This is a genomic window from Paracoccus gahaiensis, assembly GCF_005048225.1.
In the GTDB taxonomy this organism is placed as follows: domain Bacteria; phylum Pseudomonadota; class Alphaproteobacteria; order Rhodobacterales; family Rhodobacteraceae; genus Paracoccus; species Paracoccus gahaiensis.
In genome coordinates, this window is record NZ_SUNI01000025.1 from 1 (window position 1) to 40,506 (window position 40,506).

Below are 40,506 nucleotides of genomic sequence, written 5' to 3' on the forward strand. Positions count from 1 at the left end.
CCTCTTGGCCGTGCCGGCCAATTCACCCCCCGAGGATATTTCGGCCAAGATGAAAGGGCCGGAAGGGGTGCACCGGGGCGGCACAGGGCGTGCACCGGCGTCGTGCCGGGGTGTCACTGCAAGTCGGCGAAGGCCGATTGGAGGCGGGCGACGGCCTCGGTGATGCGGGCGCGGGGGGTGGCGATGTTGAAGCGCAGGAAGTCCGCGCCGCCGGTGCCGAAGGTGGGGCCGTGATTGGCGGCGATGCGGGCCGGGCCCTCGACCCGGGCGGTGACTTCGGCAGGCGTCATCCCGGTGCCCGAGAAATCGACCCAGGAGAGATAAGTGGCCTGCAGCGGCATCGAGCGCAGCCCCGGGATCGCGTTCACGCCCGCGTCGAAGATCCGGCGGTTGCCGTCCAGATAGGTCATCAGCGCATCGACCCATGCCGCCCCCTCGGGCGAATAGGCGGCGGCGACCATGTCCATGCCCAGCATCCCCGCCGAGACGCCGCGCGCGGTCAGCGCATGGCGGAAGCGCGCGCGCAGGTCGGGATCGGCGATGATCGCGTTGCCCAGATGGGCGCCCGCGATGTTGAACGTCTTGGTGGCCGAGGTCAGCGTCACCAGCCGGTCGGCGATCTCGGGGACCACGGTCGCCACCATCCGGTGGCGGGGCGCGCCGGGCATGACCAGATCGCAATGGATGTCGTCCGAGACGAGGATCAGGTCGTGGCGGCGGCAGAAATCCACGACCTGGGCCAGTTCCTCGGGCGACCAGACGCGGCCGCCCGGATTGTGGGGGGAGCAGAGGATCAGCAGGCGCTCGTGCCCCTTGAGCATCCCCTCCCATGCGGACCAGTCCATGCGGTACTGGCCGTCCTGCAGCGCCAAGGGCAGTTCGACCAGATCGCGGTCGGCCGCGCGGATCACCCGGGCGAAGGCGTGATAGACCGGGCTCATCACGATGACCCCGTCGCCGGGCCGGGTATAGGCGTCCAGCGTCATCGCCACGCCGTTCACCAGCCCCGCGCAGGTGGTGATCCAGTCGGTGTCGATCTGCCAGCCGTGGCGGGTGGCCATCCACCAGCGGATCGCCTGCAGATAGGGCGCGTTCGCGCCGGGATAGCCGTAGACGCCATGATCCGCCGCCGCCTGCACCGCCGCCTGCACTGCTGCGGGGGGCGCGAAATCCATGTCGGCCACCCACATGGCTAGTCCGTCCTCGGGCGAGACGCCATAGGCCGCCTGCATGTCGTCCCACTTGCTGCAGCGCGTGCCGCGTCGGTCGATGATCCTGTCGAAATCGGGGGCGGTCATGGAAGGCTCCTGCAGGTTGATCAAGCCCTTGTCTAGCTGGGTTGTTGCGTCTGGTGAAGGCTTGGCCTAAATCCGGGAACATGAGCCTTCGACCGATCCTGATCCATCCCGATCCGCGCCTGAAGAAGGCGGCCCAGCTCGTGGCCCGCATCACGCCCGAGATCGAGACGCTGGCCGCCGACATGCTGGCCACCATGTACGAGGCGCCCGGCATCGGTCTGGCCGCGCCGCAGATCGGCGTGGGCCTGCGGGTCTTCGTGATGGACGCCACCCGCGAGCCCGAGGCCCCGCCCGCGCCGCTGGTCCTGATCAATCCCGAGGTGACCTGGACCTCGGAGGCGTCCAACACCTACGAGGAAGGCTGCCTGTCGATCCCCGAGCAATTCGGCGAGGTGACCCGCCCCGCGCAGGTGCGAATGCGCTGGCTGGGGCTGGACGGCAAGTCGCATGATCGCGAGTTCGACGAGCTGTGGGCCACCTGCGCGCAGCATGAGCTGGATCATCTGAACGGCATCCTGTTCATCGATCACCTGTCGGCCATCAAGCGGCAGATGATCACCCGCCGCATGGTCAAGCTGAAGCGGGAAAATGCGCGTGCCTGATCGCGCCGATGCCCCGGGCTGGGTCCGCCCCGTCCTGACGGGCGATCTGGCCTCTGGCACGGTGCATGATCTGGTCCTGTGGCCCGACCCGCGCCTGCGGATGCGCTGCGAGCCTGCGGGCTATCTGAGCAGCCCCGAATTGCGCCAGCTGGCCGCCGACCTGCTGGCCACGATGTATGCCGCCGGGGGCCGGGGGCTGGCCGCGCCGCAGATCGGCGTCAGCCGGCGGATCTTCGTCATGGATGCCGGCTGGAAGGAGGGCGCGCCCGATCCGCTGGTGATGACCGATCCCGAGATCCTGGTCCGCAGCCCCGTGACCGAGGCCGCGATCGAAGGCTGCCTCTCCATCCCCGACCGGCCGGTCGAGGTCGTGCGGCCCGTCTCGATCGGCATCGCCTGGTACGATCTGGACGGGCTGTATCAGCTGGAGCAGCTGGATGGCGCGGCGGCGCGCATCGCGCAGCACGAGGCCGACCATCTGGACGGCCGCCTGATCGTGAACGACTGAGATGGCCGCGCGTGCCTTCCTGCCCTATGCCGATCCGCGCCTGCACCGCGCGGCCGAACCCGTCGAGGCGGTGACGGAAACCGTGCGGATGATCTGGGATGACATGATCGACACGATGGAGGCGATGCCCGGCGTGGGCCTGGCCGCGCCGCAGATCGGGATCATGCTGCAGCTGGCGGTGGTCGACGCCTCGGACAAGCGCGGGCAGGCCGTGCGGATGGCCAATCCGGTCGTGCTGCATGAAAGCGTCAAGCTGCGCAGCCATGACGAGGCCAGCCCGAACCTGCCCGGCGTCTCGGCCCCGGTCGAGCGGCCGCGCGCGGTGACGGTGCGGTTCCTGAACGAGCTGGGCGAGAGCGAGGAGCGCGATTTCGTGGGCCTGTGGGCCACCTCGGTGCAGCATCAGATCGACCATCTGGCGGGGCGGCTGTATGTGGACCGGCTGACGCCCCTGCGCCGCAAGATGCTGGTCGCGAAATCGGCCAAGCTGGCGCGGCGCTGATCCCTCGCCCCCCTTGCCGGGGGGCCGTTGCTCTTTCATTAAGGGGGCCTTCTTGGGTGGCAGACGGGGCAAGGCGATGCGCGTGATCTTCATGGGAACTCCGGATTTCTCGGTGCCGGCGCTGCGGGCGATCGCCGCGCGCCATCAGGTCGTGGCGGTCTATTCCCAGCCTCCGCGCGCCGCCGGGCGGGGGCAGAAGCCGCGCCCCTCGCCCGTCCATCGCGCCGCCGACGAGCTGGGGATCGCGGTGCGCACGCCTGCGCGGCTGCGCGATCCAGAGGCGCAGGCCGAGTTCGCGGCGCTGCAGGCGGATGTGGCGGTGGTGGTGGCCTATGGGCTGATCCTGCCGCAGCCGGTGCTGGATGCGCCACGTCTGGGGTGCCTCAACATCCACGCCTCGATCCTGCCGCGCTGGCGGGGGGCGGCGCCGATCCACCGGGCGATCCTGGCGGGGGATGCCGAGACCGGCGTGGCGATCATGCAGATGGAGGCGGGGCTGGACACCGGGCCGGTGCTGGATCTGGCGCGCACCGCGATCGGGCCCGAGGAGACGACCGGCGGGCTGCACGACCGCCTGTCGGAGATGGGCGCGGGGCTGATCGTCGAGGTGCTGGCGCGCTTGCCGCTGCCCGCGACGGCCCAGCCCGAGGCGGGCGTGACCTATGCCGCCAAGATCGACAAGGCCGAGGCGCGGATCGACTGGACCCGCCCCGCCGTCGAGGTGGACCGGCAGATCCGGGGGCTGTCGCCCTTTCCCGGCGCCTGGTGCGAGATCGGCGGCGAGCGGGTCAAGCTGCTGGGCAGCCGCGTGACGGAGGGATCGGGGGCGCCCGGCACGGTGCTGCCGGGGCTGGCCATCGCCTGCGGGTCGGGGGCTGTCCAGGTGACGCTGGCGCAGCGGGCGGGCAAGCGCGCGCTGCCGGTCGAGGAGCTGCTGCGGGGCTGGGACCTGCCCGCGCGGGTGGCGTGAGAGAAGACGGGCTGCGGCTGGCGGGGTTCGGATCGCTGTGCAGTATGGCGCGCGGTCTGTTCGTGAGACGCGGGCTGTCGAACGTCTGCCCGGGGCAAAGACCCCTCAGGTGCGTGGAAGCCGGGCGTGCCAGCCTTGGCTGAACGCAGACCTGACGTTCGGGGCGGTTGGCGTTCGGCGCGGGGGTGAAGGCCCGGTGCAGGGCCTCGGCGACGCGAAGGACCCATCTGGACCCAACCCCGATGCGGGTCATGCAGTCAGGTCGGCTGACCCTCGGGCAGAAGATGGGGATAGAAGGTCCGGTAGATCAGATCCTCCCTCTGCAGAAGGCGGGCCATCAGCGGTGCGGGCAGGTCGGTCGACAGCTCTGCCCCCCGATCCGAGCGGTTGATTCTGGCCTTGGGGGCCAGAAAGGCCTCTGCCGCCTCCAGGTCGAACAGGTCGGGATGGCGGGCCACGAGGGCCTGCAGATCGGCCACCAGATCTTCCTGCCGCAGCGCCTCGGACCAGAGCCGCAGGCGCGGATAGGCTGCGACCAGCCCGTCGCGGGGCAGGCGCTTCAGCGTCGCCAGCGGCCATTTCACCGCCAGCAGCAGATGCCGGAAGCTCATCATGCCCATGTCGAACTTGCGGGCCACCGGCTCGAAGCTGTCATGCAGAAGCGGCGCGGTCTCGGGCTGCAGCAGGATCTCGACAAAGGTCTCGAAGGCCTCCTGCGTGGGCTGATAGACCTCGGTCAGGCCCGCATCCTTGAGGCGGTGATACAACCCGCCCTTGCCGTCCAGCCCATAGCGGAACAGCGACCGGTATTGCGCCAGCGGCTCGCGGACCGAGATGACGCGGACCGTGCCGGCGGGCAGTTTGCTGCGCAGACGGTCGTGCTGGTGGTAGTGGATCTGCGGGCGGCGGCAGCAGGCCTGCAGGAAGGCGGTGACGAAGGTCGAGCCGGTCTTCTGCACATCGAGATAGAGAAGGCCGTCAAAGAGCAGCATGAGAGAAATCCGTCCTGCGCCCAGGCCGGGCGGCGGTCTTGGGTCAGCGTGTCGGGCCATCAACGCGCAAGGCATCGGCGGGGTCCGGGGAAAGGCAAACATCCTGCGGGGCCGGTGGGCCGCGCAGGATGTCGACCCTCTCGGCCGGATGCCGGGGCGCCGGACCTTCGGGGTCAGATGGCGCCGTGGCAATGCTTGAACTTCTTGCCCGATCCGCAGGGACAGGGATCGTTCCGCGACGGCGTGCCCCAGGTCGTGGGATCGCTTTCGACGAAGGCCGGATTGCGGGACGCCGGGGCCGCCGCTGCCGGAGGCGCGGCGGGCGGGTGCGCCGTGGGGGCAGAGGCCGCCGGTTCGGGCGGCTGTCCGCCCTCGGGCGAGGGCGACGGATCGGCCTGCGCGGCCTTTTGCTGGTCGGTCATCTGGCGCAGCATGTCGGCGCGCTCGGCCTCGGTCAGCGGGCGGATCTGGCAGAGGCGCTGCGTCACGTCGAAGCGTAGCCCGTCCAGAAGCGCCTCGAACAGCTGGAACGCCTCGGTCTTGTATTCCGACAGCGGATCGCGCTGCGCATAGCCTCGAAAGCCCACGACCGAGCGCAGGTGGTCCAGCGTCATCAGGTGATCGCGCCATTTCTGGTCGATCTGCTGCAGCAGCACCTGCTTTTCGATCTGCACCATCGTCTCGGGCCCGAAGGCCGCGGCCTTGTCGGCCATGTAGCGGTCGCTGGCCTCGGTCACGCGCTCGCGCATGATGTCCTGGTCGACGCCCTCCTCGGCGGCCCAGTCCGGGATGGGCAGGTTCAGGTTCACGCGTTCGCGGATCGCGGTGCGCAGCCCCTCGGCGTCCCACTGGTCGGCATAGCTGCGGGGCGGCATGTGGTCGTCGATCAGGTCGTCGATGACCTGATGGCGCATGTCGGCGGTGATCTCGCCGACCTCGTCGCTGTCCATGATCTCGCGGCGCTGGCCGAAGATAGCCTTGCGCTGGTCGTTCATCACGTCGTCGAATTTCAGCAATTGCTTGCGGATGTCGAAGTTGCGGCCCTCGACCTTGGCCTGGGCGCGTTCCAGCGACTTGTTCACCCACGGATGGATGATCGCCTCGCCCTCCTTCATGCCAAGCGTGGACAGCACCTTGTCCAGACGCTCGGACCCGAAGATCCGCATCAGGTCGTCGTCCAGCGACAGGAAGAACAGCGACCGGCCCGGATCGCCCTGACGGCCCGAGCGGCCGCGCAGCTGGTTGTCGATCCGGCGGCTTTCGTGGCGTTCGGTACCCAAGACGAACAGGCCCCCGGCGGCCAGCACGGTCTGCCGGTCGGCGGCATGGCTGGCCTCGATCTGGGCGCGCAGGGCGTCGGGATCGGCGTCGGGATCGGATTTGAGCGCCTCCATCACCTTCATCTCGACATTGCCGCCCAGCTGGATGTCGGTGCCCCGACCGGCCATGTTGGTGGCGATGGTCACCGCGCCGGGCTTGCCGGCATCGGCGACGATCTGCGCCTCGGCCTCGTGCTGGCGGGCGTTGAGGACGTTATGGGGCACGCCGTCCTTCTTCAGCATCTCGGACAGCATCTCGGATTTCTCGATGCTGGTGGTGCCGACCAGGATGGGCTGGCCCTTGGCATTGGCGTCCTTGATGGCCTCGATGACGGCGGCGAATTTCTCGGCGGCGGTGCGATAGACGCGATCGTGATCGTCGATCCGCGCGATGCCGCGGTTCGTCGGCACCTCGACCACGCCCAGCTTGTAGATCTCGGCGAATTCCTCGGCCTCGGTGGAGGCCGTGCCGGTCATGCCCGACAGGCGGTCATAGAGGCGGAAGTAGTTCTGGAAGGTCACGCTCGCCAGCGTCACGTTCTCGGGCTGGATCTCGACGCCTTCCTTGGCCTCGATCGCCTGATGCAGACCGTCCGACAGGCGGCGGCCCTTCATCATGCGGCCCGTGAATTCGTCGATCAGCGCGACCTCGCCCTCACGGATCATGTAGTGCTGATCGCGCAGGAACAGCTTGTGCGCGCGCAGGGCCTGGTTGGCATGGTGCACGATGGTGGTCGATTCCGGATCGTAGAGCGTCTGGCCCTCGGGCAGGACGCCATCGGCAGTCAGGCGCTGTTCCAGGAACTCGTTGCCCTCTTCGGTGAAGGTCGCGTTGCGGGACTTTTCGTCCAGCTTGTAATGCTCGGGCGTCAGCAGCGGCACATAGGTGTCCAGCACCTTGTACAGCTCGCTGCGGTCTTGGGACGGGCCGGAAATGATCAGCGGCGTACGCGCCTCGTCGATCAGGATGCTGTCGACCTCGTCCACGATGGCGAAATTGTGACCGCGCTGGACCATCTCGGCCACCGAGCCCTTCATGTTGTCGCGCAGATAGTCGAAGCCCAGCTCGTTGTTCGTGGCATAGGTCACGTCGCAGGAATAGGCCTGGCGCTTTTCCGCCTCGGGCTGGAAGGGGACGACGACGCCGCAGGTCATGCCCAGCTGGGCGAAGACCTTGGACATCCATTCGGCGTCGCGCTTGGCCAGATAGTCGTTGACGGTGACGACATGCACGCCCTTGCCCGACAGCGCATTCAGATAGGCCGGGAAGGTGGCGACCAGGGTCTTGCCCTCGCCGGTCTTCATCTCGGCAATGTTGCCGTCATGCAGGAAGATCCCGCCCATCAGCTGCACGTCGAAAGCCCGCAGGCCAAGCGCGCGGCGCGCACCCTCGCGGCAGTTGGCGAAGGCCTCGGGCAGGATCGCGTCCAGCGCCTCGCCCTTGGCCACGCGGGCCTTGAACTCGTCCGTCTTGTCGATCAGGCCCTGATCGGTGAGCGCGGCGAATTGTTCCTCCAGCGCATTGATGCGCGCGACCAGCGGCCGCGTGCCCTTGACCTTGCGGTCATTGGGCGTGCCAAAGACCATCTTCGCCAGATTACCGATCATGTTACCTTCGCCATCACGTTGTTGGGACAGGCGCGTGACCGGGCGCCCACTTGCCCGCACCGGCTGCCTTGCCGTATCAGGGACCAGAACGAACGCGGCGGCGGCGCCTTCCACGGAGTTGGCTTGGATGTAGGCGCCGCCCGCCTGACTGTCAATGTTGGCACGGGTCCTCGGACGGGGGCGCGGGTCACGATCTGCAAAGGATTTCCCCATGACACGCCCAACCCTTCCAGCGACCCTGCTGGCCGCCGCCCTGATCGCGGTGCCGATGCTGAGCATGCCCGCCTTCGCCCAGGACGCGGCTCAGGATGGGGCCCAGGATGCGGCCCAGACCGCGGACGGCGCCGATCAGGTCGTCGCCACCGTCGACGGGCAGGACATCACCCTGGGCCAGATGATCGTCATGAAGCAGTCGATCCAGGACCCGGCCATGGCCGAGCTGCCCGACCAGGCGCTGTGGGACATGATGCTGGACCAGCTGATCCGCCAGACCGCCGTGGCCGCCTCGGCCGAGGAGACCGCCGGCGTGCGCGCCCAGATGGAGCTGCAGCGCCGCAACATCATGGCCGCCGCCGCCGTGTCGCAGATCGCCGGGGGCGAGCCCGACGAGGCCGAGCTGCAGGCGCGTTATGACCAACTCTTCGCCGAGGCCGGCACGGCCACCGAATACAATGCCGCCCATATCCTGGTCGAGACCGAGGAAGAGGCCACCGCGCTGAAGGCCGAACTGGACGGCGGCGCCGCCTTCGGCGATCTGGCCGAGGCGAACTCGACCGGACCCTCGGGCCCGAACCGGGGCGATCTGGGCTGGTTCACCGCCGACCAGATGGTGCCGCCCTTCGCCGAAGCCGTCGCCGCGCTGGAGCCGGGTGCCATCTCGGATCCGGTGCAGACCGATTTCGGCTGGCACATCATCCAGCTGAACGAGACCCGCCCCCGCGAGGCCCCGCCGCTGGCCGAGGTCCGCGACGAGATCACCCAGATGGTGCTGCGCGAGAAGGTCGAGGCCGAGATCGCGCGTCTGGTCGAGGCCGCCGAGATCCAGAAGACCGAGGGCGTCGATCCCACAGCCCTGAGCGACATCGACCTCTTGGAGGCCAACTGATGGGCAAGGCGGGACTTCCCGTCTCGCCCCTGGCGCCGGCGCGGTTTCCCGACCTGCCGGTGATTGCCGGGATCGACTTCGCCAGCGCTGCCGCCGGGGTGAAATACCAGGGCCGGACCGATGTGACGCTGATCCGCATCGCGCCGGGTGCATCGGTGGCGGGGGCCTTCACGCGGTCCTCGACTCGGGCGGCCTGCGTGCTGGACAATCAGGCCAAGCTGGCCGCCGGGGGCGACGCGCCGCAGGGCGCGGCGATCGTCATCAATTCCGGCAATGCCAATGCCTTCACCGGCGCGCGGGGCCAGGAATCGGTCGATGCCGTGACCGGGGCCGTGGCCTCGGCGCTGGATCTGCCGCGGGGGCGGGTCTTCTCCTCCTCGACCGGCGTGATCGGAGAGCCGCTGCCCCATGACCGCATCGTGGCGGTCATCGGCGATCTGGTCGCGGGACTGGACGCGGGCGGCGTCGCAGGCGCCGCGCAGGCGATCATGACGACGGACACCTTCCCGAAAGGTGCCTCGGCGGTCGTCGAGGCCGAAGGCGGGCAGGTGCGGATCGCGGGCATCGCCAAGGGATCGGGGATGATCGCGCCCGACATGGCGACGATGCTGGTCTATCTGTTCACCGATGCGCGGGTGCCTGCCGACCTGCTGCAGCAGGCGCTGTCATCGGGGCTGGACGCGACCTTCAACGCGATCACGGTGGACAGCGACACCTCGACCTCGGACGCGCTGATCCTGGCGGCGACGGGGCAGGCAAAGGCCGCGCCGATCAACGATCTTCAGACCGAGACGGGCCGCGCCTTCGTGCAGGCGCTGCACGGCGTCATGCGCGATCTGGCCCATCAGGTCGTGCGCGACGGCGAGGGGGCCACGAAATTCGTCGAGGTCGCGGTGACCGGCGCCGCATCCGAGGCCGATGCCCACAGGGTCGCGATGGCCATCGCCAATTCGCCGCTGGTCAAGACCGCCATCGCCGGACAGGACGCCAACTGGGGCCGCATCGTCGCGGCGGTCGGCAAGTCGGGCGCCGAGGCCGACCGCGACCGGCTGCGCATCAGCTTCGGCGACATGGTGCTGGCCGAGAACGGCTGGCGGGCGCCCGGCTATGACGAGGCCGCCGCCAGCGCCTACATGCGCAACCAGGACCTGCGGATCGGCGTCGATCTGGGGCTGGGTTCGGGGGCGCGGACCGTGTGGACCTGCGATCTGACGCATGGCTATATCGACATCAACGCGGATTACCGGTCTTGACCACCGTCCTTGTCGCGGCGGTCGCGCTGATCGACCCGGACGGGCGCGTGCTTCTGGCACAGCGCCCGCCGGGCAAGTCGATGGCGGGGCTGTGGGAGTTTCCGGGCGGCAAGGTCGAGCCCGGGGAGACCCCCGAGGCGGCGCTGATCCGCGAGCTGGACGAGGAGCTGGGCATCCAGACCTGGGACAGCTGTCTGGCGCCCCTGACCTTCGCCAGCCATGCCTACGAATCGTTTCACCTGCTGATGCCGGTCTTTGCCTGCCGCAAGTGGCGCGGGATTGTGCAACCGCGCGAGGGGCAGCACCTGGCCTGGGTCCGGGCCAATGATTTGCGCAATTACCCTATGCCCCCGGCTGACATACCACTGATACCTGCGCTGCAAATGTGGCTTTAAAAGCACAAAACTTACCGTTCTGGTTGTCAACCTGCCTAAAAAAGTCTTAGATGAGGAAAGAGTGCATTCTTTGTTAACTCTTTCATGACTAACTTGTCTTAGAGCACTGAGGAGGGCTTGACATGATTCGCACAATTTCGATCGGAAGCTACATCTCGATCCAGGGTCTTTTCGAAGGATCCTCGACCAACGGCAACATCTTCGTCCGCGTCGGCGACCGCACCTTCGAGGGCAAGCCGGTCAGCGCCTGACAGGACCCGGCGCGGGGGGAGAGCTGCGCCGGTTCTCAGGGACGGAAAGAGGGGGGCGGTCCAGGAGGGCCGCCCCCTTTCGCATGGGCGCATCTGCGATCCGGCTCCGCTGTCACAGGCCGGTCGCCCCGGCGCCGCAGCCCCGGAGCAGGCGCCGCTTGACAAATAAGGCGTGCAGGCCGCCCAACGGCAGCCGGTGTTGGAGGGTTCCCGAGGGGCCTGGCAGCGGCTCGGTCCTCTCCCATGCAAAAGGGCGGCCCGAGGGCCGCCCTTTCGTCATCACGGGCTGTCGCCTTATAGCGAGCGTTCGACCTCTTCGCGCTCGAAGATCTCGATGACGTCGCCGGGGCGGATGTCGTCGTAGTTCTCGAAGGCCATGCCGCATTCCTGGCCGGACTGCACGTCCTTGACCTCATCCTTGAAGCGCTTGAGCGTCTTCAGCGTGCCCTCGTGGATCACCACGTTGTCGCGCAGCAGGCGCACGCCGGCCGAGCGGCGGGCGACGCCTTCGGTGACCAGACAGCCGGCGACATTGCCGACGCCCGTGACGCGGAAGACTTCCTTGATCGTCGCGTAACCGATGAAGTTCTCGCGGATCTCGTTGGACAGCATGCCCGAGGCGGCCGCCTTGATGTCGTCCAGCAGGTTGTAGATGATCGAGTAGTAGCGGATCTCGACCCCCTTCTGGTTGGCGGCATTGCGGGCGGGGGCGTTGGCCCGGACGTTGAAGCCGATGACCGGCGCGCCGGAGGCCTCGGCCAGACCCACATCGGATTCGGTGATCGCACCGACGCCGTAATGCAGGACGCGGACGCGCACCTCGTCGTTGCCGACCTTCTCCAGCGCCTGCACGATGGCCTCGGCCGAACCCTGCACGTCGGCCTTGAGGACGACGGCCAGTTCCGACACGCTGACATCGGCCTTCGCCTTGGCCATCATCTGTTCCAGGGTCGTCGCGGCACCGGCGGCGGCGCGCTTGTCCTTGGTCTGCTGGGCGCGGAACTCGGCGATCTCGCGGGCTTGCGCCTCTGTCTCGACCACGTTCAGCACGTCGCCGGCCTCGGGGGTGCCGTTCAGGCCCAGAACCTCGACCGGGACGGACGGGCCGGCCTCTTCGACGCGGTTGCCCTGGTCGTTGATCAGGGCGCGGACCTTGCCCCATTGCTCGCCCACGACGAAGATGTCGCCGCGGCGCAGGGTGCCGTGCTGCACGAGGACGGTCGCGACGGGGCCGCGGCCCACATCCAGCTGCGCCTCGATCACCGCGCCCTGAGCGGCGCGGTTCGGGTTGGCTTTCAGTTCCAGATACTCGGCCTGAAGCGCGATGGCCTCCAGCAGTTCGTCCAGACCCTGGCCCGTCTTGGCCGAGACCTCGACGTCCTGCACGTCGCCTGACATGGCCTCGACGACCACCTCGTGCTGCAAGAGCGAGGTCCGGACCTTCTGCGCATCGGCGGCGGGGCGGTCGATCTTGTTGATCGCCACGATCATCGGGACATTGGCGGCCTTGGCGTGGTTGATCGCCTCGATCGTCTGCGGCATGACCGCGTCATCGGCGGCCACGACCAGCACGACGATGTCGGTCACGTTCGCGCCGCGGGCCCGCATCGAGGTGAAGGCCGCGTGGCCCGGCGTGTCCAGGAAGGACAGCACCGCGCCCGAATCGGTCGTCACCTGATAGGCGCCGATATGCTGGGTGATCCCGCCGGCCTCGCCCGAGACGACATTGGCCTTGCGGATCGCATCCAGAAGCGAGGTCTTGCCGTGGTCGACATGGCCCATGATCGTGATGATCGGCGGGCGGGTGACCAGATCCTCGTCCTTGTCACCGACCGAATCGATGACCTGTTCCACGTCGCGGTCGCTGACGCGGATGAACTTGTGGCCGAACTCCTCGATCACCAGCTCGGCCGTGTCGGCGTCGATGGGCTGGTTGGCGGTGACCATCATGCCCATCTTCATCAGCGACTTGACCACGTCGGCGGCGCGTTCCGCCATCCGGTTGGCCAGTTCCTGCACCACGATGGTTTCCGGCAGGCGGACCTCGCGGAACTGCTTCTCGGGACGCGGGGATTGCCCCATCGCCTTCTGGCGGGTCCGTTCCTGCTTGCGCTTCATTGCGGCCATGCTGCGCGGACGCCCGGCTTCGCCGTTCAGCGCCTGGTTCAGCGACAGCTTGCCGCCGCGACGGGCATCGTCGGTCTTGACCTTGGCGGCCTTGTCGCGATCGGGACGGTCGCCCGCCCGGTCGGTCTTGCGGGCCACGCCGGTGGTGACGCCCTTGGTCTCGGCGCGCGAGGCGGCAGCCTCGATGCTGGCCTGATCGGGGGCGTCGGGCTTGGTGGCGCCGGCGGAAGGCTTGGGACGTTCCTGGCGCGGCTCGGCCTTGCGGCGGGCCTCGTCGGCGGCATCCTGGACGGCCAGGGCTTCGGCCAGCGCCTTGGCCTTCTGGGCCTCTTCGCGCTCGCGCTCTTCCTTGGCCTTGGCCTCGATATCGGCCCGGCGGCGCTCGCGCTCTTCCTCGCGGGCCTTCTCGTCGGCCAGGCGCTGCGCGGCATCATCCGCCTCGCGCGCCTTGGCGGCGGCGAGGGCCTTGAGGCGGCGCTCCATCTCGGCATCCGAGATGCCGGCGGGGCGCTTGGAGCTGTCGCCGGCCATGCGGGCGGTAAGCGGGTTTTTCTCTTTCTCGGCAGTCGTCATCGGCGTGGCTGCCTTGGGCACCACGACGCGCTTGCGCTTGGTCTCCACGACGACGCTTTTGGTGCGGCCATGGCTGAAGCTTTGCTTGACCTGGCCCGAACGGCCAGCGCCGCCGAGACCCAGGGGGGATTTTCCGTCTTTGTCGCTCATCTGCGTCTTCATTCCTTCCCGACGGCCGTATTGCCATCGTCATGCCCGCGCAGACCCGTCAGTCTGCCGGCTTCCAAGATTACCTTGTCCGTCAGGCCACCCTTCGCAAGCGCGCCGTGTATGACATGATCACGCCCAAAGGACAAACCCAATTCTGAGGCGGTCAGGCAGCCGAACCAGCGTCCGCCGGTGGGCGTCCACAGCTTGCCCTTGCCCCGTTCCGACCCGTCGCTGGCCTGAAGCAGCACCTTCGCGCGCCCCTCGGCCAGCCAGCCCTTGACCTTTTCGAACCCGGCTACCGCGCGGCCCGCCTTGCGGGTCAGCGAGACCAGGTCGATCAGCCGGCGGGCCACGCCCGCCTCGACCAGATCGGGCAGGTTCGGATCCGCCTGCACGGGCATCTTGGCCGCGCGCGAGAACAGGTTCTTGCCCACCGCCTTCTGCAGGGCCGCCTTGTCAGCGGCGACCCAGATGCCGCGGCCGGGCAGCTTTTCGGCCAGATCGGGCACGACCTGCCCGTCCGGGCCGATCACGAAGCGGATCAGCCCGCGCTTGGGTTGCACCTCGCCGGTGGCGATGCACCGGCGTTCCGGGTCATCGTCCCGGTCCTTGTCACGTCCGCCTCGGCTCAAGCTGTGCTCCGTTCCGGGGCCCGATCAGGCCCCGGCCTCTGGGTTGGGGGTGTCGTCATCGTCTTCGGTCTCGTCCGAGTCGGCCTCGGCTTCGCCCTCAAGTTCGGTCGGATCGACCCAGCCCAGAAGCACGCGCGCGGTCATGACCATGGTCTGCGCCTCCTCGAGGCTGACCTCGAAGCTTTCCAGAAGGCCCTCGTCCTTGACGCGGGCGCCGTTCACCGTGGTCCAGCCGCCGGCCAGTTCCCAATCCGCGCAGGTCGCGAAATCTTCCAGCGTCTTAATGCCGTCCTTGGCCAGCGCCTCCAGCATCTGGGGAGTGAGGCCCTCGAATTCAACCAGGCTGTCCTCGACGCCAAGCGCGCGGGCGGCGTCCAGGGCGGCCTTGTTCTTGGCCTCCAGCACGTCGCGGGCCCGGGCCTGCAGCTCGGCGGCGGTGTCGCCGTCGACGCCGTCGATGGTCAGGAGTTCGTCCTGATCGACATAGGCCACCTCTTCGAGATTGGTGAAGCCCTCGGCCACCAGCAGCTGGGCGAAGAACTCGTCCAGATCCAGCGCCTCCATGAAGAGCGCGGTGCGGCTGTTGAACTCGGCCTGACGACGCTTGGATTCCTCCTCATCCGTCAGGATGTCGATGTCCAGACCGGTCAGCTGGCTGGCCAGACGCACGTTCTGGCCGCGACGGCCGATGGCCAGGCTCAGCTGTTCGTCGGGAACCACGACCTCGATCTTGTTGGCTTCCTCGTCGAAGACGACCTTGCTGACCTCGGCGGGCTGCAGGGCGTTCACGAGGAACGTCGCCTGATCCTCGTTCCATGGGATGATGTCGATCTTCTCGCCCTGCAATTCGCCGACGACGGCCTGCACGCGGCTGCCGCGCATGCCGACGCAGGCACCGACCGGGTCGATCGAGCTGTCATAGCTGATGACCGCGATCTTGGCGCGCGAGCCGGGGTCGCGGGCGACCGCCTTGATCTCGATCACGCCGTCATAGATCTCGGGGACTTCCATCTTGAACAGCTCGGCCATGAACTGCGGATCGGTGCGCGACAGGAATATCTGCGGACCGCGGGCCTCGCGGCGCACATCCTTGATGAAGGCGCGGATGCGGTCGTTCGGGCGATAGCTTTCGCGGCCGATCTTCTCGTTGCGGCGCAGGATCGCCTCGCCCCGGCCCACATCGACGATGATGTTGCCGTATTCCTCGCGCTTGACGACGCCGTTGATGATGGTGCCGGCGCGGTCCTTGAATTCCTCGTACTGGCGATCGCGCTCGGCCTCGCGGACGCGCTGCAGGATCACCTGCTTGGCGGATTGCGCGGCGATGCGGCCCAGTTCGACAGGAGGCACGATGTCGATGATCTCATCGCCGATCTTGGGATCGTCCAGATAGGGACGCGCCTGCTCGACCGTGACCTGCGCCTGATAGTTCTCGACCTCGTCATCGGCCATCACGGTGCGGACGCGGGTGAAGCTGGCATTGCCGGTCTTGCGGTCGATCTTGACGCGGATGTCCATCTCGGCCCCGTAGCGCGACTTGGCGGCACGGGCGAGGCTGTCCTCCATCGCCTCGATGACCAGCTCGGGCTCGATCATCTTCTCGCGGGCGACGGCTTCGGCCGTCTGCAACAGTTCAAGCTGGTTGGCAGAGGTGATCGCCATCACTCACTCCTTCGGTTGGACGGCGTCGGGGCCATCGGTGTCGTCGGTTTCGATCTCGTCGAAGGCGGTTTCGTCCAGGTTGTCGATCTGGACCCCGGCTTCCTTCTTCTGACGCAGCATTTCCTTGATCAGCTCGTCGGTCAGGACCAACTTCGCATCCGACAAGAGGTCGAAATGCAGCCCGATCGTGTGGGTCTGGCCCTGGTCCTCGATATTGATCAGCACCTCGTCACCCTCGACGCCGGCCAGGAGGCCCTTGAAGCGCTTGCGGCCGTCGATGGGCTGGTTGATGTCCAGCCGCGCCTCGTAGCCCTCGAAGGATTCGAAATCCTTCAGCCGGGTCAGGGGGCGGTCGATGCCGGGGCTGGAGACCTCGAGGTAATAGTTGTCGGTGATCGGATCCTCGACATCCAGCGTGGCGCTGACGGCGGTCGAGATCTGCGCGCAATCGTCCACGTTGATGCCGCCCTCGGGGCGGTCGGCCATGATCTGCAGCGTGGCGGTCTTGCCGCCCTGCAGGCGCACGCGCACCAGCTCATAGCCCAGATCCTCGATCACCGGGGTGATGATCTCGGCCAGGCGCCGGTCGATGGCGGTCTTGGCGATCAGGTCGTTCGTCGCGGACAGGCCGGGCGCGGGCGAGCCGTCGGGCTGGGGCAGATCGTCGGACATGAAGATCCTTTCGGACATGAAAAAGGGGCCGTCAGCGGGCCCCGTGCGGAAGTTCCGGTGGGCAGGGTTTGGACCCCTGCACCGCTGTTGAGCGTCATATAGCCCCGCCCCCGGCGGATTGCAAGCGCGCTTCTCAGGCGCCGGCGCCGGGGTTGTCGCGCCAGACGCGCCAGTTCAGCCCCGTCGCCACCACCAGCCAGGCCAGATAGGGCAGAAGCAGCATCCCCGACCGCCAGTCCAGCTGCCAGACGGCGACCGTCAGGCTGGCCACCGTCACCAGAAGCGTGGAAATGATCACCATGCCAAGGGCCATCATCCGCGCGCCGAAGAAGACCGGCGTCCACAGCGTGTTCAGCGCGATCTGCGCCGCCCACAACGCCAGCGCCGGCCCGGCCCCCGGCAGCAGCGCCACGCGCGCGGCGGCGACGGCCGAGAGCAAGTAGATCACCGTCCAAGCCACGGGAAAGGCCCATTTCGGCGGGGTGAAGCCGGGCTTCTTCAGCCCGTCATACCAGCTGCCGGGCTTGAAGATCACGCCGGTCGAGGCCGCCGCCACGCTGGCCAGCAGGAAGATCAGGAACAGGTTCAGGCTCATCGCGGGGTCTTTCGGCTGCGGTCCTGGTCGCGGACCCCGTCCATGACGGCGGCCAGTTCGGCGGTGATGCGGGGTTCGGACAGCGCGTGCCCCGAGGCCGGGATCAGCCGCAGGTCGCAGCCCGGCCAGCCCTCGGCCAGCGCATGCGCACCGATGGGCGGGCAGACCATGTCATAGCGACCCTGCACGATGATGGCGGGCAGATGCGCGATCCGGGCGCGGTCGCGCAGAAGCTGCCCCTCGTCCAGAAAGCAGCGGTGGCTGAAATAATGATTCTCGAGCCGAGCGAAGGCGCGGGCGTAATCCGAGGGCGCGTGGCTGGTGGCCTGCGACTGCAGCCCGGCCAACGCGTTCTCCCACATGAGCCAGGGCTGGGCGAAGCGCGCCTGCCGCCCCGGATCGCTGTCGAACAGCCGCAGGTGATAGGCGCCGATCATGTCGTGGCGCTCGGCCTCGGGGATCGGCTCCTGGAACCGCGCCCAGAGGTCGGGGAAGAAGCGCGCCGCGCCGCCGCCATAGAACCAGTCCAGTTCGGATTGCGTGCCCAGGAAGACCCCACGCAGGATCAGCCCGCTGACATGGCCGGGATGGGTCTCGGCATAGGCCAGGGCCAGCGTCGCCCCCCAGCTGCCGCCGAACAGCAGCCAGCGGTCGATGCCAAGCCGGTCCCGGATCAGCGCGATGTCGGCGATCAGGTGCTGCGTGGTGTTGGCCTCGACGCTGGCGGTGGGGCGCGAGCGGCCGCAGCCGCGCTGGTCGAACAGCACCACGCGGAAATGGGCGGGGTCGAAGAAGCGCCGCATGAAGGGGCTGCAGCCGCCGCCCGGGCCGCCATGCAGCACCAGTACGGGGCGTCCCTCGGGGTTGCCGCATTCCTCGACATAGATCGTGTGCCCGTCGCCGACCTCGATCATGTGTCGGGCAAAGGGCTCGACCGCCGGGTGAAGGCGGCCATGTGACGCGGAGATTTGTCCTGCCAATCGGTCCATCCTGACACTATAAGACCTCTCGTCGCCGCCCGCCAGAAGGACCTCAGCCATGACCACCAGCATCGACCCTGCCGAGATCGCCAAGTTCGAGGCGATGGCTGCCGAATGGTGGGATCCGCGCGGCAAGTTCCGGCCCCTGCACCTGATGAACCCGCTGCGGCTGGACTATGTCGCCGACCAGATCGCCGCCGAGTTCGGGCGCGACCGCACGGGCCTGCGCCCCTTCGGCGGGCTGCGGGTGCTGGACATCGGCTGCGGCGGCGGGCTGGCCACCGAGCCGATGGCCCGGCTTGGCGCCGATGTCATGGGCGCGGATGCGACGCAGGTGAACATCTCGGTCGCCCAGGCCCATGCCGACGGCCAGGGCCTGGCCATCGACTATCGTGCCACCACCGCCGAGGCGCTGGCAGAAGCGGGCGAGCGTTTCGACGTGGTGCTGGCGCTGGAGATCGTGGAGCATGTGGCCGATCCGGCGGCTTTCATCGCCACCTGCCGCGAGCTGCTGCGCCCGGGCGGGCTGCTGATCGTGTCGACGCTGAACCGCACCGCGCGCAGCTTCGGGGCGGCGATCGTCGGGGCGGAATGGATCCTGCGCTGGCTGCCGCGCGGCACGCATGACTGGGCGCGCTTCCTGACCCCGGACGAGCTGGCGGCCAAGGCCGAGGCCGCCGGGCTGTCGGTCGCGGACCGGCGGGGCATGGTCTTCAACCCGATCGGGTTCTCGTGGACTTTGTCGGACAGCGACCTGTCGGTGAACTACATCCTGACCGCGCGCCGGATCTGAGGCGGCCTCAATCGGCGGGCCTGGGGGGATCGGCCTCCAGCCGCAGGCGCAATTCGCGCAGGACGGGCAGGGCACCGCGCACGCGCTCGGCGCCGATGTCGCGCACGACGCCCGCGATCAGCGGCATGAAGGCCGCGATGGCCGCATCGCGCGCCGCCCGCCCCGCCGTGCTGATCGACACGAACTTGCGCCGCGCATCGTCCCAATCGGGGCGGATATGCACATGGCCCGCCCATTCCAGCCGCGACAGGGTGTTGGTCATCGCGCCCCGGGTGATGTGGAACGCCTCGGCCAGCTGGGCCGGGGTGCGTTCCTCGTTCACATGGGCCAGCAGGTTCAGCACCGAGAAATGCGAGATCTGCATCCCCTTGGGCAGCGCCTTGCTGATCAGGTTGCGCGACAGCTGGTCGGCGATCAGCACCTCGGCGAACAGGCTGGCGGCCAGCCGGTCGTTGGACCGGGGATCGATCACCCGGGCCTCGGTCGCCTTGTCTGGGTCGGTCGCGCGTGTCGTCATGGCCTTCCAAGGCCTCAGGGGGCCGGTGTTTATCGGGGCAGGGGATGGACGAGCGTGCCCGTCCACCACCGGTAGGTCAAGCGAAACCATGCGGTTCGCCTTGGACGGGCATCGCCTGAGGGTCAGGCGGCACCCTTCAGCAGCGGATCCAGCCGGCCGGCCCGCTCCAGCGCGTAGAGTTCGTCGCAGCCGCCGACATGGGTCTGGCCCACGAAGATCTGCGGGACCGAGCGCTTGCCGGCGCGCTTGGTCATCTTGTCGCGCAGCGCGGGATCGGCGCCCACGTCGATCTCGGAGTAGTCGGCGCCCTTCTGGTCCAGAAGCTGCTTGGCACGGATGCAGAAGGGGCAGGTGCGGGTGGTGTAGATCTCGATGGTCATGGCGGTCCTTTCTGAGGGCTGGCCCCTATCTAGGGATCCTTGACCGCGCGTGCCAGCACCGCGACCGAAACGGGGCCCGCCCCCGCCGCCAGCAGCGCCAGCGCCGCCGCATGGATCGTCGCCCCCGAGGCCATCACGTCGTCGACCAGCAGGACCGGCCGCCCGGCCAGACCCTCGGCGCGGCGCGGGTGCACGGCCAGCGCCCCCTGCTGATTGGCGAAGCGGTCGGCGACGCTGCGATGATCCTGCGCGCGGGTGGGACGCAGGCGGATCAGCAGGTCGGCCCGATGCTCCAGCCCCAGCTGCCGCGCGACCCGGCCCGAGATCTGCGCGGCCTGATTGTACTTGCGCCGCGCCAGCCGGTGCAGATGCAGCGGCACCGGCGCCACGATCATGCCGGGCTGCACCAGAGGCGCCGCCGCGCGCGCCAGCCAGCCCGCCAGCGGCGGCGCCAGATCCAGCCGGTCGCCATGCTTCAGCGCCAGGATCAGCCGCCGCGCCGTGCCCGCATAGACCAGCGCCGCCCGCCCGCGCGACCAGGGCCGCACGGCAGACAGGCAGTCGTCGCAGACCAGCACCTGTCCCGCGCCGGTCCCGTCATCGGGCAGGGGCACCCCGCAGCAATCGCAGCAGGCGCCGGTGATGAAGGCGGCCTCGGACCAGCAGGCGGCGCACAGATGGACGGCCCCCGCGCCCCCGTCCGCGACCCCCGCCCCGCAGGCCAGGCATTGGGGCGGATAGAGCAGCATCAGCGCCGCTTTCATCGCCCCCGAAAGCATCCTATGTTGCATGCCCATGACCGACCCCGCATCCCCCAGACCCGCCCTGACCGACCGCGCCGCCCTGCTGCGCCAGCGCGACCGCGCGCGGCGCCTTGGGCCGGTCGATCTGTTCCACCGCATCGCCGCCGACGAGATCCAGGATAGGCTGCGCGAGGTTAACAGGACGTTTACCGATCCCGCGCTGGTGACGGGATTTCCCGAATTCTGGGGCGACCGCTTCCCGGGCGCCCAGGTGGTGGCCGACGATCCGGTGCTGGACCTGGCACCGGGGGCGCATGATCTGGTCATCCACGCCCTGTCGCTGCACTGGGCCGACGACCCGGTGGGCCAGATCGTGCAATGCCGCCGGGCGCTGCGCGAGGACGGGCTGTTCATCGGCGTGGCCTTCGGCAACCAGACCCTGACGGAACTGCGCGCCGCCCTGGCGCAAGCCGAGTCCCTGCTGACCGGCGGCCTGTCGCCCCGCGTCCTGCCGATGGGCGAGATCCGCGATCTGGGCGGGCTGCTGCACCGGTCCGGGCTGGCCCTGCCGGTGGCAGATGTCCTGCCTCAGCGCGCCAGCTATCGCGACCTGTTCCACCTGGCCCGCGACCTGCGCGCCATGGGCGAGGGCAATGCGATGGCCGCCCGGCGCCGCACGCCCACGCGCCGCGCGGTGCTGGACCTAGCCGCCACGCAGATGGCCCGCCACAGCCCCGACCGCGACGATCCGTCCCGTGTCGCCGTCACATTCGATCTGGTCTTTCTGACGGGCTGGGCGCCCTCGGACAGCCAGCCCAAGCCCCTGCGCCCGGGCTCGGCCCAGACCTCTCTGGCCGATGCCTTGGCCAAACTCAGGAAACCATGATGCGACCCACCCATGCGCCCGCCGACCACCCCTCGGTCAAGCCTGCCAAGACCGGCATCCTGATCGCCAATCTGGGCACGCCCGACGGTTATGACTATTGGTCGATGCGCCGCTATCTGAACGAGTTCCTGTCCGACAAGCGCGTGGTCGATCTGTCGAAATGGATCTGGCAGCCGCTGTTGCAGGGGGTGATCCTGACGCGGCGGCCGTTCAGCTCGGGCAAGAACTACAAGCTGATCTGGAACCACGAGGAAAACGAAAGCCCGCTGCTGACCATCACCAAGTCCCAGACCCGCGCGCTGGCCGCACTGGCCGAGGAGGAATGGGGCGATCAGGTCATGGTCGATTTCTGCATGCGCTATGGCAACCCCTCGACCAAGGACGTGCTGGAGCGCATGGTCGAGGCGGGCTGCCGGCGCATCGTGTTCCTGCCGCTCTATCCGCAATATGCGGGGCCGACCTCGGCCACGGCCAACGACCAGCTGTTCCGTGGGCTGATGGAGCAGACCTGGCAGCCTGCCGTGCGCACCGTCGAGCCCTATGTCAGCCGCCCCGATTACATCAAGGCGCTGGCCGACAGCGTGCGCCGCGCGCTGGACGGCAAGGTGCCCAAGAAGCTGGTCGCCAGCTATCACGGCATGCCGAAGCGCTATCTGATGCAGGGCGATCCCTATCATTGCCAGTGCCAGAAGACCTCGCGCCTGCTGCGCGAGGAACTGGGCTGGCCCGAGGGGATCATCGACACGACCTTCCAGTCGGTCTTCGGGCGCGAGGAATGGCTGAAGCCCTACACGGTCGAGCATGTGGCCGAGCTGGCCAAGCAGGGGCATACGGACATCGCGGTGATTTCTCCCGCCTTCTCGTCGGATTGCATCGAGACGCTGGAAGAGATCAACGGCGAGATCGCGGAGGCCTTCGAGGAGGCCGGGGGGCACCACTTCCAGTACATCCCCTGCCTGAACGACGACCCGGCACATATCCGGGTCATGCTGGAGGTGATCCGCGACAATATCGGCGGATGGGTCGAGCCGCGCAGCTAAGCGAAAGGGGCCCCGCGGGGCCCCGTCCTACATCACCAGAACCTGCGTGCCGACCTTGGTCATCGCGAACAGTTCGGCGATATGCTCGTTATAGAGGCCGATGCAGCCGTTCGACGACTTGCGGCCGATCTTGCGCGTGTCATGCGTGCCGTGGATGCGGTAATACTGCCAGGTCAGCCACAGCGCATGGGTGCCCATCGGATTGTCCGGCCCCGGCGGCACGAATTCCGGCCATTCGGGATTGCGCTCGCGCATCGCCGGCGTCGGCGCCCAGGAGGGGCCGTCGACCTTCTTGATGATCTCGGTCCGGCCGGTGCGGACCAGATCGTCGCTGACCGGGATCGAGCTGGGATAGACCCGGTAGGTCGCCTCGTCCTCGGACCAGTAATGGACCGCGCGCGAGGTCAGGTCGCACAGGATCGCGCCATTGGTCAGGTTCTGGAAATGCGGGCGCCAGTCCTGGCCGCGAAAGCTGGAGATGTTGTGCTGCGGCGCCGGTCCGGTGGCGACCGGTGCGCCCGTGGCGGGATCGATCTGCTGCGCCCATGCGGGCAGCGCCAGACCTGCAGCCCCGAGGGCTGCGGCAGAGCCCAGAAAGGCCCTTCGATTGACGGAAAACGACGTGCTCATCCACTCATGTCCTTCGTTCGGATCACCGCTCTTGAGGGCGGGCTTGGGGGTTCTGGCGGTCGGGACGATTCCGGTCCCGCGATGCCCCCGAATATAGCGTTCGGGCCGATCCGCAGCAAATCAATCCGGCGTTTTGTCCAAGGCCGGCCACGACCTGCCCCGATCACGCCAAGTTGCGTTTGAACCTGTGCGGCTCCTTGGGTAGGACAGGGGCAGCCGCGCGAGGGGATCCGACGGAACATGAAGAAAATCAAGGCACTTGTCATTCTGTCCATGCTGGCTCTGACGGCCTGCGGACCGCGCAACCTGTCGCAGCCTCCGCTGGTCGCACCGGTCGATCCCGCCATTGCCGCCGCGCCTGCGGTCAACGACGATGCGGCGATTGCCGGGCGCGTGTTGCAGCAGATCAACACCCTGCGCGCAAATATCGCGCTGGCTCCGCTGCAGCCCAGCCCGCAGCTGGACGCGGCGGCGCTGGCCCATTCGCGCGACATGTCGGCGCAGAACCGGGCCTGGCACTGGGGCTCGGACGGATCCTCGCCCTTGGACCGCGCGCAGCGGCAGGGCCATACGGGGCGGTTGATCGGCGAGAACATTTCCGAGACCTACGAGGACGAGATCGAGACCCTGTCCGCCTGGATGAGCACCCGCGACACCCGCGACGTCATCATGGACCCGACCGCGACCCAGCTGGGCTTCGCCTGGTTCCGCGAGCCCTCGGGCAAGGTCTGGTGGACGCTGCTGACCGCCGCCTGAGGCGAGGGTGCCACACGACCTGTGGGGCGTCTGGCATGAAGAAAGGCCCCGGACGGTTCCGGGGCCTTTCTTCATGCCAGACGCGGTGGAGAGGCGCCGTCAGGGATAGATGACGATGGGGGTGCCGGGCATCAGCATGGCGTAGATCTCTTCGATCTCTTCGTCCGTGACGGCGATGCAGCCGGCGGTCCAGTCGCGCTGCTGCGGGAAAAGGGTGTTGCCCTGCGGCCCGCGCCCGTGGATGAAGATGTCGCCGCCCGGATCGCGGCCATAGGCTTCGGCGAAGGCGCGGTCATTGGGATTTGGATAGGAGATGCCGACCGACAGGTGGAACGCGCTGCGCGGGTTGAACCGGTCGATGAAATAGACCCCTTCGGGCGTCTTGCCGTCGCCCGAGAACTGCTTGTGCCCGGCGGGCTGGTTGCCCAGGCTGACATCGTAGGATTTCAGCACCGTGCTGCCATTCAGCAGATGCATCCGCCGCTGTCCCTTGTTGATCGAGACCTGCGTGACCGGCGGCCCCGCATAGCGGTTAAAGGCAGGGGTCTGTTTGGGGGGCGGGCTGCCACAGGCGGCCAGCAAGGCCAGCGTCGAAATGGCGAAAGTCCTGCGGCTCAGTCTGCTCATCACTGCCTCTGACGTGTTTTTGGTTTTTTGTGATCCTTCGATATCATGACTAGCACGCCACTGCCTAGCGGACGGTTAAGGCCGCGACGATTTCGACATGCGGCGAAAAGCGGAACTGATCGACAACCCACAACCTGTGGATGTGGTATCCCGCATCGGCCAATATCCGCGCATCTTTGGCAAAATTCACGGGATCGCAGGCAACCTGGGCGATGACCGGCACGCGCGCGGCGGCGATCTGGGCCATCTGGGCCGCCGCTCCGGCGCGCGGCGGGTCAATCACGATCGCGTCAAATCGATCCAGTTCATCGGCCATCAGGGGGCGGCGTGCCAGGTCGCGGACCTCGGTCGTGACCCGGTTCAGCCCCGCCGCGGCCCGCCAGCCCGAATCAAGCGCGGCCAGCGGCGCGGCCAGCCCCTCGACCGCATGGACCTGCGCGTGGCGCGCCAAGGGCAGGGTGAAGGTGCCGCAGCCCGCGAACAGATCCGCGATGCGCGTGGCCCCCGCGACGCTGTCGCGGATGGCGGCCAGCAGCGCGGCCTCGCCCTCGGCGGTGGCCTGCAGGAAGGCGCCGGGGGGCGGGACGACCTGCGCGGGGCCCATGGGCAGGGCGGGGGCGCGGCGGGTGATCGCCTGGCCGTCCCAGTCCAGCCGCGCCAGATCGCCCTCGTCGGCCAGCGCCGCCAGCGCCTGGAACAGCGCCGGATCCATCGGCTTGCCGCCGCGCAGGGCGATGTCCAGCCCGGCGGGGCCGTGGATGACCGTCATCGTCACCTCGGCCGCGCGCGAGGCGCCCGCCGTCACGATCCGGCGCAGCAGCGGCAGGGCGGCGGTGATCTGGGGGCGCATGACATGGCATTCGGCCAGATCGACGATCACCTCCGAGGCGCGGGCATGGAAGCCCACCGTCGCGCCCTTTTTCGTGCGCCGCCCCGACAGCACCGCCCGCCGCCGCGACATCAGCGGCGAGACGTGGATCTGCGCCGGGGGCGCGGCGATCCCCTGCGCGTCCAGCGCGGTCTGAACCACCTGCCGTTTCCAGTCGGACGTGAACGCGTCCGAGGCATGCATCAGCGAACAGCCCCCGCAGGCGCGGTAATGGCCGCAGATCGGGCGCACCCGGTCGGGCGAGTGGGTCATGATGCGGGGCGCGGCGATGCGGCCGTCGACTGCCTCGCCCTCGATCCGCTCGCCGGGCAGGGTCAGGGCGGCCAGCGCGCGGGCGCCCTCCGCGCCCACCGCCACGCCATCGCCCTTGCGACCGAGGCGCTCGACCGTCCACAGGCTCATTCGGCGGCCTCTTCGGTGCCCAGGAACCCGCCCGATTGCCGCGTCCAGTAGCGGGCATAGCGTCCGCCGCGCGCCAGCAGGGCGTCATGGCTACCCTGTTCGACGATCTCGCCATCCTCGATGACCAGGATACGGTCCAGTTCGGCGATGGTGGACAGGCGGTGGGCGATGGCCAGCACGGTCTTGCCGCGCATGGCGCGGGTCAGGGCGTCCTGCACCTGCGCCTCGACCTCGCTGTCCAAGGCACTGGTCGCTTCGTCCAGCACCAGGATCGGCGCGTCCTTGAGGAAGGCGCGGGCCAGCGCGATCCGCTGGCGCTGCCCGCCCGACAGCTTGACCCCGCGTTCGCCTAAATGCGCGTCATAGCCGGTGCGGCCCGCGTAATCCTCCAGCCCCAGGATGAAGTCATGCGCCTCGGCGGCGGTCGCGGCGGCGGTGATCTCGGCCTCGGTCGCGTCGGGGCGGCCATAGAGGATGTTGTCGCGGGCCGAGCGGTTGAACATCGCGGTCTCCTGCGTGACCATGGCGATCTGGCGGCGCAGGCTTTCCTGCGTGACCGCGCGCAGGTCGCGCCCGTCGATGCGGATCGCGCCGCCCTCGACATCGTAAAGCCGCAGGAGCAGCCCCACCAGGGTCGATTTCCCCGCCCCCGAGGCGCCGACGATGCCGATCTTCTCGCCCGCCGCGATGGTGACGGACATGTCGCGGATGCCGCCCTCGTCGCGGCCATAGGCGAAGGCCACATGGTCGAACTCGATCCGGCCCTGCACCCGGGTCAGCGCCTCGGCATCCGGGGCGTCGGTCAGGTCATGCGGCGGGGACAGGGTCTTCATCCCGTCCTCGACCTCGCCGATGCTGCCCCACATGCCCATCAGGGCCATGCTGACCCATCCGGTCATCTGGGACAGCCGCATGGCGATGGCGCCCGAGGCCGCCACATCGCCCACCGTCGCCGCGCCGTCGCGCCACAGCATGATCGAGCCGCCGACCAGGATCACCGGCAGGATGCCCGCCACGAACATCAGCGACAGCCGGAACCAGGTGGACACGACGCCGAAATCCAGCGCGCGTTCGCGAAAGCCCGCCATGGCGCCAAGGGCGGCCTGATCCTCGTGATCGGCATGGGCGAACAGCTTGACCGTCTTGATGTTGGTGATCGTGTCGACGACCTGCCCCGTGACATTGGCGCGGGCCGAGGCGCGCGCCCCCGATTTGGCCCGGATGCGCGGCAGGAAGAAGCGGATCAGAAAGCCATAGCTGGCCAGCCAGGCGACCAGCGCCAGCGCCCCCCAGGCATCCACGCCCAAGAGGAACACCGCCGAGCCGATGACCGAGGCCAGCGCGAAGGCCACCACGTTCACCATCTCGGATGCCACATCGGTGACGGCGCGGGCGGTCTGCATCTGCTTCTGCGCCAGCCGCCCGGCAAAGTCGTTGTCGAAAAAGGTCACCGCATGGCCCATCGTCCAGCGATGAAGGCGCGACAGCACCAGGGGCAGGATGTTCGGCCCGATGATGACGTTGGAGCTGGCGGTCGAGAGGCCGAAGACGGCGGGACGGATCACCAGGAAGAAGCCCGCGAACAGCGCGACCAGCCCCCAGTTGTCCGCCCAGAAGGTGCCGGGCGGGCTGCCCGCCACCGCATCGACGACCAGCCCCAGCAGCAGGGCCGAGACGACATCCGCCATGCCGCCAAGCGCCGAGGCGAAGGCCGCGAATCCCAAACCCGGCCAGGCTCCCGACAGGCACCAGCGGAAGAAGGCCAGCAGGGTGGCGGGCGGCGCGCCCTCGGCGGGGCGAAAGGCGTCGACCATGCGGCCGAAGCGGGCGTGAAGGCTCATGTCGGATCCTCTTCGGCCAGCAGCGCCGCGTCGATCAGCGCGGGGGCGGGCAGGGTGAAGCCCGAGGCGATCCAGGCGGCCTCGGCGGCCTTCAGCGCGCGGCCAAGCGCCGGACCCTCCAGCGGGGCCAGGTCGGCGGCGGCGATGGGCATCGGGATCTCGGTGGCGGCGGCGATGCGCGCGGACAGGTCGGGGGGCAGGGGGTGGCCTTGCGCCGCCCTCAGCACCGCATGGTCGGCGGCGGCCTCGGGGGACAGGCGGAAGGCGGCCTCGTCCAGCGACCAGTCCCTGGCGCGGGCCTGATGCAGCGCGGACAGGGCGCGCGCCTCGGCCCGCGACAGGCGCAGGTCGGGGGCGGGACCTGTGGGGCACAGCGCCGCCAGACGACGCAGCCAGCCGCCCGGCGCGGGCTCGGCGGCCAGCAGGGCATCCAGCGCCGCGGGATCGGCGCCGGGCAGCACCAGATCCAGCACCCCGGTCTGGGCCATCAACGCGACCGCCGGGCCGGGATCGGGGGCGGCCAGCAGCTTCTTCGTCTCGGCCCCGATGCGCTCGCGGGCGATACGGGACAGGCCGTCCCGATGGGCGGCGCAGGCAGCGACGGCAGCGGGGTCGGCCTGCCGGCCATAGCGCGCGAAGAAGCGGAAGAAGCGCAGGATGCGCAGGTAATCCTCGGCAATCCGGGCCTCGGGGTCGCCCACGAAGCGCAGATGCCGCGCCGCCAGATCGGGCAGGCCGCCCACCGGGTCGATCACCTGCCCCGAAGCGTCGGCATAGAGCGCGTTCATCGTGAAATCGCGCCGCGCTGCATCCTCGGCCAGGTCGGTCGAGAAGGCGACGGTGGCGTGGCGGCCGTCGGTCTCGATATCGCGGCGGAAGGTGGTGACCTCGAAGCCTTGGCCATCCGCCACCAGCGTCACGGTGCCGTGGTCGATCCCCGTGGGCACGGCGCGCAGCCCCGCCGCGCGGGCCAGGGCCTGCACGCGGTCGGGCGTCGCGTCGGTGGCGATGTCGATATCATCCACCGGCTCGCCCAGCAGGGCATTGCGCACCACGCCGCCCACCAGCCAGGCCCCGTCGCCTTGCGCCTGAAGGGCGTCCAACACGCGCCGCAGGGCTGGGTCCTGCAGGATCTGCGGGGGTAGCTGCGTCATAACGACAGCCTGCGGGCCAGCCCCAGAAGGATGCGCGCGGTCGCCCCCCAGAGGTAATAGGGCCCAAAGGGCGCCGCGTGATAGCTGCGCCAGCCGCCCCGCCAGCGCCGCCGCTCGATCCGGTAGCGCGCGGGGTCGGCGATATGGTCGAAGGGCAGGGTGAAGACCTCCTGCACCTCGCCCGCCTCGGGAACGGGGGTGAAGGGACCGCGGATCACCGCCAGCACCGGGGTGACGGCAAAGCCGGTGACGGTGCGATGGGGCGGCAGGGTGCCCAGGATGCGCACCTGCGCGGGGTCCAGCCCCACCTCCTCGCGCGCCTCGCGCAAGGCGGCGGCCACCGCATCCGCATCGCCCGGATCGACCTTGCCGCCGGGCAGGGCGATCTGGCCCGGATGGTGGCGCAGCCCCGAGGCGCGCTTGGTCAGCACCAGCCGCCCGTCACCCTCGTGAAAGGCCGCCAGAACGCCCGCCGCGCGCAGGGGTGCTGCGGGCGGCGCGACCTCGGGGTTCAGGTCGTAATCCGAACTGGGCCCTGCCGGCGCCCGCAATGCATCCGTCAGGCGGCGTTCGGACCAGATCGTCACTCGGCCGCCTTGTCGCTGCCCGAGATCGGGTTGCCCTCGGCGTCGATCACCGCCTCGAAGCCCAGGCTGAGGGGGTCGAACTCGTAATGCGCCCCGCAGAACTGGCAATCGGCGGTCACGATCCCCTCGGGCGTGGTCATGTGGCCGATATCCTTGGCCGAATAGATGGCCAGCGTGTCGCGCACCCGGTCCGCCGTGCAGGAGCAGCCGAACTCAACCCGATGGGCATCGAAGACGCGCGGGGTCTCCTCGTGGAAGAGGCGCAGCAGCAGGTCGGTGGGGCCCACGGTGGGGCCGATCAGCTCCAGCGTCTCGACCGTGTCCAAGAGGATGTTGGCGCGGTTCCAATCCTCGGATTCCGCGCCCTGCAGGATGTCGGCAGCGGCGATCAGCCCGTTCTCGCCGGTGCCACCCTCGGAGGGCGAGACGGGCTGGGCGGGCAGGGTCTGCAGCATGATGCCGCCCGCCCGCCATAGGGCCGGCTGGCCCGCGACACGCGACAGGCCCGAGGCCAGCTGGAACCGGGTCGGCAGCTGTTCGGATTGCGCAAAATAGGTCTGCGCGCAGGCCGACAGCGTGCCCCCGGTCAGCGGCGTGATGCCCTGATAGGGGGTGCTGCCCGGTCCCTGGTCGATCAGGATGGCGAAATAGCCGTCGCCGATCTGATCGAAGGGCGCGCGCGCATCCAGCCGGTCGGCGTCGAAGCTGGCCCAGGCCCGGATGCGGGCGGGCTTGTCCTCGCCCTCGGGCGCGAAGTAATCGGCGGCGATGGTGCGGATCGCACCGTTCCCGCGCACCTGCAGGCTGAGCTTCCAGCGCAGCTTGACGGTCGGCCCGATCAGCGCGGTCAGCAGCGCGATCTCGGCCACCAGCGCGCTGACGGCGGGGGGGTAGTCGTGGCGCGACAGGACATGGTCCAGCACCCCGTCCAGACGCACCACCCGGCCGCGGATGGCCGAGCGGTCAAGCTGGAAGGGCAGGACCGTATCGTCCCAGGCTATCTGGTTGATCTTGTTCATCATCAATCCTTGACATGGCAGCGGCACCGCCCTGGCGGGCCCGGTTGCGCCCAATATAGGGCATTTGGCGGCGATCCCAAGGGGGCCCGGCCCCGGGCGGCTTTCCCGCGCCGCCCGGCCGGGGTATCAGGGGGCATCAGACAGACAGGTGCACCGCATGACCCCGCGCTATGGACAACCGCCCCGGGCCGGGCAGCCCTATCGCCGCCGGCCCGGCGCCTATGCGATCCTGTGGCGCGACGGGCGCCTGCTGCTGACGCATCAGCAGGCGCCCATCCCGGAATTCCAGCTGCCCGGCGGCGGGATCGATCCCGGAGAGCATGCGCTGGCCGCCCTGCATCGCGAGGTGGCCGAGGAGACCGGCTGGATCATCGGCGGCGCGCGGCTTCTGTCCAGCTATCGCCGGTTCTGCTTCATGCCGGATTACGACATGCATGCCGAGAAGCGCTGCCAGATCTGGCTGGCCCGCCCGATCCGGCGCCTGTCCGCCCCGACGGAGGCCGGCCACAGCGCACATTGGATGACGCCCGACCGGGCGCTTCCGGCGCTGGTCGATCCGGGGTCGCGCGCGGTGCTGCGGGCCTTCCTGGCGCGGGGCTAGGGGCCGTTCTCCAGCCGGATCACCCGGCCCGTGGCGTGGAACTCGACCAGCAGGGCCGACATGTCGTCCTGACGTTCGCCCCGGCAGAATTCCGACACCGACCAGGTCATCGATTCCAGGAAGGCATGGCCCTGCAGCAGGGCATTGGTGCGCATCACCGCATCCAGCCCCTCGGCCCCCAGCTGCCGTCCGTCGGGGGCCGCAGCCTCGGTGATCCCGTCCGAGGTGATCAGCAGGCGGTCGCCGGGCAGCAGCGTCACCTCGATCTCGTCGAACAGCGGGTCCTCGAACAGGCCGATGGGCATGCCGCCCCGTCCCAGATGGGTGATCGTGCCGTCGGCCCGCTGCAGGGCGGGATGGGGATGGCCCGCCTGCACCATGCGCACCTGCCCGGTCAGCCGGTCCAGCTCGCCATAGATCATCGTGAAATAGGTGTCGGTGCTCATCTCCTCCAGCATCATGGCGTTGAAGAACTGCGCCAGCGCGGCGGGGCCCGCCCCCCCGGCCGCGTCCTGCGCGCCGCGCTGCGCGATGTTGCCGTCGGCGGCGGCCGACAGATGGACGGAGAGCTGCGCCGTCAGCAGCGCCGCCGTCACACCATGCCCCGACACGTCCAGCGCATAGAGGCCAAGCCGGTCGGGGCCGATGGGAAAGAAGCCGACCAGATCGCCGCCGATATGGCCCGCCGGGCGCAGAAGCAGGCTGATCTCGAAGGGGCCGAACTGGCCCGAGCGTTCGCGCACCAGCCCCTGCTGCAGCTTGCGCGCCTCGCACAGGTCCCGCTCCATCACGGCCTGCGCGTCGGACAGCTGCATCATGGCCTGGCGCAGATGGGCATTGGTCTCCTGCAATTCCTCCTGGATGCGCAGGATGCGTTCGCAGGCGGAGAGGCGGGCCAGCAGATCCTGCGCGATGACCGGCTTGGTCAGGAAATCGTCGACCCCCGCCTCCAGCCCCGCGCTGATGGCCTGCGCGGCGGTGTCGGTGGTCTGCAGCAGGACATAGCCGTAATTGCTGCGCGGCAGGCGGCGGAAAGCGGTGCAGAAGTCCAGCCCCGACATGTCGGTCATCGCCCAGTCCGTCAGCACCAGATCGGGCGACAGGCGCGTGCACAGATCCAGCGCCTCGGCGCCCGAGGCGGCCTCGATCACCTCGTAGCCGCCCATCTTCAGCAGGCCCCCCAGCACCCGCCGCCAGGCCGCGCTGTCATCGACCAGCAGCACGAGGCGGCGGGGCCGGGGCCGGGGCGGACCGAAGACGGGGCTGGGGCGATTCGCGACTGTCATGACCTGCTACCTAGCCCGGTGCCGGTAAAGTCGCGGTTAAGACGCCCGGCCCCGCACGCATTAAACAATTGGCAAGCCGGTGGGGCTAGAACGGGAACAGGGACGATTCGAAAGGCGGCGTCACATGATCGACTGGAAGCGGGTGCTCGATCTGCGCGACAAGGTGGGCCCCGACCGTCTGGTCGCGCTTCTGGACCGGGCGCTGCTGGACATCGAGATGCGGCTGCGAAGTCTGGACACCCGCCCGCAGGATCTGGCGCGGGAGCTGCCCGTCCTGCGCCGGGCCGCGGCCGAGATGGGGTTCCTGAGCTGCCTGTCCCTGTGCTGCAAGGCCGAGGAGCAGCTGGCCCGACAGGGACATCTGGATCTGGGCACGGCGGCGCTGAAGGCCAGCTTCGGCCATGCGCGTCAGACCTTCCTGCGCGATCTGCCGCTGGTGATGGCCCGGGCACCCTCGGGCGGCGGGCCGCCCCGCCCGCCGTGAGGGGAGGTGAGCGGGATCAGACCAGCAATTCGGACAGGATCCCGTCATTGGTGATGTCGCGATAGGCGAAGCCCGACCCGTCCAGCCGCGCCATCAGCGCGGTCAGGTTGGCGGGGGCCGAGGTCTCGATCCCGATCAGCACCGAGCCGAAGTTGCGGGCCGATTTCTTCAGATATTCGAACCGCGCGATGTCGTCCTGGGGACCCAGCAGATCCAGGAAATCGCGCAGGGCGCCGGGGCGCTGCGGCATGCGCAGGACGAAATACTTCTTCAGCCCCTGGAAGCGCTGCGCGCGTTCCTTGACCTCGGGCAGGCGCTCGAAGTCGAAATTGCCGCCCGAGCAGACCGCGACCACGGTCTTGCCCGACAGGTCGCCCAAATCGCCCAGCACGTCCAGCGCCAGCGCGCCGGCGGGCTCCAGCACGATGCCCTCGGTGTTGAGCATCTCCAGCATGGTGCAGCAGATCCGGTCCTCGGGGGCCAGATGCACGTCGGCGGGTGCAAAGCGCGCCAGCGCCGCGAAGGGCAGGGCGCCGATCCGGGCCACCGCCGCGCCGTCGACGAAGCTGTCCACGCCGGGCAGCGTCACGGGGCCGCCCGCCTGCAGCGCGGCCTTCAGGCTGGCGCCGCCCAGGGGTTCGGCAAAGGCGAAGCGCGTCGCGGGCGCCTCGGTCTGCAGATACTGGCTGACGCCGGCCGACAGCCCGCCGCCGCCCACCGGCAGCACCACCAGATCGGGTGCGCGGCCCAGCTGCGTCAGCATCTCGAGGGCCACGGTCGCCTGCCCCTCGATCACGTCGGGCGCATCGAAGGGCGACAGGAACTGCGCGCCTTCCTCGGCGCAGAAGGCCTGCGCGGCGGCCAGGGTCTGGTCGAAATAGTCGCCGGTCAGCACGATGCGGATGGCATCGCCGCCGAACATGCGGGTCTTGTCGATCTTCTGCCCCGGGGTGGTGACCGGCATGAAGATCGTGCCCTGCGCGCCGAAATGGCGGCAGGCATAGGCCACGCCCTGCGCATGGTTGCCGGCGCTGGCGCAGACGAAATGCCCGGGCGCGCCGGGCGCGACCCGCTTGCGCATGGCGTTGAAGGCGCCGCGCAGCTTGTAGCTGCGCACGGGCGTCAGATCCTCGCGCTTGAGCCAGATCTCGGCGCCGAATTTCGCCGACAGGTGGTCGTTGCGTTGCAGGGGCGTGGGCTCGAACAGGTCGCGGATTGCGGCTTCGGCCAGGCGGACGGCGGCGGCAAAGTTTTCCATCCCCGCGCCATGCCGCGAAAGCGCGGCTTTGGCAAGGGTTCAGACCCGTGTCGATGCCGTCTTGTGGTCGGTTGAAAGGCCTTGGCCGGATCCTACAGATTAATCAATGCCGAAGAACCGGGGATGGCAGGAGAGAGACTTACCTTTCCCAACCCCGCCTGACCCGTTCTTGCTTGGGAGGGACGAGCACAATGAGTTTGACAAAATACTGCAGGCCGTCTGTTCGAATAGATGATATCTCGCAAGAGATCGGCATCTCGGCGGGGTATCTCGAAAGCGCCAAGGCCTGGTCGCGCGGCAGATAGCCGATCAACTCTCCGTCGAGGAACTTGGTCCAAATATAGACTTGGACTGCATTGCTGTCGTGGGGATTGTTCGGTTCACGGAACAGGTCCGATCTGACCTCCTTGTGACGAGAGAGGGCGGCGACAGCCGCCTTCGCTGCGTCAAGCCTGTGGTGAGTTCCTGCGACTTCGCTGGTCGCACCGAGGCGCACCAATCCCTCTGGACGGGAAATTGGATTTTGAAACGTGGCCCATTTAAGAGCCGTATCTGGTCCGTCGCTGCGGGGTTTTCGATGTGCAGGGCCGCCTTTAGAAGGCAAGGCTAATTTCATCGCACGTCGTGCATGCTTTGCAGCCTTTTTTCCAAACAGAAAGTCGAGCAATCCCATCTCTACATCCTTATCAAAAGAGGTGCAGGATCATCCGACGGTGCCCCAAAGCAAGGATTCGTTTTCGATTTTAGGCCGTTGGTGATCATTGCCACGTCGTGGATTTTGCTTCCTTGCATTGGCAACGGCGGGGCGGTGGGATGGCAACATGGACTTGTGACAGAGTCCGAATGGTCCTATTCCCTCCGAAACTTCGACGAAGGGTTAACCGCATGTCCGACGCGCCGAAAAAAGTCGTCCTCGCCTATTCCGGGGGCCTCGACACCTCGATCATCCTGAAATGGCTGCAGACAGAATATGGCTGCGAGGTCATCACCTTCACCGCCGATCTGGGTCAGGGCGAGGAACTGGAACCGGCGCGCGAGAAGGCCCTGATGCTGGGCATCGCGGCCGAGAACATCCACATCGTCGATGTGCGCGAGGAATTCGTGCGCGATTTCGTCTTCCCGATGTTCCGCGCCAATGCTCTGTATGAGGGGCTGTATCTGCTGGGCACCTCGATCGCGCGGCCGCTGATCTCGCAGCATCTGGTGCGGTTGGCGCAGGACCATGGCGCGGACGCGGTGGCCCATGGCGCGACCGGCAAGGGCAACGACCAGGTGCGGTTCGAGCTGTCGGCCTATGCGCTGGACCCCTCGATCCGGGTGATCGCACCTTGGCGGGAATGGGACCTGACCTCGCGCACCAAGCTGATCGAGTTCGCCGAGCAGAACCAGATCCCCATCGCCAAGGACAAGCGCGGCGAGGCGCCCTTCAGCGTGGACGCGAACCTGCTGCACACCAGCAGCGAGGGCAAGGCGCTGGAGGATCCCGCCGTCGCCGCCCCCGATTACGTCTATCAGCGCACCGTCAACCCCGAGGATGCGCCCGACACGCCCGAATTCATCGAGGTGAGCTTCGAGAAGGGCGACGCCGTGGCGATCAACGGCGAGGCGATGTCGCCCGCCACGATCCTGACGCGGCTGAACGAGCTGGGCGGCGCCCATGGCATCGGGCGTCTGGACTTCGTGGAGAACCGCTTCGTCGGCATGAAGTCGCGCGGCATCTACGAGACCCCGGGCGGCACCGTGCTGCTGGAGGCCCATCGCGGGATCGAGCAGATCACGCTGGACAGCGGCGCGGGGCATCTGAAGGATTCGATCATGCCGCGCTATGCGGAACTGATCTACAACGGCTTCTGGTTCAGCCCCGAACGCGAGATGCTGCAGGCCCTGATCGACAAATCGCAGGAGCATGTGACCGGCACGGTGCGGCTGAAGCTCTACAAGGGCATGGCGACCTGCGTGGGCCGCTGGTCGGACCACTCGCTGTACAGCGAGGCGCATGTCACCTTCGAGGATGACGCCGGCGCCTACGACCAGAAGGACGCCGCGGGCTTCATCCGCCTGAACGCGCTGCGCCTGAAGCTGATCGCCAACCGCAACGCGCGCGTCGCAAAATGACCAACCGGGCCGCCCGCATCGCCATCCTCACCGTCAGCGACCGCGCGTCGCGCGGCGAGTATCAGGACAAGGGCGGCCCCGGCGCCGAGGACTGGTTGCGCGGCGTCATCACCTCGCCGATGCGGATCGACCGCCACATCGTGCCCGACGGGCGCGAGGTCGTCGCGGGCAAGCTGCGCGACCTGGCGGATGGCGGCGCCGACCTGATCCTGGTGACCGGCGGCACCGGTCCCGCGCCGCGCGACCTGACCCCCGAGGCGGTGGCCGACGTGATGGACCGCGAGCTGCCCGGCTTCGGCGAGGAGATGCGCCGCGCCTCCCTGCGCGAAGTGCCCACCGCCATCCTGTCGCGCCAGACCGCCGCCACCCGGGGCAGGACGCTGATCATCACCATCCCCGGCAAGCCCTCGGCCATCGCCACCTGCCTCGATGCGGTCTTCGCGGCCGTTCCCTATTGCCTCGACCTGATGGGGGCCGCGCGGATCGAGACGGACCCGGCCCGCATCGCCGCGTTCCGCCCGAAAGGCACCTGACGCTTCTTCTTTGCTCAAATACCCATCTTCACCCGCCCAGCAGGCGCAGCGCCAGGGGCGCGATCACAGCGGTCAGCACCGCGTTCAGCCCCATGCCGATGCCCGAGAACGCCCCCGCCGTCGCATTGACCTGAAACGCCCGCGCCGTCCCGATCCCATGCGCCGCGACGCCCACGGCCAGCCCCCGCGCCCGCCAGTCGCGGATCCTCATCGCGTTCAGCAGCGGCGTCACGATGATGGCGCCGAAGATGCCGGTCAGCAGCACCAGCGCCGCCGTCAGGGTGGGCTGGCCGCCCAGCTTCTCGGCGATGCCGATGGCCACCGGGGCGGTCGTGGACTTGGGCGCCAGCGAGGCCAGCACCGTGCCGTCGATCCCGAAGGCCCGCGCGATCAGCAGGGCCGAGACGACCGCGACCCCCGATCCGGCCACAAGCCCCGCCAGCATCGGCAGGGCGGCGGGACGCAGCCGCGGCAGGTTGTCGTACAAGGGCAGCGCCAGCGCGACGGTCGCCGGGCCCAGCATGAAATGGACGAATTGCGCGCCCTCGAAATAGGTGGCGTAGTCGGTGCCCGTGGCCATCAGCAGCAGCGCCAGCAGGATCACCGCGATCAGCACCGGGTTGGCCCAGCTCTGCCGTCCCGTCGCCTTCGACAGCGCGTCGCCCGCCAGATAGGCCAGCAGCGTCGCCGTCAGCCACAGCAGCGGGCCCTGCGCCAGATAGGACCAGATCAGCACCGGATCACTCACGGCCCTGGTCCTTCAGGGCCTGGCGGTCCTCGGTCCCGGTCAGCCGCGCCACGACGCTGAAGGCCCAGGCCCCCGCCGCCAGCGCAAGGGCCGTCGATCCCATGATCGCGACGGCCAGCCCCAGCCCCTGCACCCGCAGCAGGTCCCAATGCGCCACGATCCCCACGCCCGCCGGCACGAAGAACAGCGACAGATGCGACAGCAGCCCGCTGGCGGTGGGCCGGATCGCCTCGGCCAGGGCGGGGCGCAGGATGCAGGCCAGGGCCAGCAGCACCAGCCCCAGGACCGGGCCGGGCAGCGGCAGGCCGAGGGCGCGCGAGGCGACCTCTCCGACCAGCTGGAACCCCAGGATGATGGCAAGCATGCGGATCATGCGCCAAGGCTAGCCCGCCGCCGCCGCGCGCGCCAGATCCCTCGGCGCCTGCGCCTTGGTTGACTTGTCCCGCCCGCGCAGGGACAATCGGTCCCGATCTCTCCTGCCACGGACCCGCCCCTTGCGCTTCGACCGCCTGCGCCTCAACGGCTTCAAAAGCTTCGTGGACCCGACCGATCTGGTCATCCGCGAGGGGCTGACGGGCGTGGTCGGCCCCAATGGCTGCGGCAAGTCCAACCTGCTGGAGGCCCTGCGCTGGGTCATGGGCGAGAACCGCCCCACCGCCATGCGCGGCGACGGGATGGAGGACGTGATCTTCGCGGGCACCACCCGGCGCCATGCCCGCGCCCATGCCGAGGTCTCGCTCAGCGTCGACAACCGCGACCGGCGGGCGCCCGCGGGCTTCAACGAGGACGACCAGTTCGACATCACCCGCCGCATCACCCGCGACGCGGGCAGCGCCTACAAGATCGCCGGCAAGGACGTTCGGGCGCGCGACGTGCAGATGCTGTTCGCGGATGCCTCGACCGGGGCGCATTCCCCTGCGCTGGTGCGGCAGGGCCAGATCAGCGAGCTGATCAACGCCAAGCCGAAAAGCCGCCGTCGCATCCTGGAGGAAGCGGCGGGCATCTCGGGCCTCTATGCGCGTCGCCACGAGGCCGAGCTGAAGCTGAACGGGGCCGAGGCGAACCTGCTGCGCGTCGACGACACGCTGGACCAGCTGTCGGCGCAGGCCGCGACCCTGGCGCGCCAGGCCCGTGCGGCGGCGAAATATCGCGAGATCGGCGCCGCGCTGCGGCTGGCCGAGGGCACGCTGCTCTATCGCCGCTGGGCCGAGGCCGAGGCGGCGCGTCTGGCCGCCGCGGAGGCGCTGGCCCAGGGCCTGCGCGCCGCCACCGAAGTGGGGGCCGCCGCCGCCGAGGCCGCGGCGCGGCGCGAGGCGGCAGAGGCGGGCCTGCCGGATCTGCGGGACGAGGATCAGATCGCCGCCGCGCTTCTGGCCCGCGTCGCGCTGGACGGCGAGGCGCTGGAGGCGGCCGAGGCGGCGGCCGCGCAGGCGATCGGCGGGCTGGTGGCGCGCATCTCCCAGCTGGACCGCGACATCGCCCGCGAAGAGGCGCTGAACCGCGATGCTGCCGAGGTCGTGGCGCGGCTGGATCACGAGTGCGCCGCGCTGCAGGAGTCCGGCGCGGGTCATGAGGACCGCCTGGATCTGGCCATGGCGCAGGCCGGTGAGGCGGCCGAGGCGCTGCACGGGATCGAGGCGCGGATGGTCGAGCTGACCGACGACGCGGCCCGCCTGGCCGCGCGCCATCAGTCCGCCGACCGGCTGGTGGCCGATCTTCGCGCCATGGCCGACCGGGCCGAGCGCGCCGCCACTGCTGCCGCCGAGGCGCTGGAGCAGGCGGGCGCGGCGGGCGCGGCGGCCCGGACTGCGCTGGCTTCGGCCGATGCGGCGCAGGATCAGGCCCGCGACCGCGTCGAGGCCGCCGAAGAGGCTCTGGCCGGGGCCGAAGGTCTGCGCGCCGATCACGAGGCTGCCGAGGCCGAGGCCCGCGCCGCCCGCAGCGGGGCCGAGGGCGAGGCGGGCGCCCTGACGGCCGAGCGTGACGCCCTGCAGCGATTGGTCGCGCGGGGCCGCCTGACCGGCGACAGCTTGCTGGACCGGGTGCAGGTCGCGCGGGGATATGAGGCCGCCTTCGGGGCGGCGCTTGGCGACGATCTGCGGGCGGGGCCGGCGACCGACGGCTCGGGCTGGCACGGGCTGCCGGGCTGGGACGCGCCGCAGCCCTTGCCGGACGGGGCGGGGCCCTTGGCGCCGCATGTGACCGGCCCGGACCTGCTGGCGCGGCGCCTGTCGCAGACGGGCCTCGTGCGCGATGCGGGGCAGGGGGCCGAATTGCAGGGCGCCCTGCAGCCGGGGCAGCGGCTGGTCACGCCGCAGGGCGATCTGTTCCGGTGGGACGGGCTCAGGGTCATGGCCGCCGATGCGGGATCCTCGGCGGCGCTGCATCTGCAGAAGGTGAACGATCTGGCGGCGGTCAGCCTGCAGGCCGAGGCCGCGCAGGCCCGGGCCGAGGCTGCCATCGCCACCCACGAGACCGCCCGCGCGGCCCTGTCGGACGCCGCCCGGACCGAGACCTCGGCCCGCGAGGCCCGGCGCGCCGCCGAACGCGCGCTGTCGGAAGTCGCCCGGGCGGCGACTCGGGCCGAATCGGATCTGGCCATGGCCGCCAGCCGCGTCGACAGCGCGGGGGCCGAACTGGCCCGCCACCGCGCCGATGCGACGGAGGCCCGCGCCCGCCTGACCGGGGCCGAGGCGCAGCTGGCCGAGCTGCCGGATCAGGGCGACGCGCAGGCGGCGCTGGAGCACGCCCGCACCGGGGTCGAGGCGGCGCGCATCGCCACCATGTCCCGCCGCGCCGCGCTGGAGGAGTTGCGCCGCGAGGGGGCCGCGCGCGACCGGCGCCTGCAGGACATCGCCCGCGAGGCGGCGGGCTGGCGCCAGCGTCTGGATCAGGCTGGCAGCCGGGGCGGCGAACTGGCCGCGCGCCGCGAGGCCGCCGCCGCTGAACTGGCCGAGGCGCAGTCCCGGCCCGCCCTGCTGCAGGACCGTCGCGCCGCCCTGGCCCTGCGCGAGGCCGAGGCG

Annotated in this window: 41 protein-coding genes; 17 read left to right on the forward strand and 24 right to left on the reverse strand. The window is 69.2% G+C overall.

Annotation, left to right across the window (positions count from 1 at the left end; genetic code table 11):
• Window positions 1-113: 113 nt before the first annotated feature.
• Window positions 114-1,298, reverse strand: coding sequence for a MalY/PatB family protein (locus tag FA743_RS17490; RefSeq protein WP_136887374.1), 1,185 nt, complete (start codon window positions 1,296-1,298; stop codon window positions 114-116).
• An 80-nt stretch (window positions 1,299-1,378) separates the two neighbouring features.
• On the opposite strand from FA743_RS17490, the gene def (FA743_RS17495) reads away from it, so the two are divergent.
• From def (FA743_RS17495) to fmt, 4 genes are all read left to right on the forward strand, one after another.
• Window positions 1,379-1,900: a peptide deformylase gene (gene def, locus FA743_RS17495; protein ID WP_136887375.1), complete on the forward strand. Its 522-nt coding sequence runs from the start codon at window positions 1,379-1,381 to the stop codon at window positions 1,898-1,900.
• Complete coding sequence (locus tag FA743_RS17500; RefSeq protein WP_246055027.1) at window positions 1,893-2,408, forward strand: peptide deformylase; 516 nt, start codon at window positions 1,893-1,895, stop codon at window positions 2,406-2,408. The genes def (FA743_RS17495) and FA743_RS17500 overlap by 8 nt, the downstream gene beginning before the upstream one ends.
• 1 nt (window position 2,409) lies before the next feature.
• Window positions 2,410-2,910 carry a peptide deformylase gene (def, locus tag FA743_RS17505; protein WP_136887377.1) on the forward strand — a complete coding sequence of 167 codons (501 nt, stop codon included), beginning with the start codon at window positions 2,410-2,412 and terminating at the stop codon, window positions 2,908-2,910.
• 76 nt (window positions 2,911-2,986) lie between these two features.
• A complete protein-coding gene (fmt, locus tag FA743_RS17510; protein WP_136887412.1) occupies window positions 2,987-3,880 on the forward strand; it encodes a methionyl-tRNA formyltransferase in 894 nt (297 codons plus the stop codon).
• 257 nt (window positions 3,881-4,137) lie between these two features.
• Here the strand turns inward: fmt and FA743_RS17515 are convergent, their stop codons facing one another.
• Together FA743_RS17515 and secA are read right to left on the reverse strand one after the other, a co-directional pair.
• On the reverse strand, window positions 4,138-4,872 hold the full coding sequence (locus tag FA743_RS17515; protein ID WP_136887378.1) for a hypothetical protein: 735 nt from the start codon (window positions 4,870-4,872) through the stop codon (window positions 4,138-4,140).
• Window positions 4,873-5,045: 173 nt separating this feature from the next.
• Window positions 5,046-7,799: a preprotein translocase subunit SecA gene (gene secA / locus FA743_RS17520; RefSeq protein ID WP_136887379.1), complete on the reverse strand. Its 2,754-nt coding sequence runs from the start codon at window positions 7,797-7,799 to the stop codon at window positions 5,046-5,048.
• 211 nt (window positions 7,800-8,010) lie between these two features.
• Between secA and FA743_RS17525 the strand changes: the two genes are divergently transcribed.
• The 4 genes from FA743_RS17525 (at window position 8,011) to FA743_RS20815 (ending at window position 10,803) form a co-directional block, all read left to right on the forward strand.
• Entirely contained in the window at window positions 8,011-8,904 is an 894-nt protein-coding gene (locus tag FA743_RS17525) for a peptidylprolyl isomerase (RefSeq protein ID WP_136887380.1), read from the forward strand.
• The gene (gene argJ, locus FA743_RS17530) at window positions 8,904-10,157 is read left to right on the forward strand and encodes a bifunctional glutamate N-acetyltransferase/amino-acid acetyltransferase ArgJ (RefSeq protein ID WP_136887381.1); all 1,254 of its coding nucleotides are present in this window, start codon (window positions 8,904-8,906) and stop codon (window positions 10,155-10,157) included. The genes FA743_RS17525 and argJ overlap by 1 nt, the downstream gene beginning before the upstream one ends.
• Window positions 10,154-10,552 carry a (deoxy)nucleoside triphosphate pyrophosphohydrolase gene (locus FA743_RS17535; RefSeq protein ID WP_136887382.1) on the forward strand — a complete coding sequence of 133 codons (399 nt, stop codon included), beginning with the start codon at window positions 10,154-10,156 and terminating at the stop codon, window positions 10,550-10,552. The genes argJ and FA743_RS17535 overlap by 4 nt, the downstream gene beginning before the upstream one ends.
• 122 nt (window positions 10,553-10,674) lie before the next feature.
• On the forward strand, window positions 10,675-10,803 hold the full coding sequence (locus tag FA743_RS20815; RefSeq protein ID WP_269436660.1) for a hypothetical protein: 129 nt from the start codon (window positions 10,675-10,677) through the stop codon (window positions 10,801-10,803).
• 294 nt (window positions 10,804-11,097) lie between these two features.
• Here the strand turns inward: FA743_RS20815 and infB are convergent, their stop codons facing one another.
• The 6 genes from infB to pip all read right to left on the reverse strand — a co-directional run bounded on the left by infB (window position 11,098) and on the right by pip (window position 18,203).
• Window positions 11,098-13,653: a translation initiation factor IF-2 gene (infB, locus tag FA743_RS17540; protein WP_136887383.1), complete on the reverse strand. Its 2,556-nt coding sequence runs from the start codon at window positions 13,651-13,653 to the stop codon at window positions 11,098-11,100.
• Window positions 13,654-13,661: 8 nt separating this feature from the next.
• Complete coding sequence (locus FA743_RS17545; protein ID WP_136887384.1) at window positions 13,662-14,285, reverse strand: RNA-binding protein; 624 nt, start codon at window positions 14,283-14,285, stop codon at window positions 13,662-13,664.
• A 24-nt stretch (window positions 14,286-14,309) separates the two neighbouring features.
• Window positions 14,310-15,947: a transcription termination factor NusA gene (gene nusA / locus FA743_RS17550; RefSeq protein WP_136887385.1), complete on the reverse strand. Its 1,638-nt coding sequence runs from the start codon at window positions 15,945-15,947 to the stop codon at window positions 14,310-14,312.
• A 3-nt stretch (window positions 15,948-15,950) separates the two neighbouring features.
• Window positions 15,951-16,619 (reverse strand): ribosome maturation factor RimP, encoded by a 669-nt coding sequence (gene rimP, locus FA743_RS17555; RefSeq protein ID WP_136887386.1) that lies wholly within the window; start codon window positions 16,617-16,619, stop codon window positions 15,951-15,953.
• 133 nt (window positions 16,620-16,752) lie between these two features.
• Window positions 16,753-17,214: a tryptophan-rich sensory protein TspO gene (gene tspO / locus FA743_RS17560; RefSeq protein WP_136887387.1), complete on the reverse strand. Its 462-nt coding sequence runs from the start codon at window positions 17,212-17,214 to the stop codon at window positions 16,753-16,755.
• Window positions 17,211-18,203 carry a prolyl aminopeptidase gene (gene pip, locus FA743_RS17565; RefSeq protein WP_136887388.1) on the reverse strand — a complete coding sequence of 331 codons (993 nt, stop codon included), beginning with the start codon at window positions 18,201-18,203 and terminating at the stop codon, window positions 17,211-17,213. The genes tspO and pip overlap by 4 nt, the downstream gene beginning before the upstream one ends.
• Window positions 18,204-18,252: 49 nt before the next feature.
• Between pip and ubiG the strand changes: the two genes are divergently transcribed.
• Entirely contained in the window at window positions 18,253-18,987 is a 735-nt protein-coding gene (ubiG, locus tag FA743_RS17570) for a bifunctional 2-polyprenyl-6-hydroxyphenol methylase/3-demethylubiquinol 3-O-methyltransferase UbiG (RefSeq protein ID WP_136887389.1), read from the forward strand.
• 7 nt (window positions 18,988-18,994) lie between these two features.
• Here the strand turns inward: ubiG and FA743_RS17575 are convergent, their stop codons facing one another.
• From FA743_RS17575 to FA743_RS17585, 3 genes are all read right to left on the reverse strand, one after another.
• On the reverse strand, window positions 18,995-19,504 hold the full coding sequence (locus FA743_RS17575) for a MarR family winged helix-turn-helix transcriptional regulator (RefSeq protein WP_136887390.1): 510 nt from the start codon (window positions 19,502-19,504) through the stop codon (window positions 18,995-18,997).
• Window positions 19,505-19,626: 122 nt separating this feature from the next.
• Window positions 19,627-19,884: a glutaredoxin 3 gene (gene grxC, locus FA743_RS17580; protein WP_136887391.1), complete on the reverse strand. Its 258-nt coding sequence runs from the start codon at window positions 19,882-19,884 to the stop codon at window positions 19,627-19,629.
• A 29-nt stretch (window positions 19,885-19,913) separates the two neighbouring features.
• The gene (locus tag FA743_RS17585; protein ID WP_246055028.1) at window positions 19,914-20,633 is read right to left on the reverse strand and encodes a ComFC family protein; all 720 of its coding nucleotides are present in this window, start codon (window positions 20,631-20,633) and stop codon (window positions 19,914-19,916) included.
• Window positions 20,634-20,679: 46 nt separating this feature from the next.
• On the opposite strand from FA743_RS17585, the gene FA743_RS17590 reads away from it, so the two are divergent.
• Both FA743_RS17590 and hemH read left to right on the forward strand, forming a co-directional pair.
• On the forward strand, window positions 20,680-21,513 hold the full coding sequence (locus FA743_RS17590) for a methyltransferase domain-containing protein (RefSeq protein ID WP_136887393.1): 834 nt from the start codon (window positions 20,680-20,682) through the stop codon (window positions 21,511-21,513).
• The gene (hemH, locus tag FA743_RS17595) at window positions 21,510-22,553 is read left to right on the forward strand and encodes a ferrochelatase (protein WP_136887394.1); all 1,044 of its coding nucleotides are present in this window, start codon (window positions 21,510-21,512) and stop codon (window positions 22,551-22,553) included. The genes FA743_RS17590 and hemH overlap by 4 nt, the downstream gene beginning before the upstream one ends.
• Before the next feature lie 27 nt (window positions 22,554-22,580).
• Here hemH and FA743_RS17600 read toward each other — a convergent pair whose 3' ends face one another.
• Window positions 22,581-23,183: a L,D-transpeptidase gene (locus FA743_RS17600; RefSeq protein ID WP_136887395.1), complete on the reverse strand. Its 603-nt coding sequence runs from the start codon at window positions 23,181-23,183 to the stop codon at window positions 22,581-22,583.
• Between the two features lie 240 nt (window positions 23,184-23,423).
• Here FA743_RS17600 and dalA point away from each other — a divergent pair, with 240 nt between their 5' ends.
• Window positions 23,424-23,939 (forward strand): divisome-associated lipoprotein DalA, encoded by a 516-nt coding sequence (dalA, locus tag FA743_RS17605; protein ID WP_136887396.1) that lies wholly within the window; start codon window positions 23,424-23,426, stop codon window positions 23,937-23,939.
• Between the two features lie 99 nt (window positions 23,940-24,038).
• Here dalA and FA743_RS17610 read toward each other — a convergent pair whose 3' ends face one another.
• The 6 genes from FA743_RS17610 to hslO form a co-directional block, all read right to left on the reverse strand.
• Window positions 24,039-24,566, reverse strand: a complete 528-nt coding sequence (locus FA743_RS17610) for a L,D-transpeptidase family protein (RefSeq protein WP_136887397.1) — start codon at window positions 24,564-24,566, stop codon at window positions 24,039-24,041.
• Window positions 24,567-24,630: 64 nt separating this feature from the next.
• Window positions 24,631-25,857: a class I SAM-dependent RNA methyltransferase gene (locus tag FA743_RS17615; RefSeq protein WP_136887398.1), complete on the reverse strand. Its 1,227-nt coding sequence runs from the start codon at window positions 25,855-25,857 to the stop codon at window positions 24,631-24,633.
• Window positions 25,854-27,698, reverse strand: coding sequence for an ABC transporter ATP-binding protein (locus FA743_RS17620; protein ID WP_136887399.1), 1,845 nt, complete (start codon window positions 27,696-27,698; stop codon window positions 25,854-25,856). The genes FA743_RS17615 and FA743_RS17620 overlap by 4 nt, the downstream gene beginning before the upstream one ends.
• A complete protein-coding gene (locus FA743_RS17625; RefSeq protein WP_136887400.1) occupies window positions 27,695-28,852 on the reverse strand; it encodes a CCA tRNA nucleotidyltransferase in 1,158 nt (385 codons plus the stop codon). Before FA743_RS17625 ends, FA743_RS17620 begins: the two co-directional genes overlap by 4 nt.
• Complete coding sequence (locus FA743_RS17630; protein WP_246055029.1) at window positions 28,849-29,439, reverse strand: NUDIX hydrolase; 591 nt, start codon at window positions 29,437-29,439, stop codon at window positions 28,849-28,851. Before FA743_RS17630 ends, FA743_RS17625 begins: the two co-directional genes overlap by 4 nt.
• The gene (gene hslO / locus FA743_RS17635; RefSeq protein ID WP_136887401.1) at window positions 29,436-30,458 is read right to left on the reverse strand and encodes an Hsp33 family molecular chaperone HslO; all 1,023 of its coding nucleotides are present in this window, start codon (window positions 30,456-30,458) and stop codon (window positions 29,436-29,438) included. The genes FA743_RS17630 and hslO overlap by 4 nt, the downstream gene beginning before the upstream one ends.
• A gap of 157 nt (window positions 30,459-30,615) precedes the next feature.
• On the opposite strand from hslO, the gene FA743_RS17640 reads away from it, so the two are divergent.
• Window positions 30,616-31,059, forward strand: a complete 444-nt coding sequence (locus FA743_RS17640; protein ID WP_136887402.1) for an NUDIX domain-containing protein — start codon at window positions 30,616-30,618, stop codon at window positions 31,057-31,059.
• Here FA743_RS17640 and FA743_RS17645 read toward each other — a convergent pair.
• Window positions 31,056-32,345 carry a PP2C family protein-serine/threonine phosphatase gene (locus FA743_RS17645; protein WP_136887403.1) on the reverse strand — a complete coding sequence of 430 codons (1,290 nt, stop codon included), beginning with the start codon at window positions 32,343-32,345 and terminating at the stop codon, window positions 31,056-31,058. The two genes, FA743_RS17640 and FA743_RS17645, sit on opposite strands and share 4 nt — an antisense overlap.
• Before the next feature lie 124 nt (window positions 32,346-32,469).
• Here FA743_RS17645 and FA743_RS17650 point away from each other — a divergent pair, with 124 nt between their 5' ends.
• On the forward strand, window positions 32,470-32,829 hold the full coding sequence (locus FA743_RS17650; RefSeq protein ID WP_136887404.1) for a hypothetical protein: 360 nt from the start codon (window positions 32,470-32,472) through the stop codon (window positions 32,827-32,829).
• Window positions 32,830-32,845: 16 nt separating this feature from the next.
• On the opposite strand, the gene ilvA is transcribed toward FA743_RS17650, so the two are convergent.
• Both ilvA and FA743_RS17660 read right to left on the reverse strand, forming a co-directional pair.
• The gene (gene ilvA / locus FA743_RS17655) at window positions 32,846-34,087 is read right to left on the reverse strand and encodes a threonine ammonia-lyase IlvA (protein ID WP_136887405.1); all 1,242 of its coding nucleotides are present in this window, start codon (window positions 34,085-34,087) and stop codon (window positions 32,846-32,848) included.
• Window positions 34,088-34,226: 139 nt separating this feature from the next.
• Window positions 34,227-34,760, reverse strand: a complete 534-nt coding sequence (locus FA743_RS17660) for an HIRAN domain-containing protein (protein WP_136887406.1) — start codon at window positions 34,758-34,760, stop codon at window positions 34,227-34,229.
• Between the two features lie 212 nt (window positions 34,761-34,972).
• Here FA743_RS17660 and FA743_RS17665 point away from each other — a divergent pair, with 212 nt between their 5' ends.
• Entirely contained in the window at window positions 34,973-36,202 is a 1,230-nt protein-coding gene (locus tag FA743_RS17665) for an argininosuccinate synthase (protein WP_169308931.1), read from the forward strand.
• Window positions 36,199-36,735 (forward strand): molybdopterin adenylyltransferase, encoded by a 537-nt coding sequence (gene mog / locus FA743_RS17670; RefSeq protein ID WP_136887408.1) that lies wholly within the window; start codon window positions 36,199-36,201, stop codon window positions 36,733-36,735. The genes FA743_RS17665 and mog overlap by 4 nt, the downstream gene beginning before the upstream one ends.
• 28 nt (window positions 36,736-36,763) lie before the next feature.
• Here the strand turns inward: mog and FA743_RS17675 are convergent, their stop codons facing one another.
• Both FA743_RS17675 and FA743_RS17680 read right to left on the reverse strand, forming a co-directional pair.
• Window positions 36,764-37,483, reverse strand: a complete 720-nt coding sequence (locus tag FA743_RS17675) for an LrgB family protein (RefSeq protein WP_136887409.1) — start codon at window positions 37,481-37,483, stop codon at window positions 36,764-36,766.
• Window positions 37,476-37,847 carry a CidA/LrgA family protein gene (locus tag FA743_RS17680; protein ID WP_342774419.1) on the reverse strand — a complete coding sequence of 124 codons (372 nt, stop codon included), beginning with the start codon at window positions 37,845-37,847 and terminating at the stop codon, window positions 37,476-37,478. Before FA743_RS17680 ends, FA743_RS17675 begins: the two co-directional genes overlap by 8 nt.
• Before the next feature lie 130 nt (window positions 37,848-37,977).
• On the opposite strand from FA743_RS17680, the gene FA743_RS20820 reads away from it, so the two are divergent.
• On the forward strand, window positions 37,978-40,506 hold a 2,529-nt coding region (locus tag FA743_RS20820; RefSeq protein ID WP_136887411.1), incomplete at its 3' end, for an AAA family ATPase.

Bases quoted from the DNA above. Each gene is read 5' to 3' on its own strand.
- FA743_RS17490 (WP_136887374.1), bottom strand. From the start codon at position 1,298: ATGACCGCCCCCGATTTCGACAGGATCATCGACCGACGCGGCACGCGC.
- def (WP_136887375.1), top strand. From the start codon at position 1,379: ATGAGCCTTCGACCGATCCTGATCCATCCCGATCCGCGCCTGAAGAAG.
- def (WP_136887377.1), top strand. From the start codon at position 2,410: ATGGCCGCGCGTGCCTTCCTGCCCTATGCCGATCCGCGCCTGCACCGC.
- fmt (WP_136887412.1), top strand. From the start codon at position 2,987: ATGCGCGTGATCTTCATGGGAACTCCGGATTTCTCGGTGCCGGCGCTG.
- FA743_RS17515 (WP_136887378.1), bottom strand. From the start codon at position 4,872: ATGCTGCTCTTTGACGGCCTTCTCTATCTCGATGTGCAGAAGACCGGC.
- secA (WP_136887379.1), bottom strand. From the start codon at position 7,799: ATGATCGGTAATCTGGCGAAGATGGTCTTTGGCACGCCCAATGACCGC.
- FA743_RS17525 (WP_136887380.1), top strand. From the start codon at position 8,011: ATGACACGCCCAACCCTTCCAGCGACCCTGCTGGCCGCCGCCCTGATC.
- argJ (WP_136887381.1), top strand. From the start codon at position 8,904: ATGGGCAAGGCGGGACTTCCCGTCTCGCCCCTGGCGCCGGCGCGGTTT.
- FA743_RS20815 (WP_269436660.1), top strand. From the start codon at position 10,675: ATGATTCGCACAATTTCGATCGGAAGCTACATCTCGATCCAGGGTCTT.
- infB (WP_136887383.1), bottom strand. From the start codon at position 13,653: ATGAGCGACAAAGACGGAAAATCCCCCCTGGGTCTCGGCGGCGCTGGC.
- nusA (WP_136887385.1), bottom strand. From the start codon at position 15,947: ATGGCGATCACCTCTGCCAACCAGCTTGAACTGTTGCAGACGGCCGAA.
- rimP (WP_136887386.1), bottom strand. From the start codon at position 16,619: ATGTCCGACGATCTGCCCCAGCCCGACGGCTCGCCCGCGCCCGGCCTG.
- tspO (WP_136887387.1), bottom strand. From the start codon at position 17,214: ATGAGCCTGAACCTGTTCCTGATCTTCCTGCTGGCCAGCGTGGCGGCG.
- pip (WP_136887388.1), bottom strand. From the start codon at position 18,203: ATGGACCGATTGGCAGGACAAATCTCCGCGTCACATGGCCGCCTTCAC.
- ubiG (WP_136887389.1), top strand. From the start codon at position 18,253: ATGACCACCAGCATCGACCCTGCCGAGATCGCCAAGTTCGAGGCGATG.
- FA743_RS17575 (WP_136887390.1), bottom strand. From the start codon at position 19,504: ATGACGACACGCGCGACCGACCCAGACAAGGCGACCGAGGCCCGGGTG.
- grxC (WP_136887391.1), bottom strand. From the start codon at position 19,884: ATGACCATCGAGATCTACACCACCCGCACCTGCCCCTTCTGCATCCGT.
- FA743_RS17585 (WP_246055028.1), bottom strand. From the start codon at position 20,633: ATGCTGCTCTATCCGCCCCAATGCCTGGCCTGCGGGGCGGGGGTCGCG.
- FA743_RS17590 (WP_136887393.1), top strand. From the start codon at position 20,680: ATGACCGACCCCGCATCCCCCAGACCCGCCCTGACCGACCGCGCCGCC.
- hemH (WP_136887394.1), top strand. From the start codon at position 21,510: ATGATGCGACCCACCCATGCGCCCGCCGACCACCCCTCGGTCAAGCCT.
- FA743_RS17600 (WP_136887395.1), bottom strand. From the start codon at position 23,183: ATGAGCACGTCGTTTTCCGTCAATCGAAGGGCCTTTCTGGGCTCTGCC.
- dalA (WP_136887396.1), top strand. From the start codon at position 23,424: ATGAAGAAAATCAAGGCACTTGTCATTCTGTCCATGCTGGCTCTGACG.
- FA743_RS17610 (WP_136887397.1), bottom strand. From the start codon at position 24,566: ATGAGCAGACTGAGCCGCAGGACTTTCGCCATTTCGACGCTGGCCTTG.
- FA743_RS17615 (WP_136887398.1), bottom strand. From the start codon at position 25,857: ATGAGCCTGTGGACGGTCGAGCGCCTCGGTCGCAAGGGCGATGGCGTG.
- FA743_RS17620 (WP_136887399.1), bottom strand. From the start codon at position 27,698: ATGAGCCTTCACGCCCGCTTCGGCCGCATGGTCGACGCCTTTCGCCCC.
- FA743_RS17625 (WP_136887400.1), bottom strand. From the start codon at position 28,852: ATGACGCAGCTACCCCCGCAGATCCTGCAGGACCCAGCCCTGCGGCGC.
- hslO (WP_136887401.1), bottom strand. From the start codon at position 30,458: ATGAACAAGATCAACCAGATAGCCTGGGACGATACGGTCCTGCCCTTC.
- FA743_RS17640 (WP_136887402.1), top strand. From the start codon at position 30,616: ATGACCCCGCGCTATGGACAACCGCCCCGGGCCGGGCAGCCCTATCGC.
- FA743_RS17645 (WP_136887403.1), bottom strand. From the start codon at position 32,345: ATGACAGTCGCGAATCGCCCCAGCCCCGTCTTCGGTCCGCCCCGGCCC.
- FA743_RS17650 (WP_136887404.1), top strand. From the start codon at position 32,470: ATGATCGACTGGAAGCGGGTGCTCGATCTGCGCGACAAGGTGGGCCCC.
- ilvA (WP_136887405.1), bottom strand. From the start codon at position 34,087: ATGGAAAACTTTGCCGCCGCCGTCCGCCTGGCCGAAGCCGCAATCCGC.
- FA743_RS17660 (WP_136887406.1), bottom strand. From the start codon at position 34,760: ATGGGATTGCTCGACTTTCTGTTTGGAAAAAAGGCTGCAAAGCATGCA.
- FA743_RS17665 (WP_169308931.1), top strand. From the start codon at position 34,973: ATGTCCGACGCGCCGAAAAAAGTCGTCCTCGCCTATTCCGGGGGCCTC.
- mog (WP_136887408.1), top strand. From the start codon at position 36,199: ATGACCAACCGGGCCGCCCGCATCGCCATCCTCACCGTCAGCGACCGC.
- FA743_RS17680 (WP_342774419.1), bottom strand. From the start codon at position 37,847: ATGCTTGCCATCATCCTGGGGTTCCAGCTGGTCGGAGAGGTCGCCTCG.